The organism is Sphingopyxis sp. Soil_C_28 (assembly GCF_057657055.1).
Genome location: NZ_JBDGJE010000003.1, coordinates 503,738 through 557,946 on the forward strand (window position 1 = coordinate 503,738; position 54,209 = coordinate 557,946).

At 64.2% G+C, this 54,209-nt stretch carries 59 protein-coding genes (2 of these 59 running past the window's edge); 22 read left to right on the forward strand and 37 right to left on the reverse strand.

The features are described from left to right. From sufB to AC3A43_RS15905, 4 genes are all read right to left on the reverse strand, one after another. Positions 1-339: the start of a Fe-S cluster assembly protein SufB gene (gene sufB / locus AC3A43_RS15890; protein WP_487793518.1), read on the reverse strand. Its footprint begins 1,149 nt before the window's first position; the window shows 339 of its 1,488 coding nt (coding positions 1-339); the start codon lies at positions 337-339; its stop codon lies off the left edge, out of view. Continuing rightward, positions 336-797: an SUF system Fe-S cluster assembly regulator gene (locus AC3A43_RS15895; protein WP_487793519.1), complete on the reverse strand. Its 462-nt coding sequence runs from the start codon at positions 795-797 to the stop codon at positions 336-338. Before AC3A43_RS15895 ends, sufB begins: the two co-directional genes overlap by 4 nt. A 263-nt stretch (positions 798-1,060) precedes the next feature. Further along, entirely contained in the window at positions 1,061-1,948 is an 888-nt protein-coding gene (locus AC3A43_RS15900; protein ID WP_487793520.1) for an AraC family transcriptional regulator, read from the reverse strand. A 101-nt stretch (positions 1,949-2,049) separates the two neighbouring features. After that, entirely contained in the window at positions 2,050-3,870 is a 1,821-nt protein-coding gene (locus AC3A43_RS15905) for a DUF885 domain-containing protein (RefSeq protein ID WP_487793521.1), read from the reverse strand. A 69-nt stretch (positions 3,871-3,939) separates the two neighbouring features. Here AC3A43_RS15905 and AC3A43_RS15910 point away from each other — a divergent pair, with 69 nt between their 5' ends. From AC3A43_RS15910 to AC3A43_RS15920, 3 genes are all read left to right on the forward strand, one after another. Continuing rightward, complete coding sequence (locus tag AC3A43_RS15910) at positions 3,940-5,007, forward strand: quinone-dependent dihydroorotate dehydrogenase (RefSeq protein WP_487793522.1); 1,068 nt, start codon at positions 3,940-3,942, stop codon at positions 5,005-5,007. A gap of 72 nt (positions 5,008-5,079) precedes the next feature. Continuing rightward, positions 5,080-6,771, forward strand: coding sequence for a gamma-glutamyltransferase (gene ggt / locus AC3A43_RS15915; RefSeq protein ID WP_487793784.1), 1,692 nt, complete (start codon positions 5,080-5,082; stop codon positions 6,769-6,771). Between the two features lie 49 nt (positions 6,772-6,820). Then, positions 6,821-8,626 (forward strand): AMP-dependent synthetase/ligase, encoded by a 1,806-nt coding sequence (locus tag AC3A43_RS15920; protein WP_487793523.1) that lies wholly within the window; start codon positions 6,821-6,823, stop codon positions 8,624-8,626. 77 nt (positions 8,627-8,703) lie between these two features. On the opposite strand, the gene AC3A43_RS15925 is transcribed toward AC3A43_RS15920, so the two are convergent. The 9 genes from AC3A43_RS15925 to AC3A43_RS15965 all read right to left on the reverse strand — a co-directional run bounded on the left by AC3A43_RS15925 (position 8,704) and on the right by AC3A43_RS15965 (position 13,336). Continuing rightward, positions 8,704-9,153, reverse strand: coding sequence for a hypothetical protein (locus AC3A43_RS15925; RefSeq protein ID WP_487793524.1), 450 nt, complete (start codon positions 9,151-9,153; stop codon positions 8,704-8,706). 64 nt (positions 9,154-9,217) lie between these two features. Continuing rightward, positions 9,218-9,946 (reverse strand): hydroxyacylglutathione hydrolase, encoded by a 729-nt coding sequence (gene gloB / locus AC3A43_RS15930; RefSeq protein ID WP_487793525.1) that lies wholly within the window; start codon positions 9,944-9,946, stop codon positions 9,218-9,220. A 59-nt stretch (positions 9,947-10,005) separates the two neighbouring features. Further along, positions 10,006-10,422, reverse strand: a complete 417-nt coding sequence (locus tag AC3A43_RS15935) for a VOC family protein (RefSeq protein ID WP_487793526.1) — start codon at positions 10,420-10,422, stop codon at positions 10,006-10,008. Between the two features lie 10 nt (positions 10,423-10,432). Next, complete coding sequence (locus AC3A43_RS15940) at positions 10,433-10,870, reverse strand: VOC family protein (protein WP_487793527.1); 438 nt, start codon at positions 10,868-10,870, stop codon at positions 10,433-10,435. Positions 10,871-10,879: 9 nt separating this feature from the next. After that, entirely contained in the window at positions 10,880-11,317 is a 438-nt protein-coding gene (locus AC3A43_RS15945) for an acyl-CoA thioesterase (RefSeq protein ID WP_487793528.1), read from the reverse strand. Between the two features lie 38 nt (positions 11,318-11,355). Further along, positions 11,356-12,108 carry an alpha/beta fold hydrolase gene (locus AC3A43_RS15950; RefSeq protein ID WP_487793529.1) on the reverse strand — a complete coding sequence of 251 codons (753 nt, stop codon included), beginning with the start codon at positions 12,106-12,108 and terminating at the stop codon, positions 11,356-11,358. A 104-nt stretch (positions 12,109-12,212) separates the two neighbouring features. After that, positions 12,213-12,467, reverse strand: a complete 255-nt coding sequence (locus tag AC3A43_RS15955; RefSeq protein ID WP_487793530.1) for a DUF6356 family protein — start codon at positions 12,465-12,467, stop codon at positions 12,213-12,215. Between the two features lie 72 nt (positions 12,468-12,539). Next, on the reverse strand, positions 12,540-12,917 hold the full coding sequence (locus AC3A43_RS15960; RefSeq protein WP_487793531.1) for a VOC family protein: 378 nt from the start codon (positions 12,915-12,917) through the stop codon (positions 12,540-12,542). Beyond that, on the reverse strand, positions 12,914-13,336 hold the full coding sequence (locus tag AC3A43_RS15965; RefSeq protein ID WP_487793532.1) for a MerC domain-containing protein: 423 nt from the start codon (positions 13,334-13,336) through the stop codon (positions 12,914-12,916). The genes AC3A43_RS15960 and AC3A43_RS15965 overlap by 4 nt, the downstream gene beginning before the upstream one ends. 145 nt (positions 13,337-13,481) lie before the next feature. On the opposite strand from AC3A43_RS15965, the gene thrS reads away from it, so the two are divergent. From thrS to AC3A43_RS15980, 3 genes are read left to right on the forward strand one after another with little or no spacing between them, the layout of a single operon-like run. Beyond that, positions 13,482-15,485, forward strand: a complete 2,004-nt coding sequence (thrS, locus tag AC3A43_RS15970) for a threonine--tRNA ligase (protein WP_487793533.1) — start codon at positions 13,482-13,484, stop codon at positions 15,483-15,485. Between the two features lie 44 nt (positions 15,486-15,529). After that, positions 15,530-16,348 (forward strand): metallophosphoesterase, encoded by an 819-nt coding sequence (locus AC3A43_RS15975; protein WP_487793534.1) that lies wholly within the window; start codon positions 15,530-15,532, stop codon positions 16,346-16,348. Beyond that, positions 16,345-17,106, forward strand: coding sequence for a sulfite exporter TauE/SafE family protein (locus tag AC3A43_RS15980; protein WP_487793535.1), 762 nt, complete (start codon positions 16,345-16,347; stop codon positions 17,104-17,106). Before AC3A43_RS15975 ends, AC3A43_RS15980 begins: the two co-directional genes overlap by 4 nt. On the opposite strand, the gene AC3A43_RS15985 is transcribed toward AC3A43_RS15980, so the two are convergent. Then, entirely contained in the window at positions 17,103-19,634 is a 2,532-nt protein-coding gene (locus AC3A43_RS15985; protein WP_487793536.1) for an ABC transporter permease, read from the reverse strand. The two genes, AC3A43_RS15980 and AC3A43_RS15985, sit on opposite strands and share 4 nt — an antisense overlap. 127 nt (positions 19,635-19,761) lie before the next feature. Next, the gene (locus AC3A43_RS15990; RefSeq protein ID WP_487793537.1) at positions 19,762-20,430 is read right to left on the reverse strand and encodes an ABC transporter ATP-binding protein; all 669 of its coding nucleotides are present in this window, start codon (positions 20,428-20,430) and stop codon (positions 19,762-19,764) included. 47 nt (positions 20,431-20,477) lie between these two features. Here AC3A43_RS15990 and AC3A43_RS15995 point away from each other — a divergent pair, with 47 nt between their 5' ends. Next, positions 20,478-21,191, forward strand: coding sequence for an arylesterase (locus tag AC3A43_RS15995; protein ID WP_487793538.1), 714 nt, complete (start codon positions 20,478-20,480; stop codon positions 21,189-21,191). On the opposite strand, the gene AC3A43_RS16000 is transcribed toward AC3A43_RS15995, so the two are convergent. The 4 genes from AC3A43_RS16000 to AC3A43_RS16015 all read right to left on the reverse strand — a co-directional run bounded on the left by AC3A43_RS16000 (position 21,188) and on the right by AC3A43_RS16015 (position 24,477). Beyond that, a complete protein-coding gene (locus AC3A43_RS16000) occupies positions 21,188-21,511 on the reverse strand; it encodes a YnfA family protein (protein ID WP_487793539.1) in 324 nt (107 codons plus the stop codon). The genes AC3A43_RS15995 and AC3A43_RS16000 overlap by 4 nt on opposite strands. An 87-nt stretch (positions 21,512-21,598) precedes the next feature. Beyond that, complete coding sequence (locus tag AC3A43_RS16005) at positions 21,599-22,057, reverse strand: outer membrane protein (RefSeq protein ID WP_487793540.1); 459 nt, start codon at positions 22,055-22,057, stop codon at positions 21,599-21,601. A gap of 237 nt (positions 22,058-22,294) precedes the next feature. Continuing rightward, positions 22,295-23,539 (reverse strand): dual-specificity RNA methyltransferase RlmN, encoded by a 1,245-nt coding sequence (gene rlmN, locus AC3A43_RS16010; protein WP_487793541.1) that lies wholly within the window; start codon positions 23,537-23,539, stop codon positions 22,295-22,297. A 194-nt stretch (positions 23,540-23,733) separates the two neighbouring features. Beyond that, complete coding sequence (locus AC3A43_RS16015; RefSeq protein ID WP_487793542.1) at positions 23,734-24,477, reverse strand: SDR family oxidoreductase; 744 nt, start codon at positions 24,475-24,477, stop codon at positions 23,734-23,736. A 112-nt stretch (positions 24,478-24,589) separates the two neighbouring features. On the opposite strand from AC3A43_RS16015, the gene AC3A43_RS16020 reads away from it, so the two are divergent. Beyond that, complete coding sequence (locus AC3A43_RS16020; protein ID WP_487793543.1) at positions 24,590-24,982, forward strand: winged helix-turn-helix transcriptional regulator; 393 nt, start codon at positions 24,590-24,592, stop codon at positions 24,980-24,982. 35 nt (positions 24,983-25,017) lie between these two features. Here AC3A43_RS16020 and AC3A43_RS16025 read toward each other — a convergent pair whose 3' ends face one another. Beyond that, positions 25,018-25,302, reverse strand: coding sequence for a hypothetical protein (locus AC3A43_RS16025; RefSeq protein WP_487793544.1), 285 nt, complete (start codon positions 25,300-25,302; stop codon positions 25,018-25,020). A gap of 131 nt (positions 25,303-25,433) precedes the next feature. Next, on the reverse strand, positions 25,434-25,763 hold the full coding sequence (locus tag AC3A43_RS16030) for a UrcA family protein (RefSeq protein ID WP_487793545.1): 330 nt from the start codon (positions 25,761-25,763) through the stop codon (positions 25,434-25,436). 152 nt (positions 25,764-25,915) lie between these two features. Here AC3A43_RS16030 and AC3A43_RS16035 point away from each other — a divergent pair, with 152 nt between their 5' ends. Then, positions 25,916-26,797: a LysR family transcriptional regulator gene (locus AC3A43_RS16035; RefSeq protein WP_487793546.1), complete on the forward strand. Its 882-nt coding sequence runs from the start codon at positions 25,916-25,918 to the stop codon at positions 26,795-26,797. Here AC3A43_RS16035 and AC3A43_RS16040 read toward each other — a convergent pair. Then, positions 26,794-27,483 (reverse strand): aspartate/glutamate racemase family protein, encoded by a 690-nt coding sequence (locus AC3A43_RS16040; protein WP_487793547.1) that lies wholly within the window; start codon positions 27,481-27,483, stop codon positions 26,794-26,796. The two genes, AC3A43_RS16035 and AC3A43_RS16040, sit on opposite strands and share 4 nt — an antisense overlap. A gap of 332 nt (positions 27,484-27,815) precedes the next feature. Further along, on the reverse strand, positions 27,816-28,313 hold the full coding sequence (locus AC3A43_RS16045; RefSeq protein ID WP_487793548.1) for a hypothetical protein: 498 nt from the start codon (positions 28,311-28,313) through the stop codon (positions 27,816-27,818). Positions 28,314-28,489: 176 nt separating this feature from the next. Here AC3A43_RS16045 and dnaN point away from each other — a divergent pair, with 176 nt between their 5' ends. Further along, positions 28,490-29,605: a DNA polymerase III subunit beta gene (dnaN, locus tag AC3A43_RS16050; protein ID WP_487793549.1), complete on the forward strand. Its 1,116-nt coding sequence runs from the start codon at positions 28,490-28,492 to the stop codon at positions 29,603-29,605. Positions 29,606-29,656: 51 nt separating this feature from the next. On the opposite strand, the gene AC3A43_RS16055 is transcribed toward dnaN, so the two are convergent. After that, entirely contained in the window at positions 29,657-31,000 is a 1,344-nt protein-coding gene (locus AC3A43_RS16055; RefSeq protein ID WP_487793550.1) for a PQQ-dependent sugar dehydrogenase, read from the reverse strand. A 173-nt stretch (positions 31,001-31,173) separates the two neighbouring features. On the opposite strand from AC3A43_RS16055, the gene AC3A43_RS16060 reads away from it, so the two are divergent. After that, positions 31,174-31,389, forward strand: coding sequence for a hypothetical protein (locus AC3A43_RS16060; RefSeq protein WP_037511232.1), 216 nt, complete (start codon positions 31,174-31,176; stop codon positions 31,387-31,389). Positions 31,390-31,395: 6 nt separating this feature from the next. Here the strand turns inward: AC3A43_RS16060 and argC are convergent, their stop codons facing one another. The 3 genes from argC to AC3A43_RS16075 form a co-directional block, all read right to left on the reverse strand. Further along, a complete protein-coding gene (gene argC / locus AC3A43_RS16065) occupies positions 31,396-32,313 on the reverse strand; it encodes an N-acetyl-gamma-glutamyl-phosphate reductase (RefSeq protein ID WP_487793551.1) in 918 nt (305 codons plus the stop codon). Between the two features lie 4 nt (positions 32,314-32,317). Continuing rightward, positions 32,318-33,262: a C40 family peptidase gene (locus AC3A43_RS16070; RefSeq protein WP_487793552.1), complete on the reverse strand. Its 945-nt coding sequence runs from the start codon at positions 33,260-33,262 to the stop codon at positions 32,318-32,320. Between the two features lie 85 nt (positions 33,263-33,347). Beyond that, positions 33,348-34,751 (reverse strand): leucyl aminopeptidase family protein, encoded by a 1,404-nt coding sequence (locus AC3A43_RS16075; protein ID WP_487793553.1) that lies wholly within the window; start codon positions 34,749-34,751, stop codon positions 33,348-33,350. 55 nt (positions 34,752-34,806) lie between these two features. On the opposite strand from AC3A43_RS16075, the gene AC3A43_RS16080 reads away from it, so the two are divergent. The 4 genes from AC3A43_RS16080 to AC3A43_RS16095 all read left to right on the forward strand — a co-directional run bounded on the left by AC3A43_RS16080 (position 34,807) and on the right by AC3A43_RS16095 (position 37,438). Next, positions 34,807-35,640, forward strand: a complete 834-nt coding sequence (locus AC3A43_RS16080) for a DUF3298/DUF4163 domain-containing protein (RefSeq protein WP_487793554.1) — start codon at positions 34,807-34,809, stop codon at positions 35,638-35,640. Between the two features lie 17 nt (positions 35,641-35,657). After that, positions 35,658-36,593, forward strand: coding sequence for an SDR family oxidoreductase (locus AC3A43_RS16085; RefSeq protein WP_487793555.1), 936 nt, complete (start codon positions 35,658-35,660; stop codon positions 36,591-36,593). A 23-nt stretch (positions 36,594-36,616) separates the two neighbouring features. Further along, on the forward strand, positions 36,617-36,799 hold the full coding sequence (locus AC3A43_RS16090) for a DUF3008 family protein (RefSeq protein ID WP_487793556.1): 183 nt from the start codon (positions 36,617-36,619) through the stop codon (positions 36,797-36,799). Positions 36,800-36,874: 75 nt separating this feature from the next. Then, positions 36,875-37,438, forward strand: coding sequence for a hypothetical protein (locus AC3A43_RS16095; protein WP_487793557.1), 564 nt, complete (start codon positions 36,875-36,877; stop codon positions 37,436-37,438). A 3-nt stretch (positions 37,439-37,441) separates the two neighbouring features. Here AC3A43_RS16095 and AC3A43_RS16100 read toward each other — a convergent pair whose 3' ends face one another. Beyond that, on the reverse strand, positions 37,442-38,983 hold the full coding sequence (locus AC3A43_RS16100; RefSeq protein ID WP_487793785.1) for a flavin-containing monooxygenase: 1,542 nt from the start codon (positions 38,981-38,983) through the stop codon (positions 37,442-37,444). A 190-nt stretch (positions 38,984-39,173) separates the two neighbouring features. Here AC3A43_RS16100 and AC3A43_RS16105 point away from each other — a divergent pair, with 190 nt between their 5' ends. The 3 genes from AC3A43_RS16105 (at position 39,174) to AC3A43_RS16115 (ending at position 41,858) form a co-directional block, all read left to right on the forward strand. Continuing rightward, positions 39,174-40,298 (forward strand): DUF47 family protein, encoded by a 1,125-nt coding sequence (locus tag AC3A43_RS16105; protein WP_487793558.1) that lies wholly within the window; start codon positions 39,174-39,176, stop codon positions 40,296-40,298. Between the two features lie 15 nt (positions 40,299-40,313). Beyond that, positions 40,314-41,327, forward strand: a complete 1,014-nt coding sequence (locus AC3A43_RS16110; protein WP_487793559.1) for an anion permease — start codon at positions 40,314-40,316, stop codon at positions 41,325-41,327. 69 nt (positions 41,328-41,396) lie between these two features. Continuing rightward, complete coding sequence (locus AC3A43_RS16115) at positions 41,397-41,858, forward strand: DUF1579 domain-containing protein (RefSeq protein ID WP_487793560.1); 462 nt, start codon at positions 41,397-41,399, stop codon at positions 41,856-41,858. Between the two features lie 2 nt (positions 41,859-41,860). On the opposite strand, the gene AC3A43_RS16120 is transcribed toward AC3A43_RS16115, so the two are convergent. The 3 genes from AC3A43_RS16120 to AC3A43_RS16130 all read right to left on the reverse strand — a co-directional run bounded on the left by AC3A43_RS16120 (position 41,861) and on the right by AC3A43_RS16130 (position 45,945). After that, positions 41,861-43,339, reverse strand: a complete 1,479-nt coding sequence (locus tag AC3A43_RS16120; protein ID WP_487793561.1) for a DUF4403 family protein — start codon at positions 43,337-43,339, stop codon at positions 41,861-41,863. 364 nt (positions 43,340-43,703) lie between these two features. Continuing rightward, the gene (rimO, locus tag AC3A43_RS16125; RefSeq protein ID WP_487793562.1) at positions 43,704-45,071 is read right to left on the reverse strand and encodes a 30S ribosomal protein S12 methylthiotransferase RimO; all 1,368 of its coding nucleotides are present in this window, start codon (positions 45,069-45,071) and stop codon (positions 43,704-43,706) included. A gap of 166 nt (positions 45,072-45,237) precedes the next feature. Further along, a complete protein-coding gene (locus tag AC3A43_RS16130; protein ID WP_487793563.1) occupies positions 45,238-45,945 on the reverse strand; it encodes an esterase/lipase family protein in 708 nt (235 codons plus the stop codon). A gap of 65 nt (positions 45,946-46,010) precedes the next feature. On the opposite strand from AC3A43_RS16130, the gene AC3A43_RS16135 reads away from it, so the two are divergent. Further along, positions 46,011-46,337 (forward strand): DUF423 domain-containing protein, encoded by a 327-nt coding sequence (locus AC3A43_RS16135; protein ID WP_487793564.1) that lies wholly within the window; start codon positions 46,011-46,013, stop codon positions 46,335-46,337. Here AC3A43_RS16135 and AC3A43_RS16140 read toward each other — a convergent pair. The 6 genes from AC3A43_RS16140 to AC3A43_RS16165 all read right to left on the reverse strand — a co-directional run bounded on the left by AC3A43_RS16140 (position 46,334) and on the right by AC3A43_RS16165 (position 51,531). Continuing rightward, positions 46,334-47,401, reverse strand: coding sequence for a potassium channel family protein (locus tag AC3A43_RS16140; RefSeq protein ID WP_487793565.1), 1,068 nt, complete (start codon positions 47,399-47,401; stop codon positions 46,334-46,336). The two genes, AC3A43_RS16135 and AC3A43_RS16140, sit on opposite strands and share 4 nt — an antisense overlap. Then, positions 47,398-48,468: a peptidoglycan DD-metalloendopeptidase family protein gene (locus tag AC3A43_RS16145; RefSeq protein WP_487793566.1), complete on the reverse strand. Its 1,071-nt coding sequence runs from the start codon at positions 48,466-48,468 to the stop codon at positions 47,398-47,400. Before AC3A43_RS16145 ends, AC3A43_RS16140 begins: the two co-directional genes overlap by 4 nt. A gap of 48 nt (positions 48,469-48,516) precedes the next feature. Further along, on the reverse strand, positions 48,517-49,302 hold the full coding sequence (surE, locus tag AC3A43_RS16150) for a 5'/3'-nucleotidase SurE (protein WP_487793567.1): 786 nt from the start codon (positions 49,300-49,302) through the stop codon (positions 48,517-48,519). Between the two features lie 100 nt (positions 49,303-49,402). Beyond that, positions 49,403-50,683, reverse strand: a complete 1,281-nt coding sequence (gene serS, locus AC3A43_RS16155; protein ID WP_487793568.1) for a serine--tRNA ligase — start codon at positions 50,681-50,683, stop codon at positions 49,403-49,405. Positions 50,684-50,725: 42 nt separating this feature from the next. Beyond that, entirely contained in the window at positions 50,726-51,193 is a 468-nt protein-coding gene (locus tag AC3A43_RS16160) for an SRPBCC domain-containing protein (protein ID WP_487793569.1), read from the reverse strand. After that, on the reverse strand, positions 51,190-51,531 hold the full coding sequence (locus AC3A43_RS16165; protein WP_487793570.1) for an ArsR/SmtB family transcription factor: 342 nt from the start codon (positions 51,529-51,531) through the stop codon (positions 51,190-51,192). Before AC3A43_RS16165 ends, AC3A43_RS16160 begins: the two co-directional genes overlap by 4 nt. A 153-nt stretch (positions 51,532-51,684) precedes the next feature. Here AC3A43_RS16165 and AC3A43_RS16170 point away from each other — a divergent pair, with 153 nt between their 5' ends. From AC3A43_RS16170 to AC3A43_RS16180, 3 genes are all read left to right on the forward strand, one after another. After that, the gene (locus AC3A43_RS16170) at positions 51,685-52,590 is read left to right on the forward strand and encodes a hypothetical protein (RefSeq protein WP_487793571.1); all 906 of its coding nucleotides are present in this window, start codon (positions 51,685-51,687) and stop codon (positions 52,588-52,590) included. A 717-nt stretch (positions 52,591-53,307) separates the two neighbouring features. Continuing rightward, positions 53,308-53,769: an RNA polymerase-binding protein DksA gene (gene dksA, locus AC3A43_RS16175; protein ID WP_487793572.1), complete on the forward strand. Its 462-nt coding sequence runs from the start codon at positions 53,308-53,310 to the stop codon at positions 53,767-53,769. Positions 53,770-53,864: 95 nt separating this feature from the next. Further along, positions 53,865-54,209 carry the 5' portion of a PilZ domain-containing protein gene (locus AC3A43_RS16180; RefSeq protein WP_487793573.1) on the forward strand. The gene runs 45 nt beyond the window's last position, so only the first 345 of its 390 coding nucleotides appear in the window; it begins with the start codon at positions 53,865-53,867; the stop codon falls past the right edge of the window.

The following is a 54,209-nucleotide window of genomic DNA, read 5'->3' on the forward strand; positions in this document are numbered from 1 at the left end:
AATTTCGGGATCGACCTCGTCGAGGCTGCCGAGCTTGGGCTTCGGCTTCGGCGCCGCGTAATAATAGGCGTCCTGATAGTCGATCGGCGGCACGTTGAGCTTCGCCCAGTCGGGCGTCTCCATCGTCAACCAATGGCGAAACGCCTTCAGCCGCCAGTCGAGCATCCATTCGGGCTCGTTTTTCTTCGCCGAAATGAAGCGGACCGTATCCTCGGTCAGCCCCTTGGGTGCAAAATCGGTCTCGATGGTCGAGGACCAGCCATGCTCATAATCGGCGACCTTCGCCGCGGCATCGTGCGCGGCCTGGTCTTTCACGGGGGTATCGGTGCTGTCGGTCATATTCTGATCTCGTCGCCGGCCAATGCCGGGATCGGCGGAGGGGAGGACTGCTTGGGGGCGACACTCAGGGTCGCGAGGCTGATATCTTGCAACGCCCCGCGCACGGCGCCGTTCACGACGCCCCAATGCGGCTGCACCTTGCAGCTGCCCTCGAGCGAGCAATCGTGGCGCCCTTCGGCAACGCATGCGGTCAGCGCGATCGGTCCTTCGACCGCCTCGATGATATCGGCGACGCTGATCGCCGCTGCGGGCCGTGCGAGCCGGACCCCGCCGCCGCTGCCGCGCGACGCGACGAGCAGGCCGGCACGCGCGAGCTGGCTCACCAGCTTCTGCGCGGTCGGCCCCGGAATGCCCGTCTGCTCGGCCAGCATGCCCGCGTGAATCGGCACCGACCCGCACTGGCGCGCGGCGGCGCTCATCAGCACAACGGCATAATCGGCAAGGTTCGACAGGCGCATGAAATTGCGAACGATTCTTAACTGGAGTGATTTACTCCACTTATATAGGCAAAGCCGAAGAAGGGTGCAAGGCGCGGTGCCGGGCCAAAAAAAAGGCACCCATCCGGCCAAAGCCAAATGAGTGCCAAGATGAAGGTCTCAAGTCCTCGTCCGAGGATGAGCTCTTCTGGGTCGCAGGGGGGAATTATGCCCCCGCGATGATTCGCGATTGGATGAAAACGCCAAAACGACGGGACAGATAATTTTCGAAGGTTAACGGCCGCTCAGGTCTCGGAGACGAGCGGGCTGACCTTGCCGGCGAGCTGCTTGCGGCCTTTCGTGGTCGCCTCGGTATAGCTGGTCGGCTTGCCAAGCTGGCCGGGCGTCGCCCCGGCAAAGCGCTTGATCTCGCGGATCAGGTGCGACTGGTCGTAAAAAGCATCGCCAAGCTGCGCGGCGTCGAGCCCTTCGCCGCGTGCCAATGCCGATGCGGCGCGCACCGCACGATATTTGCGCGCGAGCATCCGCGGCGACAGTCCGTAATAATGTTTCGTCATCCGCTCGACCGAACGGATCGACATGCCCGTCGCCTCGACCAGTTCGGGCACCTGCGGCGATGATGATGCGGTCAGCCAGCCATCGACGGTGCGGATGAACCACATCGGCGGCCGTTCGTTGCGCGTCAGCACCTCGCGCGCGAAATTATTGCCGATGACCAGCTTCTCCTCGACGCTGGCGGCATTTTCCAGCGCGGTTGCAACCTCGTCCATCCAGGGGCCGAACAGATCGGCGGCGTCCATCGCGCGATCGGTCAGCTTGTCGGCCTCGTCGCCCATCAGCGCACCCCAGCCCGCGGGCAACATGCCAAAGCCGAACAATTGCGCCGGACCGCGGTTGATTGCCCGAACGCGCCCGCTCGTCGGTCCGACGATGTTCGCGCGGCAAACGGTCGACTGGTGGCCGTCGGCGAAAATATACTCGCCGTCGGCATTGGTGACGAAGCGGAACTGCGGGCGGTCGGCGCGCTCATATTCGTCGAAGTTCGGCATGTTGATGCGCGCGAAATAGAAACTCGACACCATTTCCGCCAGATCGGGATCGGGCGGGAAATAATGCAGTTCGAACGGCACGCTGCCGTCGACGCCCACAGGCGAGGAAGATGATTGCGACATGACAGACCCAGACCTTGGCAACCGTGACCCGGCAGCCTTATTTTCTGGACCAAATCATTTGCGTTTCATCCCCGCGCGTCAAGCGGCAATCGTCAATTTTCTTAACCCTTCTGCGCCGCGATCCAGACATCGACGCGCCGTTCGAGCACGTCGAGCGGCACCGGACCCGATTCGAGCACGACGTCGTGAAAGCTACGGAAATCGAACTTGTCGCCGAGCGCCGTCTGCGCGCGGCCGCGCAGTTCCATGATCTTGAGCTTGCCGATCAGATAGGCGGTCGCCTGTCCGGGATAGACGATATAGCGCTCGATTGCCTTTTCGATATCGCCGTCGGGGTTTGGCGTATTGCCCTTCAGATATTGGATCGCCTGCTCGCGGGTCCAGCGCTTGTCGTGGATTCCGGTGTCGACGACGAGGCGGCACGCGCGCCACAGCTCCATGCCCAACCGCCCGAAATCGCTGTAGGGATCGGTGTAGAAGCCCATATCCTTGCCGAGTTCCTCGGTATAAAGGCCCCAACCCTCGGTATAGGCGGTGAAGCCGCCAAAGCGGCGGAACGGCGGCAGGCCGGTCAGCTCGGTCTGCACCGCACGCTGGAGGTGATGGCCGGGGACACCCTCATGATAGGCAAGCGCCTCGAGCTCGGTCTTCGACATGTCGCGCAGATCGAACAGGTTCACATAATAGATGCCGGGGCGCGATCCGTCGGGCGAGGGCGAGGAATAGAACGCCTTGCCCGCCGATTTCTCGCGAAACGCCTCGACCGCTTTCACCTGCAATGCCGCCTTGGGCAGCGTGTTGAAGAAGGCTGGCAGGCGCGCTTCCATCGCCTTCACCTTGGCGTCGACGTCGGCAAGATAGGCCTCGCGGGTCGTGTAATAATATTGCGGGCTCGTCCGCAGATGCGCGAAGAATTGCTGCAGCGTTCCCTTGAATCCGACTTTCGCCATGATCGTCTTCATCTCGCCGTGGATGCGTGCGACTTCGGACAGGCCAAGATCGTGGATCTGCGCCGCGGTCATATCGGTCGTCGTGTAGTTCGACAGCAGCGCCTCATAATAGGCCTTGCCATCGGGCAGACGCCAGACGCCGTCCTGCGTCGGGGCACTCGCCTGCTGACGCTTCATCTCGGCGAGCAGCCGGCCATAGGCAGGGCCGGCGCTTTCGGTCCACGCCGTCTTCGCCGCGCCGATCAGCCGCGCCTTTTCGGCCGCGTCGATGTCCAGCTTGCCGACCTTCGCAATGATGTCCTCGATCATGGCATTGTCGGGCTTTTGCAGATTGCCGATGTCGGAGATCAGATAGGTATAGACCCACTTCGGCGGCTGGATGCCCTTCGTGGCGCGTTCGGCCGACTGCGCCGACAGCGCGTCGAGGGTGGGGCCAAGCCCGCGGATGCGCTCGATATAGGCTTCGGCCTCGGCGGCATCGGCGACGCGGTGGATGTTGATCAGGAACGCGGGCATCTGGCTTTGCGCGCCATTCATCTGGTCGAAGACATAGCCATGGTCGCGGAACGGGAACAGACGATCTGCGCGCGCGGCCTGCGTGTTGAACAGCTCGAACGACAGCGCTTCGTCGGCGGTCAGCGTCGCGGGATCATAGCTCCCGCGCATCGCGGCGGCGGTCGCCTGCTGCAGCTTGTGGTTCGCGACGGCAGTTTCGTCCGAAACATCGTTCCATTTGCCATAATCGCCATCGCGAATCCCACGGCGCGCCTTGGATTCGGGCGAGAGCGACAGCTGCGCCGCATCATAATTGTCAAAGAATTGCGCGAGGTTCGCACCGGCCGGCACGGCATCGGGCGCGGGCGCCGCAGCGACGGTGACGGGCGCGTCCTGTACCGCGGCGGGCGCACAGCCCGCCACCGCAAGCAGCGCGAGGCCGGTGGACAGGCGAGCGACAATTTTGAGATGCGACACGAATTTCTCCCGGTTTTTCCGATGTGGCAGGGGCTTGCCATAGCGCCATCGCGCGCGCAATGGCGGCGCATGTCGCTCTTCGCTTCGCTCACCGACACCGCCTATGCGCTCGTCCGTCCGGTCGTCCACGCCACCGATGGCGAGGCCGCGCACAATCTGACGCTCAGCGCGCTCCAGCCTTTGCCGCGCGCGCGGCATGCGCTGACCAGCCCGGTGCTTGCGACCGAGTTGGCGGGGCTCCATTTTCCCAACCCGGTCGGTCTTGCGCCGGGCTTCGACAAGGATGCGCGCGTTGCGCATGTGATGCCGCATTTCGGTTTCGGCTTCGTCGAGGTCGGCACGCTGACCCCGCTGCCGCAGGACGGCAACCCGCGCCCGCGGCTGTTCCGGCTGGTCGAGGATCAGGCGGTGATCAACCGCATGGGCTTCAACAACGGTGGGCAGGCAAAGGCGGCCGAGCGTATCCAATGCCTGCGCCGCTATGGCCTGCCGGTGCCGCTTGGGATCAACATCGGCGCGAACAAGGACAGCGCTGACCGCATCGCCGACTATGCAAAGGGCACCGCCGCGATGGCGCCGCTTGCCGATTATCTGACGGTCAACATCAGCTCGCCCAACACGCCCGGCCTCCGCGCCTTGCAGGACAAGGGATCGCTCGAAGCCCTGCTCGACGGTGTTGCCGCGGCGCAGCCCGTGGGCGCGGCCAAACCCGTGTTCCTCAAGGTCGCGCCCGATCTCGAACCCGCCGACATCGACGACATCGTCGCGGTGGCGTTCGACAAAGGGCTCGCCGCCGTCATCGTCTCGAACACCACCATCGTGCGCCCGGCGCTCGCGTCGCGGCATGCCGACGAAGCGGGCGGCCTCTCGGGTGCGCCGCTCGCGGGACTGGCACTGCAGCGGGTGAGGGACTTTCGCGCCGCGAGCGGGGGCAAGCTGCCGCTCGTCGCCGCAGGGGGAATCGCTTCGGCGGATCAGGCGTGGGAGCGTATCCGCGCGGGCGCCAGCCTGGTCCAGATCTATTCGGCGATGGTCTATGAAGGCCCCGGCCTCGCGAGCCGGATTGCGCATGGCCTGGAAAAACTGGCGGCGCGCGACGGTTTTGTCCGCGTCGCCGACGCGGTGGGAACGGAATAAGCGGCTCGCCCTCGGGCAGGCGGTAGGGAACAAGGGTTGCGCTCACTCACCCTGCGCGCCAATGTCGCGGGCATGTTGAAAAGATTCCTCCCGCTCGCCGCCCTTCTTTCCATCACCGTCTCCTCACCTGCGCTCGCGCAGGGCGTAACCTCGTCCGCCGATCCGCGCGCGACCGAGGCGGGACGCGAGATTTTGCATCAGGGCGGCACCGCCGCCGACGCCGCGGTCGCGATGGTCGCCGTGCTGACCCTTGTCGAACCGCAGTCGAGCGGGATCGGTGGCGGCGGCTTCATGGTCCATCATAATGCCAAGGACGGCAGCATCTCGACGATCGATGGCCGCGAAATGGCGCCCGCGTCGGCGAAGCCCGAACGCTTCCTTGGACCCGACGGCAAGGCGCGCGGCTATATGGACGTCATTCCCGGCGGGCTGTCGGTCGGCGTCCCGGGCAATGTGCGCCTGATGGAAATGGCGCACAAGAAATGGGGCAAGCTCGAATGGAAGGCGCTGTTCCAACCCGCGATCAAGCTTGCCGAAGAAGGCTTCCTCGTCACCCCCGCGCTCAACAACTGGCTCGTCCAGTTCGAGCCGATGTGGAAGGAGTTTCCCGCTCCGCAGGCGATCTATTATGTCGATGGCAAGCCGGCTCCGGTCGGCACGCGGATCAAGAACCCCGCTTATGCCAAGCTGCTCCGCGACATCGCGGCGCGCGGTCCCGACGCTTTCTACTCGGGCGCCAATGCCAAGGCGATCAGCGATGCGGTCGCCAACGCGCCGCGCCATCCGTCCCAGCTGACCGTCAAGGATATCGCCGCCTATAAGGCGAAAGAGCGCCCCGCGGTCTGCACGACTTACCGTGTCTACAAGGTTTGCGGCATGGGCCCGCCCTCGTCGGGTGCCACGACCGTTTTCGGCATCCTCGGCATGATCGAGGGCTGGGACATGAAGACGATGGGCAAGGATAATCCGATGAGCTGGCATCTGCTCTCGGAAGCGATGCAGCTCTCCTACGCCGATCGCGCCGCCTATCTTGGCGACGGCGATTTCGTCGATGTTCCGGTGAAGGGCCTGCTCGACAAGACCTATCTCGCCGAGCGCCGTCAGCTCATCTCGCCTTATGGTGCCGCGGGCAAATACGAACCGGGCACCCCGCCGGGCGCGAAGCCGCGCGCTGCCGCGCCGCCGGTGCAGGAGCAGGGAACGACGCATTTCGTCACCGTCGACAAGGACGGTAATCTCGTCTCGATGACCTCGACGATCGAAAGCATCTTCGGCAGCCAGCTGATGGCGAACGGCTATTTCCTCAACAATGAACTCACCGATTTCGACCTCGCGCCGACCGAGGGCGGCGTGCCGACCGCAAACCGCGTCGAAGCGGGGAAGCGTCCCTTGTCCTCGATGTCGCCGACGGTCGTTTACGGCCCCGACGGCAAGGTCGTGCTCGCAGTCGGTTCGGCGGGCGGCAAGCGCATCATCATGCATGTGACGAAGGTGCTCGTCGGCGTTCTCGACTGGGGCCTCGACGCCAAGCAGGCCATGGAGTTGCCGAACCTGTTCTACGGAAAGAACGGCGTGCTGATCGAAAATAACGCGGAAGGGCGGGCGATCGCCGCGAAGATGAAACCTTTCGGCTACAGCTTCACCGCGACCAGCCTCGGATCGAAGCTCAACGCGGTCGAGCGTACCACCGAAGGCTGGCGCGGCGCCGCCGATCCGCGTGGTCCGGGCAGCTCGTCGATCGACGGCGCACCCGCGCAGAATTAATCAACGATAACAAAACAGACGCAATATAATCTCCCTGGAGAGAGGCAGAATGAAGCTCGCAAACCCCCATCTCGACCATTTTCCGAGTCTGGTCGCGATGTTCTTCGACCGTGCGGTGCGCGGCGGCGAAGATCCCTTCCTGTGGCGCAAAGCCGATCGCGTCTGGCATCCGCTCAGCTGGCGGCAGGTGGCGAACCAGGTGGCGGCGCTCGCGCACAGCCTGCGCGAACTGGGGCTCAAGGACGGCGATCGGGTGGTGCTGGTCAGCGAAAATCGCCCCGAATGGTGCATCGCCGATCTTGCGATCATGGCCGCGGGTTGCATCACCGTGCCGACCTACACCACGAACACCGAACGCGACCACCAGCACATCCTCGACAACAGCGGCGCGAAGGCCGTGATCGTCTCGACTGCCAAGCTGGCACGCACGCTGATGCCCGCGGTGACGCGCTCCGACGCGCATATCGTCATTACGATGGAGAGCCTCCGCGTCGGCCAGCAGGGCGATGTCGCCATTCACGACTGGGACCCGCTCGTCGCGGGCGGCGAGGCATGGCTCGACGAAACCAGGGCCCGCGCCGCGACGATGACGCGCGACGACACCGCGTGCCTGATCTACACCAGCGGCACCGGCGGCGCCCCGCGAGGGGTCATGCAGCACCATGGCGCGATCCTGCACAACGCCGCAGGCGCGGCGGAAGTGCTCGTCAATGATTTCGGCATCGGCGACGAAGAAGTGTTCCTCTCCTTCCTGCCACTCAGCCACGCCTATGAGCATTCGGGGGGGCAGTTCCTGCCGATCATGGTCGGCGCGCAAATCTATTATAGCGAGGGCCTCGAAAAGCTCGTCTCGAACATCGAGGAGACGCGCCCGACGATCATGGTCGTCGTGCCGCGCCTGTTCGAGGTGATCCGTGCCCGCATGATCAAGTCGGTCGAAAAACAGGGCAAGCTCGCGAACTGGATGCTGAACCAGGCGCTCCGCGTCGGCGAAAAGGATTATGAGCGCCGGATGGGGGTGCTCGACCGGCCGGTCGACATCATCCTCGACAAATTGTTCCGCCCCAAGATCCAGAAACGTTTCGGCGGCCGGATGAAGGCCCTCGTCTCGGGCGGCGCGCCGCTCAATCCCGAAATCGGCGTCTTCTTCCACTCGATCGGGCTGACGCTGTTGCAAGGCTATGGCCAGACCGAGGCTGGCCCGGTGATCAGCTGCAACCGGCCGAGCGCCGGGATCAAGATGGACACCGTCGGCCCGCCGCTGATGAACACCGAAGTCCGCATCGCCGACGACGGTGAAATATTGGTGCGCGGCGAGCTGGTGATGAAGGGCTATTGGCGCAACAAGGCCGAAACCGAGCGCGTGCTCGTCGATGGCTGGCTGCACACCGGCGATATCGGCCATATCGACGACAAGGGCCGCATCGTCATCACCGACCGCAAAAAGGACCTGATCGTCAACGACAAGGGCGACAATGTCTCGCCGCAGCGCGTCGAGGGCATGCTGACGCTCCAGCCCGAAATCCTGCAGGCTATGGTTTATGGCGACAAGCGCCCGCACCTCGTCGGCATCCTCGTGCCCGATCCCGAATGGATGGCCGAATGGGCCGAGGTCGAGGGGCTGCCCAAGGACCTTTGCCGCCTGCGCGAGCATGAGAAGTTCCGCGCCGCGATCCGCGCCGCGGTCGACCGCGTCAACGGCCAGCTTTCGGTGATCGAAAAGGTCCGCAAATTCGACTTCGCCGACGAAGCCTTCACGATCGAGAATGAGCAAATGACGCCGTCGATGAAGATCCGGCGCCATATCCTGAAACAGGTTTACGAGGACAAGATCGCGGCCTTGTACAAGGCCTGATGTTTACAGAAGCAGGCGGGGGTGCGACCCGAAGAGCTCGGCGCAAACCGGTCCCCGCCTGCGGCTGAACCGATGGTTCAGCCAGCGTCCCCCGCCGGTTTGCGATAGGGGACGAATTCACCGAAAACACATGTCGGCCCGCGGATGCCGCTCGACCGGTCGACCAGATGGAAGAAATCGCCTTCACAGGTCGACGACCCGAACTGGCGCACCACCATGATGTCGCTGTCGCGCGCAAGACCGGGGCAGCTGCTCTTGAGGTCGTTGCGGTACACAAGATTGCCGCCCGATCGATAGAGCAGGATGCTGTCCGACACGCGGATCGTGTCGTTGCTGCGATAATTGGGCAGGCAGCGGAGCGGTTCGCCCGGAACCTTCCCCGATAGCTGCTTGTCGAGCCGTTCGGCCTGTTTCGGCGTCAGCGCGGCAGCACCGGGTTCGCCGGCCCCGGCGGGCGCGCAACTGGCGATCAGCGGCGCGGTCGCTGTCACCAGCAACGCGGCCCATATCAGCTTCAGTTTCGCCACGGAAATCTCCTTTGGAACAGGCAGGATAGCGCCGATAAAATGAATGATGGCTGAAGCTGCGACGTCATGCCGCATCCTTCAGGGCGCGGATCCGTCCGAGTTCGGCGGCGCTTGGTGCGCGCAAAAAGGGATTGGTCGCGCGCTCTTCGCCGATACTCGTCGGTACCGTAGCCTTGCCAGCTGCGCGCGCGGATTCAACCGCTGCAAGCCGCGCCGCGAGGGCAATATTGTCGGGATCGACCGTCACCGCAAAACGCGCGTTCGACAGCGTATATTCGTGCGCGCAATAAACGCGTGTCGCATCGTCGAGCGTGCCGAGTTTCTGCATATTGGCGAACATCTGCTCGGCGGTGCCCTCGAACAGGCGGCCGCAGCCCATCGCGAACATCGTGTCGCCGACAAAAATCGCGGCGTCGGCAGCGAAATGATAAGCGATGTGGCCGGCGGTGTGCGCAGGCACGTCCCACACGTCGGCGATATGCCCGCCCAGCCGCACTTGGTCGCCGCCCTTAACCTGCACATCCAGCGTCGGGATGCGCGCAAACTCTGCGGCCGGACCGGTGATGGTGCAGCCCGTCGCTTCCTTGATCGCCGCATTGCCGCCGGTGTGGTCGGGATGCCAGTGGGTGTTCCAGATATCGGTGATCGTCCAGCCGCGTTCCGCTGCGGCGGCAAGCACGGGATCGGCGACTGCGGGGTCGACGACCATCGTGGTCTTGCTGTCCGGATCATGGATCAGCCAGACATAATTATCGTTGAGAACGGGGATACGGACGATGTCCAGCGCAGCCATGATATCTCCTTTCCAGCGTCTCGCCCCCTCAAGACGGAGCGGCGGCGCCGGGGCCTTGGTCAGCCTGTTGCGGTCGTTAAGGCTTCATAGCCTTTGTCGTTGAACTCGATCAGGCAGAATCCGTTGCCGAACGGATCGGCGAACATCGCCTGTCTGCCATAGGGCAGCTCCAATGTCTCGCCCTCCTGAACCGCGCCCGCGGCAATGGCCTGCCGGACCGCATCATCAAGGTTGGAGACGGAAAAGTCGGGATGCACCGGCGTCCAGTGCCGGTTGTAGCGACGGAAATCGCCGCCGCCGGGGCCGATCGCGGACCCCGCGGGTTTGACGATCAGATAGATCGGCGCCTCGCACCCGGTCAGTTCGACGATATCGTCATCGAACCGCCGGGCCGCGGTCAGTCCCAACGCCCGTGTATAGAAATGCTCGCCAGTGGCGAGGTCGGGCACGTCGATGTTGATCAACAGGCCCGGCATCGCGCTTCTCTTACCAGACGCCGGTGTTGGGCATCGACGCCCAGGGCTCGGCGGGGGGCAGGTGGCCTTCCTGCAGCAGTTCGACCGAAATGCCGTCGGGCGAGCGCACGAACGCCATATGGCCATCGCGCGGCGGGCGGTTGATCGTCACGCCGGCGTCCATCAGCCGCTGGCACGTCGCGTAAATATCGTCGACGCGATATGCCAGATGCCCGAAATTGCGTCCGCCGCCATATTCTTCGGGCGCGCTGCCATCGGCGGGCGGCCAGTTATAGGTCAGCTCGACCTCGGCGACGTCACCCTGCCCGGGCGCGGCGAGAAAGATCAGGGTGAAGCGGCCGGCCTCATTGTCGAAACGGCGCACTTCCTCCAGCCCGATGAGCTTGAAGAAATCGACGGTCGCATCAGGATCCGACACGCGGATCATCGTGTGAAGATATTTGGTCATACGCCTATATTAGGCGCGAAGGGCCCGCTCTTCAAATGCTTCGAACAGGAATAGGAATTCTTGCGGCACCGGCGCCGACGCGCCTTGAGCCTCGGCAACATGGACATAGACCAGCTGTCCGTCGGCGCGCAGGTCGTCTTTGCCCGCGGCGTGCAGCTCGAACAAATAGGTCATCGAAGAGTTTCCGACGCGCGCGGCGCGGACGCAAATGTCGATTTCCTCGTCGAGCAGGATCGGCGCACGATAATTGACCTCGGCACGGGCGACGTGAAATTCGGGGCTGCTATGCGCCGGCCAGCGATCATAGACCCCGACGCCGCGCCAATATTCCGTGATGCCGATATCGAAATATTCGAGGTAGCGGCTGTTGAACACCACCGCTTGCGCATCGATCTCGGCGTAGCGGACACGCTTCTTGACGCTGAATTTGAAGTCGCTGCGAGCCATGACGTTCCTCTAATTTATCGCGAGCCGCGCGATGATGTCTAATTTGTCGCGATACGAGCGACGGTGTCGATCAGCAGCGCGATGTCGGTATCGCGCGACAGCCGGTGGTCGCCGCCCTTGACCAGCGTCACCTGTACATCTTCGCTGGCGAGTGCCGCGGACAGGCGCCGGCTGATATCGGGCGGCACATCGCCATCCTCTTCGCCGTGCAGCAATCGCACGGCACAGGCGAGCGGGATAGTCCCGCCAAGCAACCGGTTCATCTCCCCCGACTGGAAGAAACCGCGCGTCGTCATATAGGGCTGGTCGCTGTACGGCGTTTCCTCGACGAGCGCCCCCTCGGCCAGGATGATCGCCTTCTCGGCGTCGCTGAAGCCCCAGTCGGTGAAATCGGGCGCCGCGGCGATGCCGACGAGTCCCGCAACCCTGCCCGACCCGTCGCGCTGCACCAGCGCCAGCGCGGTGAGCAGCATCAGCCACCCGCCCATCGACGATCCCACGATGACCACCGGCCCCTCGGCCTTGGCATCGATCAGGTCGAGCACATCACCGCGCCAGTCGAGCAGGGTCTGATCGGCGAACAAGCCGTCCGACAGCCCGCATCCGGCATAGTCGAGGAGCAGGCACGCATGCCCCTCGGCCGCGGCCCAGTCGAACAGCGCAGTCGCCTTGCCGCCCGCCATGTCGGACATATAGCCGGGCAGGAAAACGATCGTGGGCCCGGTCCCCGGCGTATGGCGATAGGCGAGCCGCGGGCGGCCCGAGCGTTCGAGAAATGAGGGTGCGGGCAATAAATAGGGACTGTCCCTATTTATGGGAGGGGTGCTGCCCGGGGTGGATATGCTGTCGGTCATAAATAGGGACAGTCCCTATTTATTGATCAGGCGGACGGGCATCAGATGACCCAGTCGATCGTGCTCATCTGCATCACGGCCTGCCCCTTGGCGCGCCGCTTTTCGACCATGATATGGTTGAGCCGCTGGATTGTGTCGCTGCCCGTGGTGATGCACCAGCCGGGAACGACCGCGTGGATCAGCGCGCACACTCCGCCATAGATCATCGTGACGCCGAATTTCGACGCGACGCCGAAATGCTCGACGTAATTCTCATCGACGCTCTTCGGGTGGTCGACGAACAGGCGCTTGAACATGGGGAAGGTTCCTTTTTCGGATGCCGGGCCCCTAGCCGTAGACGGTGATTCCCGCAAGGGCGGCGCGGCGGTTTAGCCGATCGACCGGCTCGGCCAGCCGACGCGGACCAGCGTCTCGTCGGGGTCGGACAGCGCGAACTCGTACATGCCCCATGGCTTGTGCGTTGGTGCCTTTTCCGGACCGAGGATTGCCTCGCGCACCCGCTCCGCCAGTTCGTCGACGCGCTCGCTATAAAGATAAAGGCCGAACGGGTTCTGATCGCGTTCGGGCCATGTCGGCTGCGATTCATTGGTCAGGTGAAGCCGCCACCCCTTGCCGTCTTCGAGCAGGCGATAGGTGCCATGATCGCTGACGACCGACAGGCCGAGCCTTTCATAGAAAGCGGTGCTGGCTTCCAGATCGCTGCACGGCAGGATCGCGGCGATATGATGGGTGGGTGCGTCGGTCATCCCGGCAGCTTATGCTCACCGCCGCGATGACGCCAGCGCCAGTTAACGAGATGCGCGGTGGTGAGTGTGAGCGCGCCGGCCGATGTCAGCAACCGGTCTGTCGCATCGGGATCGGCGACGGCGAACCAGCCTTCATGCATCGCCAGGCCCGTCGCCAGCAGGCCCAGCCCGGCGACCGCGAGCACGCCCGGCGTCAGGCGCCGATGCCGCCGCCAACCATCCCGCATCGCGATTGCCGCCGCGGGTAACGCCAGCAGCAGGATCGCCGCATGAACCCCCTCGGGCAGCGCGATCCAGCGGCTGAGTGCGGGGGCCAGAAGAAGAAGCAAGGGCAGGGCGAGGCAATGGATCAGGCAGGTGAACGACAGGGCGATCCCCGTCAGGTCAGCAAGGCGCGGTCGCGCGGCGGGAAGGCACATGGGGTTTCTTTCGCGGGAGGGCTCGCGACGCCAGATAAGGATACATTGTATCATTGCAAGGCTTGTTGTGAATCGGCCTCTTGCCGCCCATATCGCATGCTGGCAAAGGGGCGCGGCAATTTTGCCCAGAAAGGCTGTATTTTCGATGTCCGAAATGATCCGTGTCACCCTTCCCGATGGCTCTGCCCGTGAAGTCGTGCGCGGGACTACCGCGGCACAGATAGCCGCCGACATCGGACCCGGCCTTGCAAAAGCTGCGCTCGCCGCAAAGATCGACGGCGAGCTGCGCGACATCATGCGCCCGCTGGAGGAAGACACGAACCTGTCGCTGGTGACGAGCCGCGACGAGGCTGATGCGCTCGAACTGTTTCGCCACGACTATGCGCACGTCCTCGCCGAGGCGGTGCAAAACCTGTTCCCCGGCACGCAGATCACCTTCGGCCCGTCGACGGGTGACGGCTTTTATTATGATTTCGCCCCGACCGCCGAGCATGGCCCGTTCCGTGACGATGAGCTGCCGCTGATCGAGGAGGAGATGCGCAAGATCATCGCCGCCGACCTGCCGCTGACGCGCGAAGTGTGGGACCGCGACAAGCTGATCGCCAAATGGGCGGCCGAGGGCGAGAGCTTCAAAGCCGAATGGGCGGTCGAACTGCCCGAGGGTGAAGAACTCACCGTTTACCGTTCGGGTGACGGCTGGATGGACATGTGCCGCGGCCCGCACCTCGCCTCGACGGGCAAGCTCGACCCCGCCGCGTTCAAACTCACGCGCGTGTCGGGTGCCTATTGGCGCGGCGACCAGAAAAATGCGCAGCTCAGCCGCATTTACGGCACCGGCTGGCTCAACAAGAAGCAGCTCAATGAGCATCTCGTCCGCCTGGAGGAGGCCGCGAAGCGCGACCACCGCAAGATCGGGCGCGAGATGGACCTTTTCCACCTGCAGGAAGAAGCGCATGGCAGCGTCTTCTGGCACCCCAAGGGCTATCGCATCTATCGCGAGCTCGAGGCCTATATGCGCCGCGCGATCGACGGCTCGGGCTATCAGGAGGTCAAGACTCCGCAGGTGATGGACGCCAGGCAGTGGGAGCAATCGGGCCACTGGGGCAAATATCGCGAGAATATGTTCGTCATCCCCGACGAAGTGCCGAACATCGAGGATGACGGCCCGATCGTCTCCGACGGCGCCGAGTGGATGGCGCTCAAGCCGATGAACTGCCCCGCGCATGTTCTGATCTTCCGTCAGGGCATGAAGTCGTATCGCGACCTGCCGCTGCGCATGGCCGAAATGGGCTGCTGCCACCGCAACGAGCCGCATGGCGCGCTGCACGGTATCATGCGTGTGCGCCAGTTCACGCAGGACGACGGCCATATCTTCTGCCGCGAAGACCAGATCGTCGACGAAGTGCGCGATTTCTGCGCGTTGCTCGACCGTGTCTACAAGCAGCTGGGCTTCGAGAAATATGCCGTGAAGCTCGCGCTGCGCCCCGACATGCGCTTCGGCACCGAGGAAATGTGGGACAAGGCCGAGGCCGAGCTTCGCGAAGCCGTCGAGCGCGCGGGCATGGCGAATGACGATTATGGTTGGGAAGAACTGCCCGGCGAGGGTGCTTTCTATGCGCCCAAGCTCGAATTCCACCTGACCGACGCGATCGGCCGCACCTGGCAGTGCGGGACGATCCAGTCCGACCGCGTGATGCCCGAACGCCTCGACGCGAGCTATATCGGCGAGGATGGCGAGCGCCACCGCCCGGTGATGCTCCACCGCGCGATCCTCGGCACCTATGAACGCTTCATCGGCATCCTGATCGAGCATTTCGCCGGCCGCTTCCCGACCTGGCTCGCGCCAGTGCAGGCGGTCGTTGCGACGATCGTGTCCGACGCCGACGACTATGCCAAGGATGCAGTTGCGCAGCTCACCGCGGCGGGCATCCGCGCCGAAATCGACGTCCGCAACGAAAAGATCAACTACAAGGTCCGCGAACACAGCCTGGCTAAGGTTCCCTACCTGCTGGTGGTTGGCAATCGCGAGGCCGAGGAAGGCACCGTCGCGATCCGCACGCTCGGCCAGGACGGCCAGCGCATCATGCCGCTCGCCGAGGCGATCGCGATGCTGAAGGCTGAGGCGACCCCGCCCGACCTGCGCAATTGATCGCGGCCGAGAAGAGTCGCCCGCGCCGGTGGCTGTGCGGGCTGTTGCTGCTGGCATTCGTCGGCGTGGCGCTTCTCGCCAAAGGCTATTGGAACGCGACGCGCGATCCGGTGATCCGGACGGCGGCCGTGGAGGTTTCCGACTGGCCGGCGGGGCAGCCGCCGCTCAAAATCCTGCTGCTCTCGGACATCCATGTTGCGGGTCCCGACATGCCGCCCGCGCGGCTCGCGCGCATCGTCGACAAGCTCAACCGGCTGAAACCCGACCTCGTGCTGATCGCGGGCGACCTCGTCAGTGAAAAGCGCACCGCGACGCATATCTACTCTGCCGCCGAAGTCGTCGCGCCGCTCGGCGGCCTTCGCGCGCCGCTGGGTGTGGTCGTCGCGCCGGGCAATCACGACCATTGGTTCAAGCCCGATGCGCTGCGCGGCGAACTCGAAACGCGTGGGCTTCGCGTGCTGCAAAATGAAGCCGTGAAGCTCGGTCCATTGGTCATCGGCGGGGTCGACGACGATTATTCGGGGCATGACGATGTGCCCGCGACGCTCGCCTCGATGGACCGCATCGGTCCCGGCGTGCCGCTGCTGTTGACGCACAGCCCCGATATTGTCCCCGCGGTGAAACGGCCGGTGACGGCAATTTTTGCCGGACACACGCATTGCGGCCAGATCCGCTTCCCGTTCATCGGCGCGCTGACCTATGTCTCGCGCTACGGCGACCGTTTTGCCTGCGGCGACATCACTGACAAAGACCAGCGCATCTTCGTTGGCGCGGGTCTCGGGACCAGCCTGTTGCCGCTGCGGTTCAACACGCCGCCCGATGCCTGGCTGGTGTCGCTCGGTCCGAAGGCAACGGCGAAGTGACCGACCTCGCGCATCTCGTCGGCCTCGCGCCGCTGACCTTCGCCGGCGCCGCGGCGATGACCTTTGGCGCAGCGTTCGTCCGCGGCCTCACCGGCTTCGGCATGGCGATCATCCTCGTGCCGTTGCTCGGACTGATCATGCCGCCGGGCGAGGCGGTCGTCCTCGGCATCCTGCTGCAATTGCTGATCGGCCCGGTCGGTTTCAGGCGCATCGCTGCGGGTGCCGACCGCCGCACCGCGTTCCCGATCGGCCTGCTCGCCATGCTCGCGACGCCGCTCGGCATGCTTGCGCTCAAGGCGGTCACGCCTGACGTTGCGCGGCTGCTGATCGCGGTGATCGCCATCGCCGCCTTCCTGCTGATCCTGATGCCGCAACACCCCGACGGCCACCGGCCAGGGCGCGTATCGATCGGTCTGACGGGGATCGCTTCGGGCATCCTCACCGGCTTTGCGGCAATGCCGGGGCCGCCCGTCGTGCCCTTTTACCTGCGCCAGCGCATCTTGCCCGAGGTCGCGCGCGCTTCGATGATGCTCGTCTTTTTCGCGACGGCGATTGCGGGGACGCTGGCCTCGTTCTGGCTCGGCCTCGCGACCATGAAGATATTCATCCTGTCGCTGTTGCTGTTCGTGCCGATGGTGCTGGGCGACCATGTCGGGACGCGGCTGTTCGGCCGTGTGCCGGTGCCCGTGTGGCGCGGGATCGTTGCCGTCGTGCTCGGCGTTGCCGGACTGTCGGCGTTGCTCCGTCTCCTGAACTAGAGGCTGCGAAGCGCCTGCGCGGGCTTGGCCGATAGCAAGGGCCAGCTTCCGGCGATCCCGATCAGGAACGACAGGCCCGCCCCGCCAAACAGCGTCAGCCCGACGATCAGTGGATCGGGCGCAAAGGTGAAGTCGAACAGCTCGGTCACGACATACCAGGCGCCCGCCAGCCCAAGGCCAAGTGCGAGGAGCGCAAGAATTCCCGCGAGTACGGCATATTCCATCGCCTGCGCCCCCAAAATCTGCCCGCGCGTCGCACCGAGCAATTTCAGGATGACGCTATCGTAAACGCGCCGTTCGCGGCTCGCGGCGATGGCGCCGATCAGCACGGCGATACCGGCGAGGATCGCGATGCTCGCCGCCGCGGCGATCGCCTGGCTCATCTGCGTCAGCAACGTCGTGACCTGCGACACGACATCGCGCACCGCTATCAGCGATGCCGAGGGGAAGGTCCGCGGGATACTGCGCGCCAGTTCGGTTTCGGCCTGCGGATCGACCGCGACCGTCGCGACCATATTGTGCGGCGCGGCGTCGAAGGTCCCCGGTGAGAAGACGAGCACATAGTTCAGCCCGAAATTGTCCCACTGGACGGTGCGTGTCGACGCGACTTTCGCCTGCACCTCGACGCCGAGCACGTTGACGCTCAGCGTGTCGCCGATCTTCAGCCCCAGCGAAGTCGCGACTTCCTCTTCGACGCTGACCAGCGGCGGACCCTTATAGTTGGCGGCCCACCACTGGCCGCTGACAAGCTCGCTGCCGTTGGGCAGGGACGGGCTGTAGGTCAGCCCGCGGTCGCCGCGCAGCACCCAGGCACCCTCGGGCAGCTCGGCCAGTTCATCGACACGTTGCCCACGAAACTCGGTGACGCTGCCGCGCAGTGCGGGGATCATGTTGATCTGCGCATCGGGTGCAGCCTTTGTCACCATCGACCGGAATTGCGGCGCGGCATCGCGCGGGACGTCGAGCACGAAAAAGCTCGGCGCGCGTTGCGGCACGGTCCGGGCAATCTCGGCGGTGATGCTTGTCTGGATCGCGGCGAGCGTGACGAACAGCGTCAGCCCCAGTCCCAGCGCAACCACCAGCGCGCCCGTCGCAGCACCCGGCCGGTGCAGGTTGGCGAGCGCGAGGCGGAACAGCGGGCGGCGCGGGCGGGGCAGGCGGCTTGCGGTGCGGCGCACCAGCCAGCCGAGCGCGACAAGGATCAGCAACAGGCCGATCGCCGCGCCGATAAAGCCGAGCGCGAACAGCGGCTCGCGCGCGGTGCCGACGGCCAGCGCAATGATCGCCACCAGTGCCGCAGCAACCGCGGCCATCGTCCGTTTGTCGATGCGCGCCGCGCTGCTCACCGTGGCGCGATAAAGACCGGCGGCAGGCACGTTGCGCGTTGCGGCCAGCGGGGGCAGGGCAAAGGCGGTGGCGATAAGCAAGCCGTACACCGCGCTGACAGCGAGCGGCAGCGGATAGATGGCGACCCCCGGTTTGACTGGCAGCACGTCGCCGGCAATCCAGCCGATTGCGGCGGGCGCGAGCGCTCCGACGACCAGCCCCGCCAAAATCGACACCGCCGCGACGGCGAGAATCTGCAGGCCATAGATGCGGGCGATGGTGCCGCTGTCGGCGCCCAGAACCTTCAGCGTGGCGAGGCCCGGGCGCTTGCCCGCGAGATAGCTGGCGACACCATTCCCAACGCCGATACCGGCGATCACCAGCGCTGCAAGCCCGACCAACGACAGGAACTGCCCCATCCGCTCGATAAAGCGCCGCGTCCCCGGCGCGCCGTTGCTGCTGTCGGTGATCTCCCAGCCCGCGTCGGGGAATTCGGCGGTCAGCGCCTTGCCGACCGCTTCGGGATTTGCGCTGGCCGGCAGGCGGACGCGATATTTGCTTTCATAAAGGCTGCCCGGCTGGATCAATTGCGTCGCGGGAAGGTCGGCGATGCCGATGATCGCGACGGGACCCAGCGTAAAGCCTTCGCCCAGCCGGTCGGGCTCTTCGGCGATGACGCCGTCGATCTTGAAACTCTTGTCGCCGAACTTGACGTCGCCCCCGACCTTCAGGTCGAGCCGCGAGGCCAGATCCTTGCCGATCCAGATGCTTCCCACCGGCGGCGGGCCTTTGCGCGAACCACTGTCGAGCCGCATCGTGCCGTAGAGCGGATACGCATTGTCGACGGCCTTGAGCTCGGACAGCAAGGCATCGCCGCCTGGCGCGTTCGCCATCGCGCGCATCCGTACCGTCGCCGACGGGGTGCCGACGCGGCGGAAACCCGCCATCTCCTCCGCTGTTGCCTCGCGCTGCGGCAGGCCGAATTCGACGTCGCCGCCAAGTATCGTCTGGCCGCGCACTTCAAGTTCGGATGTGATTCCGCGGGTCAGGCTGCCGATGGCGGCAAGCGTCGCGACGCCAAGGAACAGGCAGACCGCGAGCAGGCGTAGCCCGCGAATGCGCGTAGCAAGGTCGCGGCGCGCGATCCGCCAGAGCGTAGCGAGCGGCAGCACTAGCAAATCCTCCCTGTGGCCGGAGGCCATGGGGAGGGGGACCGCGCCCAAAGGGCGTGGTGGAGGGGCGGCAACGGTGCGTCATTTGCCCCTCCGTCAGCGCTTCGTGCTGCCACCTCCCCATGGCTGTGCCACAGGGAGGATACGCTCGCCAAGCTCACGCCCGTTCCTCGATCCGTCCGTCGTGCATCACGACCACGCGGTCGCAATGTTCCGCCAGTTCGGGGTCGTGGGTGATGATAAGCAAGGTCGCGCCGAGCGCAGCGCGGCGCGCAAAGATCAGCTCGATGATCGCCTGTCCGGTCGCGGTGTCAAGATTGCCCGTCGGTTCGTCGGCAAAGATGATCGCGGGCGAACTCGCCATCGCGCGCGCAATCGCGACGCGCTGCTGCTCGCCGCCTGACAGCTGCGCGGGGTAATGCGTCAGCCGGTGACCGAGCCCGACGGCCTCGAGTTCGGCGGCAGCGCGGCCGAACGGGTCGCTTATCCCTGCCAGTTCGAGCGGCACCGCGACATTCTCGAGCGCCGTCATCGTCGGCAGCAGGTGAAAGGCCTGCAACACGATTCCGATGCGCCCGCGCCGTGCGCGTGCCAGATCGTCCTCGTCCATCGTCGTAAAATCGAGCCCCGCAACATGGATGCTCCCGCCATTGGCGCGCTCAAGCCCCGCCAGCACCGCCATCAGCGAGCTTTTGCCCGATCCCGACGGCCCAAGCAGCGCGACCGAGGCGCCCGCGGGGACCTCCAGGTCGACGCCGCGCAAAATTTCAACCGGGGCCTTGTCGCTTCCGAGCGTCAGCGTCACATTATGGGCGGCGATCGCCACGTTTGGCGATTGTCGTTGGGCGTCGGGCAAGGAGAGGACCCTTTGAAATGAGAACGGCCGGATGGCGCTCTTTTTTGACATATGGTTGCGCAATCGCGCTTTGCCAACCGCTCGCAGCCTGCGGATCGGCGGAAAACCCGTCGGCTTCGACCAACGACAAGGTTGCAGCGAAGGCCCCCCCCGCGATTCCCGCCGACGCGCCGCTCGTGATCGCGTTCGGGGACAGTCTTTATGCGGGGTATCAGCTGGGCCCGAAGGAAGGGCTGTCGCCGCAATTGCAGGCCGCGCTGGCCGACGACGACGTCGTCGCGCGCGTCCAGAATGCCGGCGTCTCGGGTGACACCACCGCGGCGGGACGTCAGCGCCTGACCTATGTGCTCGACAATGCGAAAACCAAACCGGCGCTCGTCGTGCTCGGGCTTGGCGGCAACGACATGCTTCGCGGCATCGGTCCCGATCAGACGCGCGCCAATCTCGATGCGATGCTCGCCGAACTGAAAAAGCGCGAGATTCCGGTGCTGCTCACCGGCATGGTGGCCGCGCCGAACCTCGGCAGCGACTATGCGAAGAAATTCAACCCCATCTATCCCGAACTCGCGTCGAAATATGGGGTGAGCTTCTATCCGTTCATCCTCGACAATGTCGTCACCGACAAGGCGTTGATGCTCGGCGACAATATGCATCCCAATGCCAAGGGGGTGAAGGTCGTCGTCGAAGGCCTCGCACCGCTGGTCGAACAGGCGCTGCCGAACGCGGGTTAGCTCGGGCGCGGCCCGAACAAGATGATCGCTGCGCCGCCAAGGCAAACGGCGGCGCCGATCAGGTCCCAGCGGTCGGGCTTCGCCCCCTCGACCGCCCACAGCCAGATAAGCGCAGAGACGATATAAACCCCGCCGTATGCGGCGTAGGTTCGCCCTGCATGCTCCGCATCGACGAGCGTCAGCAGATACGCGAACAGCACCAGCGACGCGACGCCGGGCACGATCCACCACACCGGCTTGTCCAGGCGCAGCCATGCCCAGAAAGCGAAGCAGCCCGCGATCTCGGCGAGCGCCGCGCCAATATATGCCAATGCCGTCATCGGCCTACCGTGGCCGGGTCGCGCATAAAAGAAAAGGGGCGACCCGCAGGCCGCCCCTTCTCGTTTGGTTTCGCTGTTCCGAAAGGATCAGAAAGCGAAGCCGACGCCTGCAACGAAGGTGTCGAAGTCGCCGAAGTTGCTGATGAACTGGTGGCGATATTCGGCCTTGGCATACAGATTCTGACCCAGCTTGTGCTGGTAGCCGGCACCGACATACGGATCGTCGATGTCGGTGAAGGTGTAACCGCCGGTCACATAGGCCTTGCCCGCCGTGCCAACCTTGGCGCCAAGACGGCCGCCGGCCGAGAACTGGACGTCGGCACCATCGACGAGCACCTTGTCGGCAGCGACTTCGGCGCCAACGAATGCGGTCGAACCGAGGTCGAAATCATAACCGGCAGCGGCGCCGATCGTGGCTTCGTCGATACCGTTGCCGGTGATGAGGCCGCCGCGCACTTCGACGCGGCCTTCGCCGCCTTCGGCAGCCATGGCGGGGGTTGCAACGATGGCCGTCAGGAGAGCGGCTGCAACTGCGAATTTCTTCATTTTTGTTTTCCTTCTGCTTTTGATCGGCCACACCCTTTGGGTCGCGGCACCCCGTAAATGGGACTTGCGGCTGTCGCTGCAATGAACGGATCGTTCAGAATGTGACAATTTTCTTACCTGTGTTATTTTTACCACACGGTATAGAATAGGTATGCGGTCGCGAGCCGCCGAATATGGCGGATAACTGCGGATGTGAGGATGGGTGGTTTCGCCGTGGTGAGGCGGAAACGGGCTGGTCTAGCCCAGCGCTGCCTGTTTTTCCTCGGCGATACGGTCGAGTTCGGCGCGCGTCGGCTTGGTCGCGGCGCTCTTCAGCTGGCCGCACGCCGCCATGATGTCGCGCCCGCGCGGTGTGCGTACCGGCGCCGAAATCCCTGCCTTGAAAATCAGGTTGCTGAACGCGCGCACCCGCTCGGGTGTCGAACATTCATATTGAGCCCCGGGCCAGGGGTTGAAGGGGATCAGATTGACCTTCGCGTGCAGTCCATATTGCTTGATCAGCCGGACGAGCTCGCGCGCATCGTCGTCGCTGTCATTCTTGTCCTTCAGCATCACATATTCGAACGTGATCCGCCGCGAATTGCCGGCACCCGGATAGTCGGCGCACGCTTTCAGCAATTCGTCGATACCATATTTGCGGTTGAGCGGGACGATCTCGTCGCGCACCTCCTTCGACACCGCGTGGAGCGAGACCGCAAGGTTGACCCCGATCTCTTCGCCCGCGCGCGCCATCATCGGCACCACGCCGCTCGTCGACAGCGTGATCCGGCGGCGCGACAGCGCAAGGCCGTCGCCGTCCATGACGATCTTGAGCGCGCCTTTGACTTCGTCGAAATTATACAGCGGCTCGCCCATGCCCATCATCACGATGTTGGTCAGGATGCGGCCGTCGGCGGTATAATGGCCGCCTTCCTCTTCGTCGTCCTCATCGGGATCGGGACCGAAACCCGCCATCGTGCCCTTGGGCCATTCGCCCAGTTCGTCGCGCGCCAGCATCACCTGCCCGACGATCTCGCCCGCGGCGAGGTTGCGGACAAGGCGCATCGTGCCGGTATGGCAGAAACGGCAATTGAGCGTGCAGCCGACCTGGCTCGACACGCATAATGTTCCCCGATCGGCATCGGGGATGAAGACCATCTCATATTCCTGGCCGTCGGCGGCAGCGAGCAGCCATTTGCGCGTGCCATCGCTCGACACTTGCGCCTCGCGCACCGTCGGCCGACCGATGATGAAGCGGTCGGTCAGCCACGGGCGCATCGACTTCGCGATGTCGGTCATCGCCTCGAAATCGGTGACGCCGCGGTGATACATCCAGTGCCAGATCTGCTTGGCGCGCAGCTTGGCGGCCTTGGCATCGAGACCCGCCTCGACCAGCACCCCGCCGATTGTGTCGCGCGTCAGCCCGACCAGGTCGATGCGGTTGCCCCCGCGCAAAGGAACGGTGCCCGTGGTGACGGGGTCAATATGGCCAGGAATCTGCATGATGCGCGGCCATATAGGGGGGAAGGGCGAAATGTGCAATTGCGGCGCGATGTCCTCCCTGTCGCGCAGCGATGGGGAGGGGGACCGTTCGCGAAGCGAATGGTGGAGGGGCCGCGACGTCGCGCTATAGCCCCTCCGTCAGCGCTTTGCGCTGCCACCTCCCCATGCCTGCGGCACAGGGAGGATTGGACTTTCTACAGCGACTTCAACCGCTCCAGAACCTGCGGCACATTCCCGTTCGCCTCGGCACTGCGCAGCGGCAGGACGTTCTGCACCAATATCTCCTCGGGCGTCGGCTCGATCGCGAACAAGGACATTACCTCGTCCGCAAACTCATCGAGCGGCATATAGCCCTCGCGGGTCGACTGGCCGGGGGTCAGATCGGTGCGCACCGCGGGCGGGGCAAGTTCGATCACCTCGACCTCGCCCGCCAGCTGGATGCGCAAAGCGACCGAATAGCTGTGCATTGCCGCCTTGGTCGCCGAATAGGTCGGCGCCTTGGGCAGAGGCACAAACGCCAGCCCCGAGGTGACATTGACGATCACGGCATCGGCCCGCGCCGCCAGATGATCGACCAGCGCGTCGGTCAGCCGGATCGGGCCGAGGATATTGGTGATCACGGTCGCCTCTGCCTCCGTCAGGTCGCGCTTCGCGCGGGCATCTTCGGTGCTCATGATGCCGGCGTTATTGACCAGCACGTTCAGGCCGGGGTGATTGGCGACGATATCCTTCGCAAAGGCTGCGATCGCGTCCGCATCGGTGACGTCGAGCGCCACCGCCGACATCTTCGGCCGCCCCGCGATCGCCGCTTCCAGCTTCGCGGCGTTGCGCCCGGTGACGATGACCTTGTTGCCCGCATCGTGCCAACGCTGCGCGAGCGCCAAGCCGATGCCCGAACCCCCGCCGGTGACGAGGATGGTGTTGCCTGTGGTTTTCATGATTGCCTCCTTTGGGGTGGTGAGAAGGCCTGAATATCCTTATACTCTCCAAAAGAAAGTAGGCACCCCAAAGTGCCATAGTTACCTGAAAGAGAGATTTGGATTTTCCGCCATGCCCGCCCCTGAAAAAATCGCCTATGACCCGAATGCGCCGGTCGATCCGCGCGTTGAAACGCTCGTCAACGAACTCATTGGCCGAGTCGCCGACAAATGGACCCTACTCGTTCTGGAGGAGTTGGAGGATCACGGAATGTGCCGCTTCACCGAACTGTCGCGCCGCGTTCCGGGCATCAGCCAGAAGATGCTGACGCAGACCTTGCGCCAGATGGAGCGCGACGGGCTCGTGGTGCGGACGGTTCACCCGGTCGTCCCGCCCAAAGTCGAATATTGCCTGACCGACCTCGGCCATAGTCTCGGCGAAGCCTTTTGCGGCGTGTGGGTCTGGGCGGAGGCCAATCTGGAAAAGGTGGCGAGGGCGCGGATGGCGTTCGACGCGCGGGGGTGAACTTTAACGCGACCGGTATCGACCAGTTGCGGACATCAGCCTCTGAGAGTTGAATAGCCCCAATCATTGCTCAGACGCTCTTGAGCGCCCGCCAACCGCGCGAGGTAGCCATGCTCCAGCGGCGTTGAAAGCTGCCTTTCAAGCTGGGCCAGCAGGCCGTTTAAGGCTGCCCCCTCCCCTGAGGAAACGAAGCAAGCGGCATTAGGCGTATCGCCCGCGCCGTCATCACTGGTCCATCGTTGAAGCAACTCAAAAAGAACGATCGCTTCGTCGGTCGATAATTTGATGATGGCGCCGTCGCTGTCAGGTGAATGTGTCATGACGGGAAGATGGCATCGTCGAAGTCCGCTTTCCACCCCAAAACCGCCGCTCCCCAAAAGCAAGCCGGGACCATGATCGTGCCCGAATCATGGCCCCGGCTTTGACGGGCCCTGCAACTTGGGTCCGCCGATCAGTTGCGGATCGAGCTGACCTGGATCAGCTGGTCGCGCGATGCATTGGCGACCACCACATCGGCCTGTGCCGAAGCGACGGTTCGCGTATCGCGGCGGCATTGCCGCACGTCATTCTTGCCCGCGATGTCGAAATCGGGCGCGGTGCCGCACACTTCGACGACGGCGCGCCAGATGCGGCGGTCGAGCGCCTTGGTGCCCGCCGCTGTCCGCAGGTCGAGGTCTTTGTGCGCCACGGCGACGCTCGGGTTCGCAGGGGCGGTTTGCGCCGATACGGGCTGGCCGATCGATACGGCAGCGAGGGCGGCGAGGATCAGAAGCTTTTGCATCTTGTATCTCCATCGGCCGGCTGAAGAGGAGGGGAGGAAGCCGGTGGAGAAGCAGATAATCGATCGCTCCGGCCAAAAGGAGCAACGAGTTTGCGCCTCCATTCTGCAAAATTGCAGAATGCCCGCCCGCCCGTTATGACGCACAAGACGCCATGTATGATTGGAACGACCTCAAAGCCTTTCTCGCGGTAGCAGAAACCGGCAGCACCCTGTCGGCCGCGCAATCGTTGCGCGTCAGTCAGACGACCGTCGCGCGGCGCATCGCGGCGCTGGAGGCGGCGACGGGGCTCAATCTGTTCGAGCGGCGGCAGGCGGGCTACGCGCTGACCCCGGTGGGGGAGGCTATGCTGGGCAGCGCCGCAGCGGTGCGCGAAGCCGCCGATCGTTTCGGCGAAGCCGCAGGGGCATCATCGCGCGATGCGGGCGGCACGGTCAGCCTGACGACGATGGAAATCTTCGCGGTAACGATCCTGCCGCCGATCCTGCGCGATCTTCGCGCCGCGCACCCCGGCATCCACATTCATCTCGATACGGCGGATGAGGCGCGCGATCTGGCGGCGGGCGCCGCGGACATTGCGATCCGCAGCAGCAAGCAGCCGACCGGCGCGGGCCTCGTCGGGCGGCGCATCGCCGACAATCCCTGGACCGTCTATTGCAGCCGCGACTATGCCGACCTGCACGGCATTCCGCACAGCCGGGAGGAGCTTGCCGCGCACCCCTTCATCGGCGGTGGTGGCTATGTCTGGGAACCCTATCAGGCGTGGCTGCGGCAATATGGGCTCGAGGAGTCGGTGGTGATGAAATATGATACCGGAGCTGGCCTGCTCGCCGGCGTGCGCTCGGGCATGGGGCTGACGATCCTGCCCGCCTTCATCGCCGACCACGAACCCGATCTGATCCGCTGTATCCCGCCGAAGAATGAGGACACGACAGGTCTTTGGCTGCTGACCCACGAACGGCTGCGCCACGTCCCGCGGGTGCGCCTCGTCCTCGATTTCCTTGCGGCCGCGCTGACGAAGCTCGCGCGCAGCTAAACCAGCGCGGCGTCGACTGCTGCGTCGACGTGCAGCGCCAGCGTGTCGAACAAGGGAACCGCGCTGTCCGCTTCGCCGACCAACAGCATGATTTCAGTGCAGCCCAGCACGACCGCCTCGGCGCCGTCAGCGATCAGCGAGGCGATGATCCGCCGATATTCGGCGCGCGATGCCTCGCGGATCACGCCCTGCACCAGCTCGTCATAGATGATGCGGTGGACGATCGCGCGATCGGCGTCGCCGGGGATCATCGCCTCGATACCCGCCGCCGCCATCCGTGCGGTATAAAAGGGCTTTTCCATCGTGAAGGCCGTGCCGAGCAGCCCGACGCGTGAAAAGCCCGCCGCCTGGACGGCCGTGATGGTGGGGTCGGCGATGTGAAGAAGCGGTACCGGGGTCGCCGCCTCGACCGCCTCGGCGCACAGGTGCATCGTATTCGCACAGATCAAGAGCAGTTCGGCTCCGCCAGCCGTCAATGATCTGGCGGCGTCCGCCATCTGCGCGTCGAGTATGTCCCAGTCGCCGCTCGCCTGCAATTCGGCGATCGGCGCGAAATCGAGCGACAACAGCAGGACGCGTGCGGAATGCAGCCCACCCAGCCGCGCGCGCACGCCTTCGTTGAGCAGCCGGTAATATTGGGCCGAACTTTCCCAGCTCAAACCCCCGATCAGGCCGATTGTCTTCATTGCGTCCGCCCCGTCCAGAAATTGCTGTCCTACAATATGGCGCCGATCTAGCCTGCGGGGCGATGGCCTGCGACACAGCTTTCCTAATAGCCGCTACAGACGCTCTTCGGCGGCCCGCGGCGCGCGTGATGAAAATCGATTTGCGAGTGAAGTTGCGCAGTTTTCCGCCGTTTCGCGAAAACGACTTTTTCTTCTCTTTCGTCACCCCGGGCCTGATCCGGGGTCCAGCTTTCTGTGACGTTGCGCATGGATTCCCGATCCGCTCCGGGATGACGAAGATTTGCGGATCGCGAGTGAAGTTGCGAAGAAATCCGCCACTTTTGCGAACCGCCTCACCGCAGCTTCGCGCACCCCAGCGCCGCCGCATCGATTGCGGTCGCTGCGCCGCGCAAGCGGTAGGTGTCGGCAATCGCCCGACCGTTCGCGGTCCCGCTCTCGACGCTCATGCTGGGCGCCGATCGCATCGCGGCGATGATCGCGGCGTCCATCCGCGGGTCGCTGGCCCAGCCATGCGCACCATTGCCGGTCAGGATGAAGCGGCGGCTGCCGATCGTCAGGCGGAGTTCGCGGGCCGGGCCGCGCGCTTTCGACAGGCGGACGTAAAACTGGCCACGAATGCGCGACTTCGGCCAATAACCGACGCTGGCATAGGCCTTGACCTGCGGCGTGCCGATCGTCGCCGACGGCGAGGCGAGGGCGTAGCAACGCGGCGTCGCAGGATCGCGGAAAGCACCCCAGCCGTCGAAAATCCCGAGCGCGGTTGGTCCGGCGGCGAGCGCCACGGCTGGCATTGCCGCCAGCATCAGGAAAAGGGAGGCCCAGCGCCGCATCGGCCCTCGTTCGCGCGATTGGGGATGCTTTGCAAGCATGGCTTGCACGCGCCGTTCCGTACGTTAAGGAAGGTGGACATTTTCAGGGGCCGGGAATCGGGGCGACGAATCGTCTCCGACGTCTTTGTGCCCCTTCCGGGACTTCTCCCGCGGAACACAGGGATGGCGGATTTAGAATGAAAGCGACGATCGAACGCGCAGTGTTGTTGAAAAGCCTCGGCCATGTTCAGTCGGTGGTCGAACGGCGCAACACGATCCCGATCCTTTCGAACGTCCTGATCGAAGCCGATGCGTCGGGCCAGCTGAAGCTGATGGCGACCGACCTCGACTTGCAGGTCGTCGAAACGATCGCGGCCAAGGTGGAAACGCCGGGAACCACGACGGTGTCGGCGCACACCCTCTTCGAAATCGCCCGCAAGCTGCCCGAGGGCGCCGAGGTCAGTCTCGCCGCTGCCGAGGGCAAGATGCAGGTGAAGGCCGGCCGCTCGAACTTCAATCTGCCGACGCTGCCGCGCGACGATTTTCCGGTGATCGCCGAGGGCGACCTGCCGACCAATTTCGAACTGCCCGTCGCCGAGCTGATCCAGATCATCGACAAGACGCGCTTTGCGATCTCGACAGAAGAAACGCGCTACTATCTCAATGGCATTTTCCTGCACGTCGCGGAGGATGCGTCGGGTCCGGTGCTCAAGGCCGCGGCGACCGACGGCCACCGCCTTGCACGCTACACCGTCACGCGCCCCGACGGAGCGTCGTCGATGCCCGACATCATCGTGCCGCGTAAGTGCGTCACCGAAATCCGCAAGCTGCTCGACGAGGCCGAAGGCAATGTCGAAATCAGCCTGTCGGCAAGCAAGATCCGCTTCCAGCTTGGCAACGCGATTCTCACCTCGAAGCTGATCGACGGCACCTTCCCCGACTACAGCCGCGTCATCCCGACCGCGAACGACAAGCTGCTCAAGGTCGACCCGAAGAGCCTGTATCAGGGCGTTGACCGCGTCTCGACGATCGCCAGCGAAAAGACCCGCGCGGTCAAGGTCGGGCTCGACAAGGACCGTATCACGCTGTCGGTCACAAGCCCCGAAAATGGCACCGCGGCCGAAGAGGTTGCGGCGGTGTATGACAGCGATGCGATGGAGATCGGCTTCAACGCCCGTTACCTCAGCGACATTCTCGGGCAGGTCGATGGCGATACGGTGGAACTCCACCTCGCCGACGCCAACGCCCCGACGCTGATCCGCGAGAGCGAGAAGAGCCCGGCGCTCTATGTGCTGATGCCGATGCGGGTCTGACGACCTGCTACAGCCGAAACGAAAAAGGCCCCGCGATTGCGGGGCCTTTTCTTATCCGCCCTTCGCGACCCGCCAGATCACACCGCCGGTATCGTCGGCAACCAGCGCGCTGCCATCCTTTGCGACCTTCACATCGGCCGGGCGGCCACGCGTGGTCTTGCCGTCCTTGGCTAGGAACTGGTCGAGCAGCGTGACGGGCAGTGCATCGACCGGCTTGCCGTTGGCGCCGAACTTGACGAACACTACGCTGTAACCAGCGACGGGCTCGCGGTTCCACGACCCGTGCAGCGCGATCAGCGCGCCATTCGCCCAGCGATCGCCAAGGTCGAGGCCTTGGGTAAAGGTGAAGCCGAGCGGCGCGGTGTGCGCGCCCAGCCCATAGTCGGGGCGCTTGACATATTGGCGGCGATCCTCGCCCTCGGGCTCGACACGCGGGTCGATGTAGCCGCCCCAATAATACCAGGGCCAGCCATAAAAATCGCCTTCGTCGATATCGGTCAGATAGTCGGGAACGAGGTCGCTGCCGAGCATGTCGCGCTCGTTGACCACGGTCCACAATTGTTCGCTGCCAGGGTAAAAGCCCAGCCCGACCGGGTTACGGATGCCGGCGGCGAAGGTGCGGATATATTTCTGTTCGGGGCGCACCTCGAGCACGCTGGCGCGGCGGAACTCACGGTTCATGCCCTTTTCGCCGATATTGCTGTCGGCACCGACCCCGATATAGAGCCAGCCATTCGGCGCCGCGGCCAGGCTCTTGGTCCAGTGGCGGTTGGTGCCTTTTGCGGGCAGATCGACGATTTTCGTCGCCTTGCCACTCATCTTCGTCTCGCCCGCCACATAGGGGAAAGCGAGCAGCGCGTCGGTGTTGGCGACGTAAAGCGTGCTGCCGACCAGCGCCATGCCATAAGGCGAATTCAGCCCGCTGATATACGCGGTTTTCACCTCGGCCTTGCCGTCGCCGTCTGCATCGCGGAGCAGCGTGATGCGGTTGGCCGACGGCCGACGGCCGGTGCCGCCCTTGCCCATCAGGCTGCTCATCACCTTGCCTTCGACCCCCGAGGTGTCGCGCGGCGGGCTCTGGGCTTCGGCGACGAGAATATCGCCATTGGGCAGGACGAGCATGTTACGCGGATGGTCGAGACCTTCGGCAAAGCGGGCGACGGCTAGGCCCTGCGCGGCGCGCGGCGCTTGCTCGGCGGGCCAGCTAGTCGCCTCGGGAACATTCATTGTCGGGAAGCTCTCGGTCTTTTGCGACGCCATCACGGGAACCCGGCCGCTGAGTTCGGCGGTCGAGAACCGCGCCACATCGGGGCGCGACATGATGTAAAGCGTGATGCCGCCAACGATCAGCAGCAGCAACAGGGCGAGGGCGACATATTTCAGGATCTTGCGCATGACGCCTGTCTACACGGGCAAAGCGCGGCGTCAAAGGGGGTTGCGCCGGCGATTAGAGGGTTAACCGACGCGGGCCCGAAATTAACCTTACCCGATTGTTCATCACGGTTGGGAACGGCGCGGTGAGGGGCGGGGTATAGAAGGCCGGCTCACCATAACGGACTAGGAATTCGATGCACCTGCCAGCACCTTTTCTCACCGATCGCGATGCGGTCGAGGATGCCCATGCGCTGATCAGCATGCATGGCGAAGAAGCGGGCTTTGCCGCGGCCGCGCGCGCCGAGCAATATCGTGTGCTGGGAAATCACGTCCATTTCGCCCGCTGGCGCCAGATCGAGCGACTGATCACTTATCTGTCGGTCGAGGATATCCTGGACACGGTCCACTAGGCCGCCTTACAGTCGCAGGCCCGCGGTTTCGGGCAATTCCGCCATGATGTTGAGGTTCTGGACGCAGGCGCCGCTTGCGCCCTTGCCCAGATTGTCGAGCCGCGCGACAAGGCGGAGCTGACAGTCGGCGGGGTCGGAAAAGAGCGTCAGCTCCATCCGGTCGGTCGCTTTGTCTTTTTGGCTGAGGAGCAATTCGCTCTCGTCGCCGCGGCGCACCGATACGAGCGGCGATCCCTCGAAATGCGCCGCAAGCGCGTGGAACACCGCGTCGGCGGTTGGCGCATCGAAACTCAACGGGACCTCGACCAACATGCCGCGATAGACTGGGACGACCGCGGGCGCGAACAGCGGCGGATATGCAAGGTGTGCGCCCTGCTGCATTTCGGGCACATGCTTATGGTTCAATGACAGGCCATAGCTGCGAAACCCGATATCGCGCTCGGCCTCGAACCGCGCGATGAGCTCCTTGCCGCCGCCCGAATAGCCCGACACAGCATTGACGCTGAGCCGCGCGTCGTCCGGCACGATTCCTGCCGCGACCAGCGGCGCGACCAGCGCAAGAAAGCCCGTCGGATAGCAACCCGGATTGCTGACGCGTGTCGAGGCGGCGATGATGTCGCGCTGCGCCGCATTGAGTTCGGGAAAGCCATAGGCCCAGCCGGGCGCGATGCGATGCGCGGTCGATGCGTCGATAACTTTAGTGCGGTCGTTGCGGATCATCGCGACCGCCTCGATCGCCGCGGCATCGGGCAGGCAAAGGATGACGAAATCGGCGGCGTTCAGCGCTTCCGCGCGCCGCCCCGCATCCTTGCGCTCGGCCTCGTGCAGGGTGATCAGGGCGAACTCGCTCCGCCCGGCAAGCCGCTCGGCGATTTCCAGGCCCGTCGTTCCCGCCGCGCCGTCGATGAAGACCGTATGTGTCATGATTTTACCGCAGTCGTTTATAGCCGGTGACCGGCACTTCATTCCCTTTGGCGGCCGAACGCGCGATGACGTCGGCCAGCGGCTCGTTATTCACCGCCATCCATCGTCGGCTGGCGTGAATAATCGTCCGATCGTCGGCCATGATACCGACGTGCCCGGGGAAGAATATGACATCACCGCGCGCGAGCGCAGCCGGATCGACATCCTTGTCGGGCCCGAGTGACGCAAGCTGCAGGTCGCTGTCGCGTGGCAACTGGAGGCCGGCGCCTCCCCATACCAGCTGGACAAGCCCCGAGCAGTCGATCCCCTTTGCGGTGCGGCCGCCCCAGACATAAGGCGTACCGATCATCTGTTCGGCCAGTTCTGCGGGATCGTCGTCGTATGAGCCGACCTCTACGAGCGAAGCCAGCGGCAGGTAGCCGTGCGAGGTCGCAAGCCATTCGCCCTCGGTCACGCCCATCACCAGTGCGCCGCGCGGCAAGACTGCGGGTCCTCCGCTGGCGGCATCGGGCGCGCTATGAAGCATCGCTTCTATCATCGCGACGCGGTGCGTCGGCGCGATCGGTGCGGCTAGAGCCTCGGCGGCCAGATAGCCCACATAATGATCGGCGAGGCAGTACCCCCACGCCCAGCCGCCGGTGAGGTCGAGCAGCGCAAAACCTTCGCCGAACAACAACTCGCTCGTCTGGTCGGCATCGACCGATGGCGAAGCGCGCAGCGATGCCGCGGGCAGTACGCCGCTGCGCATCATCGGTGCTGCATAATGCGGCGCGAAATGCTGGCCGGCGACGGCAATATCGGCGAGGTCGGGCCGGATTGCGACGATGCGCGGATCATAAGTCTGCGACGTTCCCGTCAGGCCAAAGCGATCGCGGCCCGCGCCGACGGCGCCGGGACGTCCCATGCGCACGCGGTTGGCCGCTGAATTATCGCCACTTTCTGCTGTCACTTGCCGTCCTGTAAAAAACCGTGCCCCGCGCGGTGCGGACAATCGCGCGCCATTAGACCAGCAGACCCCTCTTTATCAAGAATGTTCAAGCTTTCCCGCGCCGGTCGTATCGTGCCTGCAGCATCGCCCAGGCGGCGCGTAGCCCCAGCGCCGCGCCACCTTTGGGACGTCCAGGTTTCGCCGTGGGGCGCCAGGCAAAGGTATCAAGATGCGCCCACGCAACCCCGTCGGGCACAAAGCGCTTCAGGAACAGCGCGGCGGTAATCGTGCCGGCGAACGGCGAACTGCCAGCATTTCCAAGGTCCGCAATGTCGGTTTCGAGCAGGTCGGCATAACCGTCCCACAGCGGCATTCGCCACAACGGATCGTCGCGATCGATCCCGCCCTGCAGCATCGCCTCGGCCAGCGCATCGTCGTTGGCGAAGAGCGGCGGCAGGTCGGGCCCGAGCGCGACGCGCGCGGCGCCGGTCAAGGTCGCGAAATCGAGGATGAGTTCGGGCTTGGCCTCGCCAGCTCTGGTCAGCGCATCGCCCAGAACCAGACGGCCTTCGGCATCGGTGTTTCCGATCTCAACCGTCAGGCCGAGCCGGCTTTTCAGCACATCGCCGGGACGGAAGGCGTCCGCCGAAATCGCGTTTTCGGCCGCGGCGACGAGGCAGTGCAACCGCACCGGCAGTCCGCTGGCCATCACCAGTTCGGCAAGCGCAAGCACATGTGCGGCGCCCCCCATATCCTTCTTCATCAACCGCATGCCCGCCGCAGGCTTGATGTCGAGCCCGCCACTGTCGAAGCTGATCCCCTTGCCGACCAACGCGACGCGTGGATGATCTTCCTTGCCCCATTCGATCTCGATCAGGCGCGGCGCGTGATGCTTTGCCGCTGCGCGTCCGACCGCATGGATCATCGGATAGCCCTGTTCAAGCGCCTCACCCTTGGTGACCGTCAGCTTTCCGCCATGCGCCTTGGCGATGCGTTCGGCCGCTTTCTCGATCGCGGCGGGCCCCATGTCGGCGGCGGGGGTGTTGACGAGGTCGCGAACGAGCGCGGTGGCGCGCATTTCGGCGACCATCGGCGCGATTGCGCCGACCTCGGTCGTCAACAGGACGCGCGGGCCTTTGGTCGGCGGGTTCGATTTATAGGTGTCGAAGCGATATTGCGCGCTCATCCAGCCGAACAATGCCTTGCCCGGCTGCTGGCCCTCAAGACGATAGCGGCCTTCGGGAAGGATTTGTCCCAGCTTGCCGAGGCACCATGCGGACAGGCCGTCGACCTTGCCAACGGTGGTGACGACCGCCCATTTTTCAGGATCGTCGCCCGGCAGGATTGCGTGGACGAAGGCATCGGGTTTGAAACCGACTGCTGCGAGGTGCGCGCGTTCGCGCGCGCTGCGGCCCTTCAGCCATTCGTCGTAGCTCTTCTTGTCGACGAGATGAATTGAGCGGGCGTCCTGCCCTTTGTCGGGTTGGATCAGGTCGGAATAATCAGTCATGCCGCCGGTGCTAGGCCGCCCGGGATATTTTGTCGATTCCCGGCGTTATGTCTGCATGACGCTTACAAAGCCTTGGCGAAACGCCATTCCCATTCTCGCCGGCACCCTATTGCTCGCGGGCTGTTCCGAAGAAAAGCCGACGTCGGCGGAAAAGGTGGCCGCGGCGACGGTGCCCGGCGCGCCTCCGGGCGGAGCCGCCGACGTTGTTGCGAAAAATGCCCCTGCGTCCACCGTCAAGGAAAGCAATGATCTGATCGAGTTCGCCTATTCCTATCCGAAAGAGGCGGCGGCGATCCCCGAACTCGCAGGCGCGCTCGATAGCGATCGGTTGGCTAAGCGCGAGGCGCTGGTCGCGGCGGCGCAGCGCGACAAGGCGGCGGCAGAAAAGGGTGATTTCCCATATCGTCCGCACAGCCATCTGCAGGCATGGCAGCGGGTTACCAGCACGCCGCGTTTCCTGAGCCTCTCGGCCGCGACCGACAGCTATGCTGGCGGCGCACACGGCATGGAAAGCTTCGACACGCTGATCTGGGACCGCAACCGGCGCAAGCAACTGAAACCGCTCGACCTGTTCGAGAGCGGCGAGGCGTTCGATGCCGCGATCCGCGATCCGTTCTGCGCCGGGATCCAGCGCGCAAAGGCTGCGAAAGGGATCATGGCCGACCAGACTCCCGATGGGCCTTTCTCCAAATGCCCGCCGGCGTCGGCTCAGACTGTTTGGCTCGGCTCGTCCGACGGGCGCTTTCTCGATCGCATGACGATCGCGATCGGCCCCTATGAAATCGGTCCCTATGCCGAGGGATCGTACAGGATCAACGTGCCGGTGACCGGGGCGCTCGTCAAAGCCGTGAAAGACGAATTCGCCCGCGACTTCCTCCCCATCAACTGAACAACAAGGACAAGGTCATGGCGAAGCAGCCCAAAGCCGGCAAGGTCGGCGAAAGTGCGCAGGACAAGAAGGGAAAGCGAACCGCGGCGGCGAAGCTGCGCCGCGATGTGGGGGGCGCCAAGACGATCGCCAAGCCGCCGTCCGACCGCGAAGCCGACCTTGATCGCGCACCGAAATGGCAGCCGCGCTATCCGGGTTCGGGGCGTCTTGAAGGAAAGGTCGCGATCGTGACCGGCGGCGACAGCGGCATCGGCCGTGCGGTGTGCGCCCTGTTTGCGCGTGAGGGGGCCGACGTGGCGATCGTCTATCTCGACAACAGGGCTGACGCCGCCGACACCGTCGCGATCGTCGAAGGCGAGGGGCGACGCGGGATCATGATCAAGGCCGATGTCGGCAAGGCCAAGGCGAGCGAAAAGATCGTCGCCGAGACCATCGACAAGCTCGGCCGCCTCGACGTCCTCGTCAACAACGCCGGCGAACAGCATCCGGCCGAAGATATCCGCGACATCAGCGAGGATCAGCTGCAACGCACCTTTGCGACCAATATCTTCGGCATGTTCTTTCTGGTCCAAGCTGCGCTGCCGCATCTCAAAAAGGGCGCCGCGATCGTCAATTGCACCAGCATCACCATGTATCAGGGATCGAAAGGCTTGCTGGACTACAGCGCGACCAAGGGCGCGATCACGGCCTTCACCCGGTCGCTTAGCGAAAATCTGGTCGAAAAGGGCATCCGCGTGAACGGTGTTGCTCCCGGACCGATATGGACGCCGCTCAACCCGCGCGGCGGGGCCCCGGCCGACAAGGTCGATAGCTTCGGCGAAGACACGCCGATGAAGCGTCCGGGCGAACCCAACGAGGTGGCGCCCGCCTTCCTGTTCCTCGCTTGCGACGACAGCAGCTATATGTCGGGCCAAGTGTTGCATCCCAACGGCGGGACCGTCGTTAATGGATAGCGGGAGCAGACAGGAGACCTAGCATGCCTGCCAAATCCAAGGCGCAACAGAAAGCCGCTGGCGCCGCCCTCAGCTCCAAACGCGGCGATACACCAAAATCGAAGCTTAAAGGCGCTTCGAGACAGATGGCCGACAGCATGAGCGAGCGGCAGCTTGAGAATTTCGCCAAGGGCTCGATCAAGGGTAAGCCCGAACATGCCAATTAGCTGTCGTTCATAAGACTGGATTGTCGCAATCGAATCCGTCATCCTTCGCGCGAGATCATCGACGGGGGGTAGGTGATGCGACGCTTTTATATCTCTGCTTGCGCGGCGACGATACTCGCTATGCTTGGCGGATGCAGCTTTCAGACGGCGCTCGACAAGATGGTGTCGCCCGAACGGCAAAAGGAGCTGGTCGCGATCGGCGAGCGTTTCTGCACCGATCCGGCGAGTATGACGAGCCAGTTGCATCCCGAAATTTCCGGATCTGCCAAGGCGGCGGCGCAGGCATTGCCGCGCGAATGCCCCGACGGGAAGGCGACGTGGCAGCTCGCGTCCTATAATTGGAAGACCAATCTCACGCCCGGCCTGAAGCAGCGCCAGGAAGAAGTCGTCGTTGTTGCGACCGGGAAGGGCAAATGGACGACGGTCTCGCTGCGCTTTTATGCCGAGAATGAGGCGCCGTTGCAGATCACCGAATGGAATGTGCTCGGCAGCGCGACCAAGCCGCCCGCGCTCGAATTTATCGAGCAATATGAGGCTGGTGCAAAGGCTATACGGATCGCGGGTCCGATCGTGCTGATCGTTATCGGCGCGCTGATCTTCTGGTTGGTGCGGCGGCGGCGCGCCAAACGCGCCGCCTGATCGTCACTCGGCTGCTTCGAGTTCAGCTGGCGCCGCCGACACCGCCGCGCGCGCGTTGCCAAACGCCAGCACGCCATCCTCGATCGCCCCCGTTTTCATGTCGATGCGGTCCTGAATATAATTCTGGTTGAGCCGCCACGGCAGCTTGTCGGCATTTTTGGGCATGATGTGCAGCGCGCGCTGGATATAACCCGACGAGAAGTCGAAGATATTCTCTTCGGTCAGCGTCGCCGGGTCGGCGAGCGCGGGGATCGCGACATTTGTGTCGGTCGATTTCATATGGTTCAGGACGCGGCAGACATATTCGGCGACGATATCGGCGCGGAGCGTCCAGCTGGCGTTGAGATAGCCGAACACCGCCGAAAAGTTCGGCACGTTCGAGAACATGCACGCCTTGTAATAAAAATGTTCGCTCCAGTCGACGAGATCGCCATCAACACGCACCGGAATCTTGCCCGCGACCGCGAGGTTCAGACCGGTGGCCGTAACGATGATATCGGCGTCCAGATGCTTGCCCGACTTGAGCTGAATACCGTTGGCGTCAAATCGCTCGATATGGTCGGTGACCACCGACGCCTTGTCGGCTTTGATCGCTTCAAAGAAATCGGCGTCGGGGACGAGGCAGAGCCGCTGTTCCCAAGGGTTGTAAGGCGGGGTGAAGGCTTCGGCATCATAGCGGTCGCCAAGGTTCTTCTTGATCTGCTTGGTCAGGAACTCGCGCACCTTTTCAGGTTTCTCGCGCGCTTTGCGAAAGACGATGTCCTGCATCTTCACATTTTTGAAGCGCGTGATTTTATACGCCAGTTTCTCGGGCAGGATCTTGCGCAGGAAATTGGCCAGGCCGTCCTTGGCCGGACGGATCGCAAACCAGGTCGGGGTGCGTTGCAGCATCGTCACATGCGCCGCCTTATCCGACATGGCGGGAACGATCGTTACCGCTGTCGCGCCCGACCCGACGACGACGATCTTTTTGCCTGTATAGTCGAGATCCTTCGGCCAGAATTGCGGATGAAGAATCTGACCTTTGAAATCGTCGCGGCCGGTAAAATTGGCGTCGAAGGCCTCGTCATAGTCGTAATAGCCGGCACCGAGGTAGAGCCAGCGCGCGGTGGTCGTCGAGATGCCGCCCTTTTCATCTTCCAGCGTCACCGTCCAGCGCGCGGTCTCGCTGTCCCAATCGGCGCCGACGACCTTGCGGTCGAAACGGATGCGCTCGCGAATGTGGCGTTCGTCGACGATGCGGTTCAGATAATCCAGGATCGCGGGGCCGTCGGCGATTGTCTTTTCATGCTTCCACGGTTCGAAGACAAACCCCAGTGTGTGCATGTCGCTGTCCGAACGGATGCCGGGATAACGGAACAGGTCCCAGGTCCCGCCTAGGTTGGCCCGGCGTTCGACAAGGGTAAAGCTGCGGTCGGAGCTGTACTGCTGCAAATGCACCGCCATGCCGATGCCCGAAATTCCGGCACCGACGATCAGTACATCCTGATCTACCGGAGCCGCTTTCGCGTCCGCTGGGCGTTCCATCGTCGCCGTGCCTGCCATCATCCTGTCTCCCGACTATGTTTGGATATAGCTTACGCACCGCGTTTCATTTTGCAATCGAATTGACGTTTACGGAAAGCGCGGCGGCGATGAAGTGTCCTTGTCGCTGTCACATTATTGTCATAGGGGCGTAACCTCTTTGTCACCCGGTTGCCGCGCGCCCGAAATCATAGGAACGGATGAAAACCCGATGCGTCAGATCGCTGTCCTTCCCTATCGATTCGGGGGTCCTGCGCAGGACGGGCCGACCGAAATCCTGCTGATCACGTCGCGCGAAACGAAGCGCTGGGTTGTGCCCAAGGGTAATCCGCTGACGGGCATCACGCGTCATGCCGCCGCCGCGATCGAAGCGGAAGAAGAGGCGGGAGTGATCGGCGCGGTCTGCCCGACCCCGATCGGCAGCTATGAGTATCGCAAGCGCCGGGCGAATGGCGCGTCGATCATGTACAATGTCGAAGTCTTCCCGCTCGCCGTGACGAACGAGCTCGACGACTGGAAGGAAATGGACGAACGCGACCGCAAATGGTTCTCGTTCCGCGAAGCCGCGTCGGCGGTCGAGGAACCGGATTTGCAGGCGCTGATCCGCTCGTTCGGCGATGGCGGTTTTCGCGCCGTCGCCCAGCCGCGCGGGGTCGTCGAAAATGTAGCAGACAAGACAGGGGTTAGCTGGATGTTCGCATGGTTTCAGCGTTTGCTGCCGCGACAGGGAAATTTCTTTGAATTGTTCGAAAGCCATGCTGCGACGCTCGTCGCCGGGGCCAACGCCTTGTCGCGCATGCTTCAGGGCGGCGAGGGCATGGCCGACCATGTCCAGGAAATCATCGAGCGCGAGCATGACGCCGACGCGATCACCCGCGAAGTGCTGCAGACCGTTCGCCGCACCTTTCTGACGCCGTTCGACCGCAGCGCGATCACCGATCTGATCGCCTCGATGGACGACGCCATCGACGAGATGCAGAAAACCGCAGGCGCGGTTGACCTGTACGACGTCACCGAGTTCGAACCCGAGATGCGCGACATCGGCGGCATCATCGTCGATGCCGCGCGGCTGACCGCCGAGGCGCTGCCGTTGCTCCGCAACATCGGCGCCAACGGTCCGCGGCTTCACGAACTGACCGAACGGCTGGTGCGGATGGAAGGCCATGCCGACGAAATCCACGCCGCCGGGCTCAAGCGTTTGTTCCGCGAACATGGCGAAGCGAATCCCACGCAATTCCTGATCGCACGCGAACTTTTCCGCCATCTCGAGCGCGTCACCGACAGTTTCGAGGACGTCGCCAACGAGATCGACGGTCTGGTCATCGACCACGCATAAGCGGGGGCGCGAACCATGCACGAACTCGCTTTTCCGCTCCTCGTCGGCCTCGTTCTCCTCGCGCTGGCGTTCGACTTTCTGAACGGCCTGCACGATGCCGCGAACAGCATCGCCACCGTCGTCGCGACGCGGTTGCTGCGACCGGTTCAGGCCGTGCTGTTCGCCGCCTTCTTCAACTTCGCCGCCTATTTCCTGTCGGTCATCTTTCCCGAACTGCACAAGGTTGCCGAAACGATCGGCAAGGGGATCATCGACAAGGACCTCGTGACTCCCGCGGTCGTGTTCGGTGCGCTTGTCGGCGCGATGTTCTGGAATGTCGTCACCTGGCTGAAGGGCATTCCCTCGTCGTCGAGCCACGCGCTCGTCGGCGGGATCGTCGGGGCGGGCGTTGCGCATGCGGGGTTTGAGGGGATCGAGTGGACCGGGCTCAACAAGACCGTGATCGCGATCTTCCTGTCGCCGCTGCTCGGGATGATGCTCGCGATGCTGGTGATGCTGCTCAGCAGCTGGGCGCTGCGCCGTGCGACCGCCAGTTTTGCAGAAAAGACCTTCCGCCGTCTCCACCTTCTGTCCTCCGCGGCTTATTCGATCAGCCACGGGCTGAACGATGCGCAAAAGACGATGGGGATCATCACGGTGCTCCTCTATTCGACCGGCTATCTGGGGGGCGAATTCCACATCCCGCACTGGGTCGCGTTCAGCTGTTATGTCGCGATTGCGCTTGGCACGCTGTCGGGCGGGTGGAAGATCATCGAGACGATGGGCGGCCGCATCACCAAGCTGTCGCATCATCAGGGTTTTGCTGCATCGACCGGCGGGTCGATCATGGTGTTCACTGCCAGCCTGCTTGGTATTCCAGTGTCGACGACGCACACGATCACCGGCAGCATCATCGGCGCCGGCGTCGCGCGCCGGGCGAGCGCGGTGCGCTGGGGCGTTGCGGGCAATGTGGTCGCGGCGTGGTTCATCACCATCCCGGCGAGCGCGATCGTCGCGGCAGCTTTCTATGGGATTACCCGCCTGTTCTGATCTGGACCGGGTTGCGTTCGGGTGGGAACGTAATAAGAACATTCCCATTGATAATTGGGAGCGTTCGTCATGGCCGGTGATTTCGATTTTCAGATTGGCAGCTGGCAGGTGCGACATCGCCGCCTCAAAGAGCGGCTTGCAGGCTCTGATGCGTGGGAGGAATTCGACGGAACCTCCGACATGCGACCGATCCTTGGCGGCGACGGTAATGTCGAGGACAATGTCCTGCATATTCCGGGCGGAACCTATCGGGCGATTGCCTTGCGGTCCTTTGATCCCGCCGCGAACAGCTGGGCGATCTGGTGGCTCGATGCGCGCAGCCCGCATGCGCTCGACGTCCCGGTTATTGGTCGGTTCGAGGATGGCGTGGGCCAATTCTATGCCGATGACACCCTCGACGCCCGGCCGATCCGCCTCCGCTTCATCTGGAGCCGCACTGACACCCAATCGCCGCGCTGGGAGCAGGCGATGTCGGCCGATGGCGGGCAGACATGGGAAGTGAACTGGACGATGGACTTCACCCGCGCCTGACGTCACCGCGCCGGGCGGTAATCGACGCTCGCCCCGCCGACCATTCGCACGGGCAGATACAGACCATTGCCATAGGCCTTGATCTCGCCGATTTCGAAACCCTCGACGCGCGTGCGGATCACGAAGGCGCCTTCGCGCCGTTGATCGACCGCGCGCTTGATCTTGCCCTGCAGCCTGCCGAGGTCGTTCGCGAAATTCTGCGTCAGCGCGTCGGCAATCAGCGGGGCGAAACCCGCGCTTTGCCCAAGGACGATGAGCAAATCTCCCCCAACGCCATCGGTGTCGCCGTTGATAACCAGGTCGGTGAAATGCACCTCGGCCGATCCCGGTTTGTTGACCGGGATCGCGGTCATCCAGATACGCCCGCGTGTCGGATCGCCGGTACGGGCGGCCAGCCGCATATCGACGTCGACCCCCAACGCAATGCGACCGCCCGGCGAACCATAGATGGTTGATTTACCGAACTTCACCGTCATCGCGCCAACCTTTGGCAGCACGAACGGCCGCGCCGACCGTTTCGCCAGCGCGCGATCGACGACGGGCTGGAGCACCGCATAATCGGCGATCACCGGCACGCGCACATCGAGATGCGGCTTGGGTATTTCACGCACGAGACGTGGCAACGGGGTGGGGTTCGGATCGGCAGGGCGGCCCGACACGAAGGTTTCTGTGATCGCCTCCAGTCCGAGATTGAGGTTCATCCGATCACCCTCGATCCGGTAGCCGCCGTACAGGATGCGCTGCGGCGTGACGCGCATCCACACCGGCGGGTTCTCGCGGTTGAGTTCGAGCGCGGTGAAGCTCTGGCGCCAGACCTCGGCGGCTTGTTTGCGGATGTCGATCTTCGCGATCTCGCGGTTCACCTCGCGCTCGACGTCGCGAACGACGGGGGCCAGCTTGGCATCGGCCTCGTCGGTGAAGGTGATGCGTTTGCCGAGGAAGTCGATCCCCGGCGCCTTGGTCCAGCCATAGCTGATGCGTGCCTTGCCTTGCGTGCGCCAATCGGGGGTGAGTTCGATCTTGATCCGCGCATGCGCCATGGCGGTGCCGGTTGCCGTCTCGCCCTTCAACACCCCGCCGACGTCGCGCGCGCTGATGTTGGCGTGGATCGGGACGTCAACGACGATCTCGTCGCCTTCGCCGCGCAGCCGCAGCGGGCCGCGCGTCACCTGTCCGACGATCGTGCAGGCGATCGGCGGGGTCACCTTGACCTTCTTGCCGAAGACCTTGACCTGCTGCGGCTGGACACAGCGCGGCTCGCGCCGGTTGATCGTCCACAGCGTCTTCGGCACCGCGCGTTCGAGCGCCACTTTGAGCGAGGCGGTGCTGGCGTTTATCGGCACCGCGATCAACGATGTCTGTGTCGGCGAGGGCGCCTTGTCGGTCGCGCGCGGCGGGGCCTCGACGTCGGTCTTGCGGTCGCAGGCGGTGAGGGTGGCGCTCAACAGAAGGGTGGCGGCCGCCAGTTGGATTATGCGCATGTGGTGCCCCTGATGCGATCTTTGCCTTTTATAACATCGGAGGGATGAAGGCGTTCCTTACGCGGAAAATCGGCGCGATAATGAACGGAAATCTGCGCAACTTCACTCTGAAACGGCATTTCGTACGCAAGATACGGACTATCGTCGTCGCCCCGAACTTGATCCGGGGGCCAAGAGCCAGTGGCGGCAAAAATGGATCCCGGATCGAGCCAGGGATGACGAAAGGTCGGAGTGGAGCCCGTTTCCGAAACGGCAGAAAACTCGGCAACTTCACTCTGAATTCGCTGTTGCAGGCGCATGCAGAAGTCATCCCGCAAGGCTATGCGGCCCGCGCAATGTAGGACAGCGGTTTTTCGGGCTGGCGCTAGGCCACGACCCCGAACAGGTCATGCTCGTCGGCATCCTCGATCGCGACGTCGACGATATCGCCCGCCTTCAGCGTCGCCGCGACGTCGCGCAGATAGACATGCCCGTCGATCTCGGGCGCATCGGCCTGTGACCGCCCGGTCGCACCGATGCTGCCGTCTTCGTCGGCTTCCCCGACTTCGTCGATGATCACCGGCATGGTACGGCCGATCTTGGCTTCGAGCTTCGCGGCGCTGATCGCGGCGGTCTTGTCCATGATGCGCTGGTAGCGCTCTTCCTTGAGCTCTTCGGGGACCTGATCGTCTAGCGCGTTGGCTTGGGCACCCGCGACGGGTTCGAAGCGGAAGGCGCCGACGCGGTCGAGCTGGGCTTCGTCGAGCCAGTCGAGGAGGTACTGGAAATCGGCCTCGGTCTCGCCGGGAAAGCCGACGACGAAGCTGGATCGGATCGCGATGTCGGGGGCGATCGCGCGCCAGTTCTTGAGGCGTTCGAGCACTTTCGCTTCGTTCGCGGGGCGCTTCATGCGCTTGAGCACGCTCGGGCTCGCGTGCTGGAAGGGGATGTCGAGATAGGGGGTCAGCAGCCCCTCGGCCATCAGCGGGATCACCGCATCGACATGCGGGTAGGGATAGACATAGTGGAGGCGCACCCACGGGGCGTGGCCTTCGCTGGTCTGGAGCTGGCCAAGTTCGCGCGCGAGGTCGGTCATGTGGGCGCGGACTTCGCGGCCCTTCCACTGGCGCGGGTCGTGGCGGGTGTCGACGCCGTAAGCCGAAGTGTCCTGGCTGATCACCAGCAGTTCCTTCGTCCCCGCAGCGACGAGCTTTTCGGCCTCGCGCAGCACCGCGTCGATACGGCGGCTGACAAGTTTACCGCGCAGATCGGGGATGATGCAGAAGGAACAGCTATGGTTGCAGCCTTCGCTGATCTTCAGATAGCTGTAGTGGCGCGGCGTCAGCTTGAGTCCGCCCTCGGGCACGAGATCGACGAACGGGCCCTGCGTCGGCGGCGCGGCTTCGTGGACCGCATCGACGACCTGCTCATATTGATGTGCGCCGGTGACCGCGAGGACGTTGGGGAAGCGCGCGCGGATGACGTCGGCTTCATTGCCCATGCAGCCGGTAACGATGACGCGGCCATTCTCGGCCATCGCTTCGCCGATCGCCTCGAGGCTTTCTTCTTTCGCCGAGTCGAGGAAGCCGCAGGTGTTGACGAGCACGACGTCGGCGCCCGCATAATCGGGCGACAGGCCATAGCCGTCGGCGCGCAGCTTGGTCAGAATCCGTTCGCTATCAACGAGTGCCTTGGGGCAGCCGAGCGAAACCATGCCGACCTTCGGCTGGGAGGGGAGGGTTTTGACTGTCATGATTGGCGCGGCGCATAGGCGATTTTTTGCGGTTTGTCACGGGGGCTGTGCTTAGGGTGGTCCATGCTTCTCTTCGTCATCCCGGGCTTGATCCGGGATCCATCGCGGCGCCGACGTCATGGACCCTGGATCAAGTCCGGGATGACGATAGGAAGAATGGCACCGGTTAGGACTTCCCCGCCAGCGTATCCGCCACGATCCGCCATACTTTAGGATTGATCCCAAGACCCAGATGCGTGCTGTCGATTTTGATATTCCGCGCCTGCGGATTGTAAATGTCGACCGCAATATCCGGCCCGACGATGCCATCGCGGTCCGAGTAGATCACGGTCAGCGGCTGGGTCAGCCCTTTCAGGTTGCGCGTGTGGATGTCGCGCTCGATCGCGTCGAAATCACGCCCCGCAAAACGCTGGGCGAGCGCGGTATATTTGGGGCCGCCGATGATGGGCGTGCCCATGGTGATGATTTCGCGGACGAGGTGAGGGTAAGCGCGCGCGGTTTCGCGGGCGATGACGCCGCCGAGGCTCCAGCCGATGAGGGTGAGCGGGGCGCCGTCGGCCTTCGCCCATTCGGCCGCCTGCGCGGCAAAGCGGTCCACATCGGCGGCAACGCGGCCCTGGTTGCGGCCCATGCCCCAGTCGCGGACATGATAGCCGAGGTGGCGGAGATAGGCCTCGAGCGGGCGCATCGAGAGTTCGGAGGCGCCATAGCCGGGGAGGAGGACGACCGGCCGTCCGTCTCCGCGCGGGGCGCCGAGCAGGTTATAGCCCGACAGGCCATAGCGCAGCATGTCGAGCGGCAGTATGAGCTCGCCGAGCTGCGCAAGCCGGCTGGGCGGTTTCAGATTCCCCGGAAGCGGTATGTCATGCGCCATCGCCTTCTCCCTCTCAGCGGCTTATAGCTCGCCGCATTGGCGCGGCATTGCAAGGGTGGTGAAGCATGATTGGCGTATTTGCGGCGATTTCGGCGGCGGTTGCGGTGGCGGCGGGCGCGTTCGGCGCGCATGGCGCGGCGGGGCCGCAGGAGGCCGAATGGCTGCGCACCGGCGGGCTGTACCAGCTGATCCACGCGGTCGCCGCGATCGCGATCATGGGCATCGCGCGCGGCCCCGCGATCATGCTGCTCGTCGGCGCGGCGCTGTTTGCCGTCACCCTTTACGCGATGGCGCTCGGCGCGCCGCGATGGTTGGGCGCCGTGACGCCCATCGGCGGCGGGTTGCTGATCATCGGCTGGCTGTGGGCGGGTTGGCTTTACTGGCGGGGCTAACCGCCGGGCACGCTTGCTTCGCATTCTTCGCAGCGGATGACCTCGACGATCATGTCGCCGGGGGCGAGGCTTTGGGCTTCGGGCTCCCAAAAGCCGAAGGGTTTGCCGCCGCGATAGATGCGCAGCCCGCGACCTTCGCTGGCAAGCTGGTCGATGCTGCGCCCGATCTCGGCGTCTGCAACCGGCCGTTCGCGCAGCTGCACGCGACCGCCGATGCTGGCGAGGTCGGCCATATAATCGGCAACATGCGCGCCCTGTGCCGATCCTGCGAGGAGCAGTCCGGTGAAGCTGACCGGGTTGATGACATTGTTCGCGCCCGCCTGCCGCGCGAGCAGTTCATTGTCCTGCGCGCGGATCACGACGCTGATCGGCACCCTGGGCGACAGGTGGCGGACGGTCAGGACCATGAGGATCGAGGTGTCGTCGCGTCCCGCCGACACCAGCACCGCCTGCGCCCGCGCGATATGGACGTCGATCAACGTGTCGTCGTTCGACGCGTCGCCCTGCAGCACGTTGCAGCCCATCGCCTCGGCCTCTTCGATCCGCGATGCCGACTGGTCGATGACGACGATGCAGGTGGGGTCGGTGCCGCGCGCGATCAGCTCGCGAACCGCTTCGCTGCCGCTGATGCCGAAGCCGAGAACGACGATATGGTCGGTGAGCTTTGCCTGGATGCGGGCCATGCGCCATTTTTCCCATGTGCGTTTGAGGACGAAATTATAGGCAGTGCCGACGAAGATAAAGAGCACCGCGATGCGGATCGGGGTAACGATGACCGCCTCGATCAGCCGCGAGCGGTCGGACACCGGGGCGATGTCGCCAAAGCCGGTGGTCGTCACCGAGATCATCGTGAAATAGACAACGTCGAGGAAGCTGATCTGGCCGTCGTGGCTGTCCTTCAGCCCCGCGCGGTCGATCCAGTGGACCAACACCACAATGCCGATCAGGAAAAAGGCGAGGCTGAGCCGCGCGAGGACGTCGGCCCACACGGGCCATTTGCTTGCGCGCTTCAGCGGCTGAAAGCGGTGCTGGAGCTTGAGCTTTTGCACGGGGCGTTTGCTCATCGGGGCGGCAATTGCTTCATCGGATCGACGGGTATGCGATTTTTGCGCAACTGGAAATGGAGTTGCGACGTCTGGACCTGACCCGTCGCCCCGGCGCGGCCGATGACGTCGCCCATCCGGACGCTTTGTCCGCGCTTCACGTCGATCCGTCCGGCGTGGCCATAGGCGCTGACCCATCCGCCGCCATGGTTGATCAGGATCAGCCCGCCATAGACGCCGATCTGATCGCCGGCATAAGCGACGATGCCGTTTGCTGTCGCGCGGATCGGGGTGCCGACGGCGGCGGCGATGTTGATGCCGTCGCTAACCTTGCCCGGTGCGATCGGGCCAAAGCGCGCGAGGATCGGCCCGTTGAGCGGCCATTCGAAGCGGCCGGTAAAGAAAGCGGGGTCCGCGATCGCGGTGGTTACCGGCTGACGCGGGGTCGCGGTGCCGGCGATGGGGCGGCCGCTGGCAGCGAGCGCGGGCTGGCTGCCGGTCAGAATGTCGTCAATGTCGAGGCGGAAGGCGGCAGCGCGCGCGCCGACATCGACCGGACCGCGCGGAAGGGCGCGCGCGTCGGACGGCAGGCGGAGGCGCTGGCCGACGCGCAGAATATAAGGTTCGGACAGCGCGTTGATCGTGATGATCTCGCCCCAGTCCGCGCCATAGGCCGCTGCGATCCCGATCCCGGTCTCGCCTGCGCCGACGCGATGATAAAGACCGGCGGGGACGCGGAGCTCTTGCCCGAAGCGCAGCGTATAGGGCGACACAAGGTCGTTCTCGATCGCGAGCGCTTCGGACCCCGCGCCGGTCTTCTCGCCGACCGCGCGGAGCGTGTCGCCGGGGCGGACCGAATAGACTCCCGCGTTCACGAGCATGGCGTTGGTTGTGACGGACTTGAGCGTCCAGGTCGGGCGTTCATAGACGCCCTCTGCTTCGCCGAGCGGGCGGCGTTCGAAGTCCGGCCTCTGTTGAACGGGCGGTGCCGGAGCGGGCCGCGATGCCGGTGCAGGCGCCGCCGGAATGCAACCCGCGAGCGATACGGCGCACAGTAACGCCGCGATATGATGTCGGAATTCCCCCATGCGCTCCCTTTGCCAAAGCAAAGCGGCGGTGGGAAGACTTCTGTCTCGTTACGAGACGGAATTGGGCATTTGGCCGCTATAGGCGCCGCGCAGCGCAGCGAGCGACGCGTCGTGGGTCAGGTCGAGCTGGAGCGGGGTGACCGAGATATATTTGTCGTCGATCGCCTCGAGGTCGCTGTCGTGGCCGGGGCTGTGCTCGATGCCGTGGAGCCCGAACCAGTAATAGCGATAGCCGCGCGGGTCGGTGCCCTCGACGATCGAGCCGCGGCCGTAATCGTGGAAGCCCTGGCGCGTGACGCGGATGCCCTGCACCTCGTCAGCGGGGATCGCCGGGAAGTTGATGTTGATCAGCGTGCGCGACGCCATCGCCATCGCGAGCAGCGGGCGCAGCACTTTCGCGCCCCACGCTGCGGCGGCTTCGAAGGGGACGCTGTCGCCCATGCCTTCCTTGGCATAAACCTGGCTGAGCGCGATCGACGGGATGCCTGCGAGCGCGCCCTCGATCGCTGCCGACACGGTGCCCGAGTAAGTGACATCGTCGCCGAGGTTGGCACCGCGATTGACCCCCGACAGGATCAGGTCGGGCTTTTCGGGCATCAGCTTGCCGATCGCCATCATCACCGAATCGGTCGGGGTGCCGCTGCACGACCAGCGGCGCTCTTCGTGCTGGCGGATGCGCACGGGACGCGAGAGGGTGAGCGAGTGACCGGCGCCCGACTGTTCCTCGGCGGGGGCGCAGACCCAGATATCGTCCGAAAGTTCGCGCGCGATCGCTTCGAGCACCGCCATGCCGGGGGCGTAATAGCCGTCGTCGTTGGTGAGGAGGATGCGCACTTTTGGTGTCCTTCATTTTCGTCATGCCGGGCTTGACCCGGTACCCGCCTTTTTCTTCAAGAGGAGGCAGGCCCCGGGTCAAGCCCGGGGTGACGATGGGTTAGTTAGCGGGCGTGAGGCGCGTGATCCCGCCCATATAGGGAAGCAAAGCGTCGGGAACGATGACGCTGCCGTCGGCTTGCTGGTAATTTTCCAGCACCGCCACCAGTGTGCGCCCGACCGCGAGGCCCGATCCGTTGAGCGTGTGGACGAACTCGTTGCCCTTGCCGCCTTCACGTCGGAAGCGGGCGTTCATGCGGCGCGCCTGAAAGTCGCCGCAGGTCGAACAGCTCGAAATCTCGCGATAGGCATTCTGCCCCGGCAGCCAGACCTCGAGGTCATAGGTCTTGCGCGCTGAAAAGCCCATGTCGCCGCTGCACAGCAGCATCTTGCGATAGGGAAGCTCGAGCGCTTCGAGGATCGCCTCGGCCGCGCGGGTCTTACGCTCCAGCTCGGCATCGCTGTCCTCGGGGCGCACGATCGAGACGAGCTCGACCTTCCAGAACTGATGCTGGCGGATATAGCCGCGCGTGTCGCGCCCCGCCGACCCCGCTTCGGAGCGGAAGCAGGGGGTGAGGGCGGTCATGCGGATCGGCAGGTCGGCCTCGGGCAGGATTTCCTCGCGCACCGCATTGGTCAGGCTCATCTCCGATGTCGAAATCAGCCAGCGGCCATCGGTGGTCTGGAACAGATCCTCGCGAAACTTGGGGAGCTGCGTCGTGCCATAGGCGGCTTCGTCGCGGACCATCAGCGGGGTTGCGCATTCGGTATAGCCGGCATCGATCGTCTGCCGGTCGATCATGAACTGCCCGAGCGCACGCTCGAGCCGCGCCATCTGCCCCTTCAGGAAAGCGAAGCGCGCGCCCGACATCTTCGCCGCGGTCTCGAAATCGAGACCGAGCGCGGGCGCGAAGTCGGCGTGCTCCTGCGGCGCGAAGTCGAATGTCCGCGGCGTGCCCCAGCGCGAGATCTCGACATTGCCCGCTTCGTCTTCACCCTCGGGGACGTCGGCAAGCGGGATGTTCGGGATTGCGGCGAGGATGTCCTGCAGCGCGGCGAGTTGCTCGCGTTCGGCGTCTTCCTTGGCGGGAAGCGCGGTCTTGAGATCGGCGACCTCGGCCTTCAGCGCCTCGGCCTTGTCCTTGTCGCCCTGCGCCATCGCCTGCCCGATCAGCTTCGACGCTTCGTTGCGGCGCGCGAGCGAGCCCTGAATCTCGGTCTGCAGCGCGCGCAGCGACGCGTCGGCCGCCACGATCTCGGCGGACAGGGGTTCGAGACCGCGGCGCGCGAGGCCGGCGTCGAACGCTTCGGGATTTTCCCGGATAAAGCGGATATCGTGCATGCGCGCGCTATGACGTTGCTGAGCGGGGGGTGCAAGCCCGTGTTAGCGTTCTACCAACCCCGCCAGCTGGCTGATCGCAGTGCCCCAGCCCTGCTGGAAGCCCATCTCGTCATGCTTGGCGCTGTCCTCGGGTGTTTTGTGGAGCACGTCCGCCGAATAGAGGGTGCCGCCGTCCTGCGCTTCGAAGGTAAGGATTGCGGTCAACGCGAGCCATGGCTCGGCGGGCTGCCAGCCCTCAGTCAGCACGGTCGTAAAGACGAGCTTCTTTTCGGGAATTATTTCGAGGAAACAGCCGTCGACGTGCGGCTGGAAATCGGCAGCGCCTTCGTCGCGCATCCGGGTCACAAATCCGCCGCCGGGTCTGAGGTCGAGTGTGACAACCTGGCATTCGATTGGCGCGGGGATCCACCATTTGGCGAGATTCTCCGGCACGCTCCACGCATTCCATACCGCCGACGGCGGCGCGGCGATCAGACGGGCGATCGTGAGAGTCGTGTCGTTGGTCATCATTTTTCCTCCGCGGGCGTTTGTGATTCGACGAAGTCGGCGAGGCGGTCGGTGCGACCCTGCCAGATGGCGCGTTGCTGCGAGAGCCAGCCCTCCGCCGCCGCGAGCCGTTCGGCATCGACGCGGCAGGTGCGGACGCGGCCCTGTTTTTCGGTGCGGATCAGCCCCGATGCCTCGAGCACCGTCAAATGTTTGAGGAAGGCGGGGAGGCCCATTTCGAACGGTTCGGACAGCCGCTTTACCGGCGCGGGGCCTTTGAGCAGGTGGCTGACGACCGCGCGGCGCGTCGGGTCGGCGAGCGCGTGGAAGAGCGAATCGAGCGAGGTTTTTTGGTTCACCATGTGGGAAACTATATAGATGGTTTTCCGGATGGCAAACTAATTGAGGCTGGACATAAAAAAGGGCCGTCCCGAAGGGCGGCCCTTAGGTCGGTGGTCCGGGTTAGCCCCCCAAACCGCCAGTGGATCTCTTAAGCCGCTTTGGCGTCGCTGTCGTTGCGGTTCGCCGCACGGCGACGCGCGACAAGCGCAGCGGCTGCAGCGCCGAACAATAGCATCATCGGCGGCGCGGGAACAGGGGTCGGATCGCCCGACGACCCGCCATGGCTGCTGCTGCCGCCCGAGCTCGATGAGGACGAGCTGGAAGACGAGCTGCTGCTCGACGACGAAGAAGAGGTGCTGCCGGTCGAACCGAAGCTGCTGCTGCCGCCGGTCGCGCCCGACGAGGTCGCGCCGCTCGACGTGCTGCTGCTCGACGAGGACGAACTGCTGGAAGACGAACTGCCGCCCGAGCTGCTGCTCGAACCGCCCGAGCTGCCGCCGCGCGACGAGCTGCCCCAGCCCGAACTGCCATGCGAGGATCCGCCCTTCGACGAACTGCCCCAACCTGAGCTGCCCTTGGACGAGCTACCGCCCGACGAGGACGAGCTCGACGATGAGGAAGAGGAGGACGAACTCGACGATGAGCTGCTGCTCGACGACGAGGTGCTGACGTTGCCCGACGAGGTCGAGACGTTACCCGAAGAGGTCGAAGTGCTGACGCTGCCGGTCGAGGTCGAGACGCCGCCCGTCGAAGTCGACGTCGAAACGCCGCCGGTCGATGTGGACACGCCGCCGGTGGAGGTCGAAACGCCGCCCGTTGATGTGCTGACGCCGCCGGTCGATGTCGAAACGCCGCCCGTCGAGGTCGATACGCCCGATGATGTGCTCGACGTGGTGCTGAGACCGCCGGTGGTCGTCGAGGTGACGACGATGGAACCGCTGCTGCCGCCACCGCTGCTGCCGCCGAAGAAGCCGCCAAAGAAGCCTCCGCCGAATCCGCCGCCAAAGCCGCCGCCGACTACGGTGACGCCGCCGCCGCTGCTGCCGCCTTCAAAACCGCCGCGCGGGAAAGGGGCGTAGGGAATCGGGGGCAGCGGGATCGTCTGCGTCACGACCTGCGTCTGCGGGGTCGCGGTACGAATGATGCGCTTGGTCGTGACGACGCGGCGCACGCGCTTCACCGGCTTGCGCGCGGCGTGGCGTTTGCGAACGACCTTCTTGCCAACGCAGGGCGAGCAGGACTGGACTGTCTGGGCGCGTGCCTTCGGGACGTCCGTGATCTGCATTGCGCCGCTACCGATAATCGCGCCGCCGCAGGTGCAGGCGCAAAGCTTGGCGAGGGCCATTCGGACAGACATAGGTTTCTCTTTCTTTCCCGTTGCAGGTGCGAAGCGCCATCGACCGACACCCAATTTCGGCTTCGCTATAACCCAAAAGGCCAAAGCTTTATGAACGCGGCAATTGTGTTAACCGCGTTTGCCTGTCCGAGAGCGGGAAAAGGGACGCGGAATCAATCAAAATCCCGGTATCTGTCCCAAAACAGAACGGATACTGCAACAATTCTATGCGATTGGTTAATCTTCGGACCTAAATTGCCCCTGCCAGGCTGCGTCCGGCTTGTCCGGATCGGGTGTCAGAATCACTGCCGTGGTGTCCGCGGTTCATCCCCGCTTCACGGGTCGTCGCTATCGCCAGCTTCGGCGCTTGTATCGTCGCCAGCGGCTGGTTATAGGCCGCGCCACTCCCTGCACCGCTTGGCGGCCAGCAGGGTGACAGGAAAGGACGCGAGGGCCCCTCATGCCGACCAAGATTGCCGACGTTGGCGCTGACGCGCTTCGCGAAGCCAAATCCAATCTCGATTCGGACTATGTCCCCACCGACGACGAAGAGTTTATGAACGAGCGGCAGCAGGACTATTTCCGCGGCCTGCTCCTCGCCTGGAAAAAATCGATCCTCTCCGAATCCGAATCGACGCTGGCGCATCTTCAGGATGGCCCGCTGCGCGAACCCGATCTCGCCGACCGCGCATCGAGCGAGACCGACTGGGCGATCGAACTGCGCACCCGCGACCGCCAGCGCAAGCTGATCGCCAAGATCGATTCGGCGATTCGCCGCATCGAAGAGGGCGAATATGGCTATTGCGCGGTGACCGGCGAACCGATTTCGCTGGCCCGCCTGCAGGCGCGTCCGATCGCGACAATGACGCTGGAAGCGCAGGAGCGCCACGAGCGCAACGAACGGATTTCACGCGAAGATTAATCGTTGAATCGGTAGAACGGCCCGTCTTCATTTACGATTCCGCAACGACCAAGGCCTAGATTCCGCTCCTCGATAATATGAGGAACGGGGCGCCAATGGATTCGCAAGGACCGACATCGGTGGACGAGGAAGTCGCGGCACTGTCGCGCGGCGCCGATCGCGATAGCCTGTTCATGCAGGCTGGCCTGATCCTGGCCGGCCGCAGCGACCCGATTGTCGTGCGCGTGCGCAACCTGTCGCCCGGCGGCATGTTGGCAGAAGCCAAGATCCAGATCGCGCAGGGCGCGGCGGTCGAGGTCGACCTGCGCAACGTCGGCCCGGTTGCGGGCCGGGTGATCTGGGCGGGTGAAGGCAAGTTCGGAATTGCGTTCGACCGGCCGGTCGATCCGCAGGCGGTTCGCCGTCAGGTGGTTTCACAATCCGATTTGCCGCCGCATTTG

Coding starts and splice junctions, on each gene's coding strand:
- AC3A43_RS15895 (WP_487793519.1), bottom strand. CDS start 797: ATGCGCCTGTCGAACCTTGCCGATTATGCCGTTGTGCTGATGAGCGCC.
- AC3A43_RS15900 (WP_487793520.1), bottom strand. CDS start 1,948: ATGTCGCAATCATCTTCCTCGCCTGTGGGCGTCGACGGCAGCGTGCCG.
- AC3A43_RS15910 (WP_487793522.1), top strand. CDS start 3,940: ATGTCGCTCTTCGCTTCGCTCACCGACACCGCCTATGCGCTCGTCCGT.
- ggt (WP_487793784.1), top strand. CDS start 5,080: ATGTTGAAAAGATTCCTCCCGCTCGCCGCCCTTCTTTCCATCACCGTC.
- AC3A43_RS15920 (WP_487793523.1), top strand. CDS start 6,821: ATGAAGCTCGCAAACCCCCATCTCGACCATTTTCCGAGTCTGGTCGCG.
- gloB (WP_487793525.1), bottom strand. CDS start 9,946: ATGGCTGCGCTGGACATCGTCCGTATCCCCGTTCTCAACGATAATTAT.
- AC3A43_RS15935 (WP_487793526.1), bottom strand. CDS start 10,422: ATGCCGGGCCTGTTGATCAACATCGACGTGCCCGACCTCGCCACTGGC.
- AC3A43_RS15940 (WP_487793527.1), bottom strand. CDS start 10,870: ATGACCAAATATCTTCACACGATGATCCGCGTGTCGGATCCTGATGCG.
- AC3A43_RS15945 (WP_487793528.1), bottom strand. CDS start 11,317: ATGGCTCGCAGCGACTTCAAATTCAGCGTCAAGAAGCGTGTCCGCTAC.
- AC3A43_RS15955 (WP_487793530.1), bottom strand. CDS start 12,467: ATGTTCAAGCGCCTGTTCGTCGACCACCCGAAGAGCGTCGATGAGAAT.
- AC3A43_RS15960 (WP_487793531.1), bottom strand. CDS start 12,917: ATGACCGACGCACCCACCCATCATATCGCCGCGATCCTGCCGTGCAGC.
- AC3A43_RS15965 (WP_487793532.1), bottom strand. CDS start 13,336: ATGTGCCTTCCCGCCGCGCGACCGCGCCTTGCTGACCTGACGGGGATC.
- thrS (WP_487793533.1), top strand. CDS start 13,482: ATGTCCGAAATGATCCGTGTCACCCTTCCCGATGGCTCTGCCCGTGAA.
- AC3A43_RS15985 (WP_487793536.1), bottom strand. CDS start 19,634: ATGGCCTCCGGCCACAGGGAGGATTTGCTAGTGCTGCCGCTCGCTACG.
- AC3A43_RS15995 (WP_487793538.1), top strand. CDS start 20,478: ATGAGAACGGCCGGATGGCGCTCTTTTTTGACATATGGTTGCGCAATC.
- AC3A43_RS16000 (WP_487793539.1), bottom strand. CDS start 21,511: ATGACGGCATTGGCATATATTGGCGCGGCGCTCGCCGAGATCGCGGGC.
- AC3A43_RS16005 (WP_487793540.1), bottom strand. CDS start 22,057: ATGAAGAAATTCGCAGTTGCAGCCGCTCTCCTGACGGCCATCGTTGCA.
- rlmN (WP_487793541.1), bottom strand. CDS start 23,539: ATGCAGATTCCTGGCCATATTGACCCCGTCACCACGGGCACCGTTCCT.
- AC3A43_RS16015 (WP_487793542.1), bottom strand. CDS start 24,477: ATGAAAACCACAGGCAACACCATCCTCGTCACCGGCGGGGGTTCGGGC.
- AC3A43_RS16020 (WP_487793543.1), top strand. CDS start 24,590: ATGCCCGCCCCTGAAAAAATCGCCTATGACCCGAATGCGCCGGTCGAT.
- AC3A43_RS16025 (WP_487793544.1), bottom strand. CDS start 25,302: ATGACACATTCACCTGACAGCGACGGCGCCATCATCAAATTATCGACC.
- AC3A43_RS16030 (WP_487793545.1), bottom strand. CDS start 25,763: ATGCAAAAGCTTCTGATCCTCGCCGCCCTCGCTGCCGTATCGATCGGC.
- AC3A43_RS16035 (WP_487793546.1), top strand. CDS start 25,916: ATGTATGATTGGAACGACCTCAAAGCCTTTCTCGCGGTAGCAGAAACC.
- AC3A43_RS16040 (WP_487793547.1), bottom strand. CDS start 27,483: ATGAAGACAATCGGCCTGATCGGGGGTTTGAGCTGGGAAAGTTCGGCC.
- AC3A43_RS16045 (WP_487793548.1), bottom strand. CDS start 28,313: ATGCGGCGCTGGGCCTCCCTTTTCCTGATGCTGGCGGCAATGCCAGCC.
- dnaN (WP_487793549.1), top strand. CDS start 28,490: ATGAAAGCGACGATCGAACGCGCAGTGTTGTTGAAAAGCCTCGGCCAT.
- AC3A43_RS16055 (WP_487793550.1), bottom strand. CDS start 31,000: ATGCGCAAGATCCTGAAATATGTCGCCCTCGCCCTGTTGCTGCTGCTG.
- AC3A43_RS16060 (WP_037511232.1), top strand. CDS start 31,174: ATGCACCTGCCAGCACCTTTTCTCACCGATCGCGATGCGGTCGAGGAT.
- argC (WP_487793551.1), bottom strand. CDS start 32,313: ATGACACATACGGTCTTCATCGACGGCGCGGCGGGAACGACGGGCCTG.
- AC3A43_RS16075 (WP_487793553.1), bottom strand. CDS start 34,751: ATGACTGATTATTCCGACCTGATCCAACCCGACAAAGGGCAGGACGCC.
- AC3A43_RS16080 (WP_487793554.1), top strand. CDS start 34,807: ATGACGCTTACAAAGCCTTGGCGAAACGCCATTCCCATTCTCGCCGGC.
- AC3A43_RS16085 (WP_487793555.1), top strand. CDS start 35,658: ATGGCGAAGCAGCCCAAAGCCGGCAAGGTCGGCGAAAGTGCGCAGGAC.
- AC3A43_RS16090 (WP_487793556.1), top strand. CDS start 36,617: ATGCCTGCCAAATCCAAGGCGCAACAGAAAGCCGCTGGCGCCGCCCTC.
- AC3A43_RS16095 (WP_487793557.1), top strand. CDS start 36,875: ATGCGACGCTTTTATATCTCTGCTTGCGCGGCGACGATACTCGCTATG.
- AC3A43_RS16100 (WP_487793785.1), bottom strand. CDS start 38,983: ATGGCAGGCACGGCGACGATGGAACGCCCAGCGGACGCGAAAGCGGCT.
- AC3A43_RS16105 (WP_487793558.1), top strand. CDS start 39,174: ATGCGTCAGATCGCTGTCCTTCCCTATCGATTCGGGGGTCCTGCGCAG.
- AC3A43_RS16110 (WP_487793559.1), top strand. CDS start 40,314: ATGCACGAACTCGCTTTTCCGCTCCTCGTCGGCCTCGTTCTCCTCGCG.
- AC3A43_RS16115 (WP_487793560.1), top strand. CDS start 41,397: ATGGCCGGTGATTTCGATTTTCAGATTGGCAGCTGGCAGGTGCGACAT.
- AC3A43_RS16120 (WP_487793561.1), bottom strand. CDS start 43,339: ATGCGCATAATCCAACTGGCGGCCGCCACCCTTCTGTTGAGCGCCACC.
- rimO (WP_487793562.1), bottom strand. CDS start 45,071: ATGACAGTCAAAACCCTCCCCTCCCAGCCGAAGGTCGGCATGGTTTCG.
- AC3A43_RS16130 (WP_487793563.1), bottom strand. CDS start 45,945: ATGGCGCATGACATACCGCTTCCGGGGAATCTGAAACCGCCCAGCCGG.
- AC3A43_RS16135 (WP_487793564.1), top strand. CDS start 46,011: ATGATTGGCGTATTTGCGGCGATTTCGGCGGCGGTTGCGGTGGCGGCG.
- AC3A43_RS16140 (WP_487793565.1), bottom strand. CDS start 47,401: ATGAGCAAACGCCCCGTGCAAAAGCTCAAGCTCCAGCACCGCTTTCAG.
- AC3A43_RS16145 (WP_487793566.1), bottom strand. CDS start 48,468: ATGGGGGAATTCCGACATCATATCGCGGCGTTACTGTGCGCCGTATCG.
- serS (WP_487793568.1), bottom strand. CDS start 50,683: ATGCACGATATCCGCTTTATCCGGGAAAATCCCGAAGCGTTCGACGCC.
- AC3A43_RS16160 (WP_487793569.1), bottom strand. CDS start 51,193: ATGATGACCAACGACACGACTCTCACGATCGCCCGTCTGATCGCCGCG.
- AC3A43_RS16165 (WP_487793570.1), bottom strand. CDS start 51,531: ATGGTGAACCAAAAAACCTCGCTCGATTCGCTCTTCCACGCGCTCGCC.
- dksA (WP_487793572.1), top strand. CDS start 53,308: ATGCCGACCAAGATTGCCGACGTTGGCGCTGACGCGCTTCGCGAAGCC.